This is a genomic window from Trinickia mobilis, from assembly GCF_017315705.1.
Classification (GTDB): domain Bacteria; phylum Pseudomonadota; class Gammaproteobacteria; order Burkholderiales; family Burkholderiaceae; genus Trinickia_A; species Trinickia_A mobilis.
Window position 1 is genome coordinate 1 of the sequence record NZ_JAFLRF010000045.1, and the last position, 41094, is coordinate 41094.

Below are 41094 nucleotides of genomic sequence, written 5' to 3' on the forward strand. Positions count from 1 at the left end.
AGCCGTCGCCGTCGCGCTGGACGCGGCGGTTGCCGCCTCGGCCGCCGATGCGGCCGTCGCGGCAGCGGCCGTGCCCGACGCCGGGGCTGCCGCTGCAGCGCCCTCGCCGTAGTTCGGCAGCGACTGTTCGTAATTCGGCAGCGCCGCATTCGGGTTGCCGTCGGAAATCAGATACTGGCGACGCTGCAGGTACGCGTTGCGAATGAACGAATATTTGTCGAGCGCGGCGCCGCTCAGCACGTCACCGGCTGTGAGCAGGTTCGCGCGCGTGTTGACGAGGTTCACGCCAAACAGCGCCCAACTCACCGACGACGGTTCCACGTAAGTGAGCGGGTTGCCATAGTAGTCCGCAACCAGCCCGACCGCGTCGCGCGCGGTGCTCGGCCCGAGCAGCGGCAGCACCAGGTACGGCCCGGTCGGCACGCCGTAGTGCCCGAGCGTGATGCCGAAGTCCGCCGTGTGCTTCGGCAGCTTCGCGATCGTCGCGACGTCGAACAGGCCGCCCACGCCGAACACCGTGTTGATCGTGACGCGCATGATGTCGCTGACGCCATCCGCGATCTTCAACTGCAGCAGATTGTTCGCCGCGATATAAACGTCGCCGATATTCGAGAAGAAGTTCGTGACGCCCGTGCGCACCGGTTGCGGCACGGCCCACTGGTAGCCCTGCGCGACGGGCTTCAGCGCGTATTTGTCGAGGGTGTCGTTGAACTTGAACACGCTACGGTTGAAGCCCTCGAGCGGATCACCCTTCGTCGGCGTCTGCACGGTCGCGCAGCCGGCCAGGGCCGCCACTGCGAACGTCAGCGCCGCATTTCTGACGCATGTGGGTTGCATTTCTTGGTCTCCTGAATTGGCTCGCTTAGCCCCCGGCGCCCGATGCCGGGGCCGGGGCCGGTGCCGACGACGCCTTCGAGGCACCCGAATCCGCTGCCTTGCTATACAAAAACTGTCCGATGAGGTTTTCGAGCACGATCGCCGACTGCGTCATCGCAATCGTGTCGCCGGCCTTCAGCATTTCGGTATCGCCGCCCGCATCGAGGCCGATGTACTGCTCGCCGAGCAGGCCCGCTGTGAGGATCTTCGCCGAGGAGTCCTTCGGGAATTCGTATTGCTTGTCGAGGTCGATCGTGACGAGCGCCTGATAGGTGTTCGTATCGAAGCCGATCGAAGCGACCCGGCCGACCACCACGCCCGCGCTCTTCACCGGCGCGCGCACCTTGAGGGCGCCGATGTTGTCGAACTTGAGCTTGACCGGATAGGTGGCCTGGAACGACAGCGAGCTCATGTTGCCGGCCTTCAGCGCGAGAAACAGCAGCGCGATAAAACCCAGTACCACGAACAAGCCGACCCAGAAGTCGAGAACATTCTTTTTCATCGTCATCCCAATAGAAACCATGGCGGCGGTATCAAGCAGGCGCGGCGCTCATTCACGCCGCTCGTCCGAGCTTGAGCGCCGGCTTAGCTGAACATCAGCGCCGTCAGCAGGAAATCGAGACCGAGCACGGCCAGCGACGCGTAGACAACTGTCTTGGTCGTCGCGCGCGAAACGCCTTCCGGCGTCGGCTTGGCTTCGTAGCCCTGGAAGAGCGCGACGAACGTCACCGCGAAACCAAACACGAGACTCTTGATGACGCCGTTGCCGACGTCGCGCCATACGTCGACCCCGCCCTGCATCTGCGACCAGAACGAGCCGGCATCGACGCCGATCATGATCACGCCGACCACATAGCCGCCGAAGATGCCGACCGCGCTGAAGATCGCGGCGAGGATCGGCATCGAGATGATGCCCGCCCACATGCGCGGCGCGATGACAGTCTTGAGCGGATCGACGGCCATCATTTCGAGCGCCGTCAACTGCTCGCCCGCCTTCATCAGGCCGATTTCGGCGGTCAGCGACGTGCCCGCGCGGCCTGCGAACAGAAGCGCCGTGACGACCGGCCCGAGCTCGCGCACGAGCGACAGCGCGACCAAAAGGCCCAGCGCCTGCTCCGACCCGTAGCGGTTCAGCGTGTAGTAGCCCTGCAGGCCGAGCACGAAGCCGACGAACAGGCCCGAGACCGCGATGATCACGAGCGAATAGTTACCGACGAAGTGGATCTGCTTTGTGACAAGACGCGGCCGGCGCAGGAGCGGGAAGAATTCGAGCACGACGCGCACGAACATGCGCGCCGCGTAGCCGGCCTGCTCCAGGCCGCCGATCACCGAGCGTCCGATTGCGCTGATCATGCGTGCCCTCCGCCGACGCCGAAATCCGCCGCCAGCGACGTTTGAGTGGGGTAGTGGAACTTGAACGGGCCGTCGGGGGCGGCGTCGATGAACTGGCGCACCGTCGGGTCGGCCGATTCGCGCAGTTGCGCCGGCGTGCCTTCCGCGAGCACGGCGCCGTTCGCGACGAAGTAGACGTAATCGGCGATCGCGAACGATTCCGGCACGTCGTGCGTGACGAGGATCGAGGTCGCGCCGAGCGCCTGGTTCAGGGTGCGGATCAGGTTCGCAGTGATGCCGAGCGAGATCGGATCGAGGCCGGCGAACGGCTCGTCGTACATCATGAGATCGGGATCGAGCGCGATCGCGCGGGCGAGCGCGACGCGCCGCGCCATGCCGCCCGAGATCTCGGACGGCGCGAGGTCGCGCGCCCCGCGCAGGCCCACGGCGTTGAGCTTCATCAACACCAGGTCGCGGATCAGTTCTTCGGGAAGATCGGTATGTTCGCGCAGCGCGAAAGCGACGTTCTCGAACACCGACATATCGGTGAAAAGCGCGCCGAACTGGAACAGCATGCCCATCTTGCGGCGCAGCGCGTAGAGGCCCTCGCGCGTCTGCTTGCCGATGCTCTGGCCCTGGAACAGCACCTCGCCGCGGCGCGCACGCACGAGGCCGCCAATCAAGCGCAACACCGTGGTTTTGCCGCAGCCTGAGCCGCCCATGACCGTCACCACCTGCCCGCGCGCGAAGCGCATGTTCAGGTTCGACAGGACGAGCCGGCCGTCGTTGTAGCCGAAGTCGACGTTGCGAAGCTCGAGTAGGGTCTCGGAAGAAGAAGGCACGTAGCTGACAATCCTTTTACGCGGAAGGCGAATTATAGGGCCTTCGTGCGAATGTTGCCGCCACGCGCCCCTACCTTTTAGCTGCAATCATGACAATCGATTATTACGCGAATGTTTGCTGCAGCGCAACGACGGCCGCGGCCGGGTCGGCGGCCTCGGTCACGGCGCGCACGACCGCCGCGCTGCCGACGCCCGTCGCGAGCACGTCGGCCAGCACGGCGCCGTCGATGCCGCCGATCGCGACGAGCGGCACCACGCCGTCAAAGAGGCGCACGTAGCGCGCGAGCCGGGCCAGGCCCTGCGGGGCGGTCGGCATCACTTTCGTGGTGGTCGGGAAAACGGCGCCGAGCGCGATGTAGCTCGGCTCGAAATGAAGCGCCGTCAGCATCTCGTAGTAGCCGTGCGTCGACAGGCCGAGGCGCAGGCCGGCCGCTGCGATCGCATGGAGATCGGCCGTATGGACGTCCTCCTGGCCGAGGTGCACGCCGTAAGCGCCCGCCGCAACCGCTTCGCGCCAGTGGTCGTTGATGAAAACCTGGGCGTCATGTTTGCGGCCCGCCGCGACGCTACGCGCGATTTCGGCGGCGAGGACTTCAGGCTCCGCGCGCTTCAAGCGTAGTTGGGTGGTCCTCACGCCCATATCCAGCACGCGTTCGACCCAATCGGCGCTCGGCAGCACCGGATAGAGGCCGAGCCGGTCGGGGCAGCGCGCGAACGCCGGCGACGGCGCAGCCGGCAAATCGGCCACGCGCGGAAAGCGCGCCAGATCGACCGGCCAGGCATCTTCGGCGCGCGTCTCGTCGCCGTCGCGCCAAGCGAGCGCCAGCACGAGCGCGTCGTGCGGATCGAAGCCGCAGTCGAGGAAGCTCGCGAGCGCGGCGAGCCAGTCCTCGGCGAGCGGGCCTGTGCTGTTCAGCGCGTAACGGGCCTCGCCGAGGCGCAGCGCCACATCGCCCGAGACCGCCTCGATCACGCCTGCGCCCTGGGCAAGCCAAGCGGCGCTGCTGCCGGCATGGCCAGGCGCGCCGGACTTCTCTTCGGTGAAGACAATCAGATCGCCCGCGCGCGGTTCGTCCGGAGCAATCAGGCAGATGCGCCATTGCGCGCTCGCGGCCGGCCAGTCGCCGAGCCGCGCGCGGATGCGCTCGGCCGCTTCGCTCAACGCGTCGGCGGGCGGCCAGAAGCGTTCACGGCCGGCAAACGACAGGGTCTTCATGCCGCCCTCCCGCCGGGCCGCCCCGAGGGAGGCGGCGCCCCCTCGGGGGGCAGCGAACGAAGGTGAGCTCGGGGGTCGTTCATGTCGTCCCCCGCGTGATGCCAGAACGGCATGCCGACCACCGGCGTGCTCGCCTCTGCGCTGTCGCGCTCGGCCATCGGGCCGGCCAGGTAAGCGCTGCGCCCCGCCTCGACCGCTTGCGCGAACGCGCGCGCCATCGCCGGCGGATGCGTCGCCTGCGACACCGCCGTGTTCAGCAACACGCCATCGAAGCCCCACTCCATCACCTGGCACGCATGCGACGGCACGCCGAGTCCGGCGTCGACGATCAGCGGCACGTCCGGCAGACGCTCGCGCAGCACACGCAGCCCATACGGATTGACGACGCCCTTGCCGGTGCCGATCGGCGCGCCCCACGGCATCAGCGCCTCGCAGCCCGCGTCGAGCAGACGCCGGCCGATCACGAGATCCTCCGTGCAGTACGGCAGCACCTTGAAGCCGTACTTGACGAGCGTCGCCGCCGCTTCGACCAGGCCGATCGGATCGGGCTGCAGCGTGTAGTCGTCGCCGATCAGCTCGAGCTTGATCCAGTCGGTTTCGAAGACTTCGCGCGCCATCTGCGCGGTCGTCACCGCTTCGGCGACGCTCTGGCAGCCGGCCGTGTTCGGCAAGAGCGGCACGCCATGGCGCTTGAGCAGATCGAAGAAGCCGGCTTCGGCGGTGTCGGCGTTCATCTGCCGGCGCAGCGCGACCGTGACCATGCCGGGCTTCGCGGCCGCGATCGAATCGGACAGCGACTGCAGGGACGGATAGCGCGACGTGCCGAGCAGCACGCGGCTCGCGAAGGTTTCACCGTACAGCGTCAGCGAATCGGCGGCGAGGTTGGATGTCATCGGAGAATCCTTGGCTCAGGCGGCGGGCCGCGATCGATCCAAACGTCGATCCGGCAGCCGCGCGAACAAAACAGACGGCAAATAAAGGTGAATGCGGGCCAGCCGGGTCAGCCGCCGGCGACCGGCTGGACGACGTCGAGCTTGTCGCCCGCCTGCAACGCGCGCGCCGCATGCTGCGCGCGCGCGATGAAATCGCCGTTCACCGCGACCGCGAACGGCGGCCGCGCGCCGAACGCAGCGAGCGCGTCGGCGATGCTCGCGCCTTCCGGCAGCGACAGCAGCTTTTGATTGATGTGGATATCCATGGCTTTGTGAATCTAAGTCGGGTTCAGGCTTCGGCGCGCGGCATTGCGCGCTCGCTTTCGTTCGATCCCCCAAGAGGACTTGCTTCGCAGCGCAGATGCAGCATCGGCGCCCAGCGCTCGGTGCCGCGCCATTCGGCGAAGGCGTCGGCATCGGCGATGCGTCCCTCGATCAGCGCGCTCGCGAGGCGGGCAGCGCAGGCGCTGACTTCGGGCACGATCATGTAGCCGTGCCGGTAGAGCCCGTTCACCGACAGCATCGTCGCGCCATCCCAGGTGATCGCCGGACGATGGTCCGGCAGCGTCGGGCGGCACTGCGAATTCAATTCGAGGATGCGCGCCTCCCCAAAGGCAGGATGCACCGAAAACGCCGCGCTCAGCAGTTCGAGCGCAGAGCGCACGCTGACCGGAGACATGTCCTCGCCTTCGATCTCCGTCGCGCCAATCACGTAGATATCGTTCTGCTTCGGCGCGATGTAGAGCGGATAGCGCGGATGCAGCAGCCGCACCGGCCTTGTCAAGCCGATGCCGGGCGCGTGGATGCGCGCCACTTCGCCGCGGATGCCGCGCAATGCGGGCAACACCGGCTTCGCGCCGAGCCCGCGGCAATCGATCGTGATGTGCGCGTCCGGCAGCGCGCGGTCATCGACACTCGTATTCCACTGCGCCGCCACGCCGCGCTCGGCGAGCCCGGCCGCGAGCGCGGCAAGCACTTGGCGATTGTCGAGCTGCCCTTCGCGCGGCAACAGCAAGCCTTGGTGAAACCGGCCGCCGAGCGCCGGTTCGGCCTTGTCGACTTGCGCGCCGGAGAGCGTCACGAACCCGCCGTCGAACAGCGACGCCGGCGCGTTCGCGCGCACGCGCCGCTCGAACAGCGACGCTTCGGCGCGATCGGCGTGATGCCAGACGACGAGCGTGCCGTTGCGCTGGAAGTAAACGGGCTCAGGCAGTTCGGCGAGGAGCTTGGGCCACGCATCGAGCGATTCGGCGCCAAGCTCGGTGATCAGCGACTCGGCGCTCGCCGCTTCGGCGAGCGGCGCGAGCATCGCCGCAGCGACCCAGGCAGCCGCGCCCGAACCTGTCGCATCGCCTCGCTCGTACAGCGCCACGCTGTACCCGGCGCCTGCGAGCCGCCAGGCCAGCAAGCGGCCGCACAGCCCGCCGCCTAGCACGGCGAAATCCGGCCGGCCAGGTTGACGCCAAGCGGCTGACGAAGAAACAACTGAAGAATGAGCGTTCATCGGATCGATCCTTTCTGTACGGCAAAGCGCACGTACCCAAGGACGAAACCGGCGGGTAAGGCCGGCCGGACGTAAGGCGCCCAAATGGTGGACGCAGCCCGGCGGGAATCGAAATCCAATGGAAGCCAAGTTGACTTCCGGAAACTTCCCGCGCCGGTATTACCCGGATCGGGTGCAAAGGGTCTCTCTCAGCCTCACCGCGGTACTGCCGTCCCGCCCGCATGCGAAGCACCCCTGTTTCGTCGTCGGCCATTAGACCATAAAAGCCGAAACGGCCGCAAACCGGAATGTCCCGTACCCTGCTCAGGTCACCAAATCGAGATAATGGGCCCCGATTTCTTGTGCTTTCCCAGCGGCCAGGCACACGCCTGCGCGTTAAGGCACGATCGTTTTTAAGACAGGGGCGAGTGTCTGGCACAATGCCGTGAGCACAGGCGCGCGCTGGGTGCCGGCACGTTCAGCCTTGCGTTCGTTTACCCCAGTCGGAATCGCTTGCCAGGACCGTTAAGACTCTTTTAAGAGGCTCACGTAAGAATCGGACGTTTCGCGCTGCCCCCGCGCTGCGCGCGTCGCAATCGCCGTGAGCCGGCACATCATCGGGAAGTTCATGAACCCAACCCTTTCCAAGTCCTCGCCAAGCGGCGTGCCGCGAGATTCGAACCGGATTTCCGCGTGGAGCCTCACCAAGCCCTATTGGGTGTCCGAAGAATGGAAGATCGCGTGGGGGCTGCTCGCAGCGATCATCGTGATGAATCTGGCGGTCGTGTGGATCAACGTCAAGATCAACAAGTGGAACGCGGATTTCTACAACGCGCTGCAATCGAAGGACGTCCAGCATTTCCCGCACCTGTTGATGGTCTTCACGGTGCTCGCATTCGCCTTCATCATCCTCGCCGTGTACGGCCGCTACCTCCGGCAGATGCTCGGCTTTCGCTGGAGGCAGTGGCTCACGAAGAAGTATCTGAACGAATGGCTCGGCCAGAGCACGTTCTACCGGATCGAGCGCGACCGCCTCGCCGACAACCCCGACCAGCGGATCACCGAAGACCTCAACTCGTTCGCGACGACGACGCTCGCGCTCTCGCTCGATTTGCTGTCGACGGTCGTCACGCTCGTGTCGTTCGTGACGATCCTGTGGTCGCTCGCGGGTGCGTTGTCGCTGACGCTCGGCGGCATGCCGCTCATGATTCCCGGCTACATGGTGTGGGCGGCGGCGCTCTACGCATTGGGCGGGTCGTTCGTGATCCAGAAGTTCGGCCATCCGCTCGTCTCGATCAACTACCAGCAACAGCGCGTCGAAGCGGATTTCCGATTCGGCCTGATCCGTGTGCGCGAGAACGCCGAGCAAATCGCGTTCTACAACGGCATGGAGACCGAGGGCACCAACGCGAAGAACACCTTCGAGCGGATTCGCCAGAACTTCTGGCTGATCATGAAGTACACGAAGCGGCTCACCTTCGTGCTCAGCTTCTACGGGCAGATCGCCATCATCTTCCCGTTGATCGTCGCGGCGCCCCGCTACTTCGCGGGCGCGTTCACGTTCGGCGTGCTGATGCAGATCGCGTCCGCGTTCGGCACCGTCAGCGATTCGTTCTCGTGGTTCATCAACAGTTACGCGACCTTGGTCGACTGGCGCGCCACCGTCAACCGGTTGCGCGAATTCAAGCGCGTGATGGGCGCGACGCACCTGAAGGAATCAGTGCTGCCCGCGACCGAGCACGGCGGCATCAACCTGCACTACGTCGATTCGAACACGCTCACCACCGAGGGCCTGAAGCTCGCGCTGCCCAACGGCACCGAGCTTACGACGATCGGCAATGTCGCGATCAAGCCGGGCTCGCGCTGGCTCGTGCGCGGACCGTCGGGCGCGGGCAAGAGCACGCTGATGCGCGCGCTCGCGGGCCTGTGGCCGTTCGGCGACGGCGCGATCGACGCGCCCGTCGCCGCGCGCATGATGTTCATCCCGCAGCAGAGCTATCTGCCGATCGGTACTTTAAAAGCAGCGCTCGCCTATCCGTCTGCCGCGGATATCTTCACCGATGAAGAATGCCGCGAAGCGCTGCGCGTCTGCCGGCTCGACGATTATGTCGACCGCCTCGCCGAGTCTGCGCACTGGGCGCGCGTGCTGTCGCCCGGCGAGCAGCAGCGTCTCGCGGGCGCCCGCGCGCTGCTGCACAAGCCCGACTACCTGTTCCTCGACGAAGCGACGAGCGCGCTCGACGCCGATAACGAAGCGCGTCTCTATCACCTCTTCAACGAGCGGCTGCCGAAGGCGGCAATCGTGAGCATCGCGCATCGCGAGTCGCTCGCGGCATTCCATGACGAGACGCTCGAGGTCGAGCGTTCCGGCGAACGCGCAGTCGCATGAACGCGCCCGGAGGGCCTGCCCGCGCCGTAGAATACCCGCCAAACCAGGGCGGGTCTCCTTGACCTGCTGCAAGAGCTTTGCATGGGACAGGAGACCTACCCGATGCGTTCCATCCAATGGTTCGCCGAACTATCGACGCGCGAGCGCCGCACGCTCTACGCCGGGTTCGGCGGTTATGCGGTCGATGCTTTCGACTTCATGATCTACTCGTTCCTGATCCCGACGCTGATCGCGACCTGGGGCATGACGAAAAGCGAAGCGGGGATGATCGCGACCAGCTCGCTGATCTCATCGGCGGCGGGCGGGTGGCTCGCCGGCATCCTCGCCGATCGCTATGGCCGGGTGCGCGTGCTGCAATGGACGATCGCCACCTTCGCCCTCTTCACCTGCCTGTCCGGCTTCACGCACTCGTTCTGGCAGCTGCTCACGACGCGCACGCTGCAGGGCATCGGCTTCGGCGGCGAATGGTCGGTCGTCACGATCATGATGGCGGAGACGATCCGCTCGCCCGAGCATCGCGCGAAGGCGGTCGGCACGGTGCAAAGCAGCTGGTCGTTCGGCTGGGGCGCCGCGGCCATCCTCTATTGGGCCTTCTTCGCGCTCCTGCCCGAGCAATACGCGTGGCGCGCGTGCTTCTGGATCGGCATCGTCCCGGCGCTGTGGATTCTCTATATCCGCCGCAACGTGAGCGATCCCGACATCTTTCTGGCGACGCGCCGCGCGCGCGACGCCGGCCTCGATACGTCCCACTTCCTGCAGATCTTCACGGGGCCGCACCTGAAGGCGACGCTGCTCGGCAGCGTGCTGTGCACGGGCATGCTCGGCGGCTACTACGCGATCACCACGTGGCTGCCTACCTATCTGAAAACCGTGCGCCATCTGTCGGTCTTCAATACGAGCGGCTATTTGGTCGTGCTGATCATCGGCTCGTTCTGCGGCTACATCGTCGGCGCAATCCTCTCGGACAAGATCGGCCGGCGCGCGTCGTTCATGCTGTTCGCGCTCGGCTCGTTCGTGCTCGGCATGACCTACACGATGCTGCCGATCACCGACAGCGCGATGCTGCTGCTCGGCTTCCCGCTCGGCATCGTCGTGCAGGGTATCTTCGCGGGCGTCGGCGCGTATCTGTCCGAGCTGTATCCGAACGCGATCCGCGGCTCGGGACAGGGCTTCTGCTACAACCTCGGGCGCGGGCTGGGCTCGTTCTTCCCGATTCTGGTCGGCGTGCTTTCGCAATCGACGACGCTCGTCAAAGCGATCGGACTTGTCGCCGGCAGCGGCTATCTGCTCGTGATCCTTGCCGCGCTCGCGCTGCCGGAGACGCGCGGCAAGTCGCTGGCGGCGCCCGCTCCGGCGCAGTAAAGCAAAGCGTCACACCCCAGCTTCACCACGTATTTCGACCATGCATACGATTGTCCTCGGCGGCGGCGTGATCGGCGTCGCCACCGCGTTTTATCTCCGCGAACGAGGCTGCGACGTCACCGTCATCGAACGCGAGCCGGACGTCGCGCTAGCCACCAGCTTCGGCAACGCAGGCGTGATCGCGCCCGGCTACGTGACGCCGTGGGCCGCGCCCGGCATGCCGGCGAAGATCCTCAAGTACCTGTTCAAGCCCGCGTCGCCGCTGATCTTCCGGCCGGCCCTCGACGCCGCGCAGTGGCGCTGGATCGCTCGCTGGCTGCGCGAATGCGACCTCGCGCGGTTTCGCGTGAACAAGGAGCGGATGCAGCGCGTGGCGTACTACAGCCGCGCGTGCCTGCACGAGTCTCGCGGTCGGCATGTGTTCGACTACCGCAGGAGCCAGGGCTATCTGCAGCTTTTTCGCAGCGAATTCGACGTCGAGCTTGCACAGCCCGCGCTCGCCGTGCTTCGCGACGCGGGCATCGCGCATCGCGAAGTGACCGGCGCCGAATGCGCGCAGATCGAGCCGGGCCTGCGCTGGGCGCGGCAAGCGCCATACGCAGGGCTTTATCTCCCCGACGATGAAGCCGGCGATTGCGCAACCTTCACGCGCGAGTTGCGCGCCGTCTGCGAGGCGAACGGCGTGCAGTTTCGCTTTGACACGCGCGCGATCTCGCTCGACGTGCAAGGCGGCAAGCTGCGCGGCGTGCGCATTGAAGGCGTACACGGCAATCAGCAGACACTGACCGCCGCTGCGGTCGTGACCGCGCTCGGCGTCGATAGCGTCGATCTGCTTGCGCCGCTTGGCGTGAAGGTGCCGCTCTATCCGGTGAAGGGCTATTCGGCGACGCTTCCCGTCGTCGACGACGAAAAAGCGCCACGCGCCGCGCTGATGGACGAATCGCTGAAGACGGCGATCACGCGGTTCGGCCCGAACCTGCGGATCGCCGGCACCGCGGAACTCGGGGACCGTCGCGCGACGCTGCGCAAACAGGCGCTGGAAACGCTCATGAAAGTGCTCGACGACTGGTTCCCGCACGCGGCCAAGCCGTCGGCCGCGCAATTCTGGGTCGGCCGCCGGCCGATGACGCCCGACGGCGCGCCGCTCGTCGGGCCGTGCGGCATCGACGGGTTGTGGCTGAACCTCGGGCACGGCTCGACGGGTTGGGCGATGTCGATGGGGTCGGGGAAGGTGGTTGCGGATCTCGTCACGGGCGCAAAGCCGGAGATCGATCTCGATGGGCTGACGATGGCGCGATATCGCGCGTAGCGGCGTGCGGGCGGGGTCAGCCCTCCTCGTCCTCCGGCAGCGCCGCCGACGCCAGCTCGCTATAGCGTGCGCCGTGCCGCGCAAGCGTGCTCGAGTAGAGCGCAAGCGTGTCGAAACGGATCGTCAGCCCGGCGACGGGCACCGGCAATTCGCAAAGCGCCGACGCGTCGCGCGGAAACCGGGCGAGCGTGATGTGCGGCCGGAACGCGCGATCGTCCATTGGCAGATCCAGCTCCTCGAGAAGCGCCCTCAGGCGGGCAGCGAGCGCAAACAACTTGTCGGATTTCGCGAGCACCGCCACGGTCAGGCGCGGATGCGCCGGCCCCGGCCAATGCTCGATGCGCTCCGTGCGAAATACCGGCAGCGCCTCGGCAACCGACGGCAGCGCATACCCAAGCAGCCCGCCCTTGCAGGCGGAAATCGTGCCGAGAAACGCAACCGTCAGATGCAGCTGATCGACGGGCACCCGCCGTGCGACGGGCGGCGAAGGGAGCGCCGAGAGCATCTCGCGCGTTCCCGTATCGGGTGCGAGTGCGATGAAGCAGCGTTGCCATTCGTCGTCCACAAACGCCTCCGTTCGTCCATTGGCCGAGCACCGCTATCGCGACCTGTCTATCTCGTTCGACTCCTTTACTTTACTGCGCCGGCGCACCGGATGCAGTCAGATGTAGCGAGGCCGGGTCGCCCTCGCGGGCGCCCGGCCTTCGGTACTGCCTTATCGTCTCCACCCAGCCCTGCAAACTGACCTGGCGGGCGTTCTCCGGATCGCTTCAGCGCGGCAAATCCGAATGCCCCATCAGGAACGCATCGACCGAGCGAGCGCATTGGCGGCCTTCACGAATCGCCCAGACGACGAGCGATTGACCGCGGCGCATATCGCCCGCCGTAAACACGCCTTCGACCGACGTGCAATACGCCTTGTCGCCTTCGGTCGACGCGCGCACGTTGCCGCGCGGATCCTTGTCGACGCCGAACGCTTCGAGCACCGGCGAGCACGGCTGCGTGAAGCCCATCGCGAGCAGCACGAGATCGGCCTTCATCTCGAACTCGGAGCCCGGCACTTCCTGCATCTTGCCGTCCTTCCATTCGAGGCGCGCCGCGATCAGCTTCTCGACCTTGCCGTTCTTGCCTTCGAAGCGCTTGGTCGCCACCGACCAATCGCGCTCGCAGCCTTCCTCATGCGACGACGACGTGCGCAGCTTGACCGGCCAGTACGGCCACACGAGCGGCTTGTTCTCTTCTTCGGGCGGCTGCGGCAGCAGCTCGAACTGCGTGACGCTCTTCGCGCCGTGGCGGTTCGACGTGCCGACGCAGTCCGAACCCGTATCGCCACCACCGATCACGACGACGTGCTTGCCCTTCGCGAGCAGCGGGTCGGGAACCTTGTCGCCGGCGTTGACCTTGTTCTGCTGCGGCAGGATTTCCATCGCGTAGTGGATGCCCGCCAGCTCGCGGCCCGGTACCGGCAGATCGCGCGGCGTTTCCGAACCGCCCGCGATCACGACGGCGTCGAACTGTTCCTTCAGCTCAGCGGGCGTGATGGTTTCCTTCGCGGTGTTGCCGATGTGCGCCGGAAGCGGATCTTTACCGATGAAAACGCTCGCGCGGAACGTCACGCCTTCGGCTTCCATCTGGCGCATGCGGCGGTCGATCAGCCACTTTTCGAGCTTGAAATCGGGGATGCCGTAGCGCAGGAGTCCGCCGATCCGGTCGTTCTTCTCGAACACGGTCACCTCGTGCCCGGCGCGCGCAAGCTGCTGCGCAACCGCGAGCCCCGCCGGGCCCGAGCCGACCACGGCCACCTTCTTGCCCGTCTTGTGCTTCGGCGGCTGCGGGGCGACCCAGCCTTCGGCCCAGGCTTTATCTATGATCGCGTGTTCGATCGACTTGATGCCGACCGGGTCCGCGTTGATGCCGAGCGTGCACGCCGCTTCGCACGGCGCCGGGCAAATGCGGCCCGTGAACTCGGGGAAGTTGTTGGTCGAGTGCAGGACTTCGATCGCGTGCTTCCAATCTTGATGGAACACCAGGTCGTTGAAGTCCGGGATGATGTTGTTCACCGGGCAGCCGTTGTTGCAAAACGGAATGCCGCAGTCCATGCAACGCGCGCCTTGGATCTTCGCTTCGTCGTCGGTCAGCGCCGCGACGAATTCCTTGTAGTGCTTCACTCGCGTGAGCGGTGCTTCGTACGCCTCGTGGCGGCGTTCGTACTCGAGAAAACCGGTTGCCTTGCCCATGGGGTTCTCTTCTAAATCTCTGTATCGGTGAGGAGATCGGCGCCCGCCGCACTTTGGCGGCGGGTGCGTTTCGCTAATCGCTGGCGATGTGTCGTCAGTCTCGGGTGTCGTCCGTTGCGAATCAGGCGGCCATGGCTTCCTTGCCTGCCTTCTTCGCACCGAGCTCGCCGAGCGCGCGCTTGTATTCGGTCGGGAAGACCTTCACGAACTGACGGCGCGCCGCATCCCAGTTCTCGAGCAGCGCCTTCGCACGCGCCGAGCCGGTGAACTGGAAGTGACGTTCGACGAGCCCCTTGAGCAGCGCCTCATCGGTCTGGCCGGCGTGCCACAGCGCGCGATCGACGGTGCGTTCCTGCTCGACCTGCTGCAGGACCGGATCGAGCGCGACCATCGACTTGTTGCACTTGCCGGCGAACGTGCCCTCCGGGTCGTACACGTAGGCGGCGCCGCCCGACATCCCGGCCGCGAAATTGCGGCCCGTCTCGCCGAGCACGACGACCGTGCCGCCCGTCATGTATTCGCAGCCGTGGTCGCCCGTGCCTTCAACCACCGCGGTCGCGCCGGAGTTGCGCACACAGAAGCGCTCGCCCGCGACGCCCCGCAGGAACGCCTCGCCCTCGATCGCGCCGTACATCACCGTGTTGCCGCAGATGATGTTTTCTTCCGACTTGCCGCGGAAATCGTTGGTCGGACGGATGATGATGCGGCCGCCCGAGAGGCCCTTGCCGACGTAGTCGTTGCCGTCGCCGACGAGGTCGAGCGTGACGCCCTTCGCGAGGAACGCGCCAAAGCTCTGGCCCGCGGTGCCCTTCAGCTGGATATGGATCGCGTCGTCGGGCAGACCATCGTGGCCGTACTTCTTCGCGATCATGCCGGACAGCATCGCGCCGACCGTACGGTTCACGTTGCGCACCGGCTGGATGAACGACACGTGCTCGCCCTTCTCGATCGCGGCCTTCGCCTTCTCGATCAGCGTATGGTCGAGCGCACGCGCGAGGCCGTGGTCCTGCTCCTCGACGTGCTTGCGCGCGACGTCTTCCGGGACCTGCGGCAGATAGAAGACGCGCGAGAAATCCAGCCCCTTCGCCTTCCAGTGCTCGATGCCCTTCTTCGTGTCGAGCAGGTCCGCGCGGCCGATCAGGTCGTCGAACTTGCGGATGCCGAGCTGCGCCATGATTTCGCGCACTTCCTCGGCGACGAAGAAGAAGAAGTTGACGACGTGCTCGGGCTGGCCCTGGAACTTCGCGCGCAGCACCGGATCCTGCGTCGCGACGCCGACCGGACATGTATTCAGGTGGCACTTGCGCATCATGATGCAGCCTTCGACGACGAGCGGTGCCGTCGCGAAGCCGAACTCGTCGGCGCCGAGCAGCGCGCCGATCACGACGTCGCGGCCGGTCTTCATCTGGCCGTCGGCCTGCACGCGGATGCGCCCGCGCAGGCGGTTCAGCACCAGCGTCTGCTGCGTTTCGGCGAGACCCAGCTCCCACGGTGTGCCCGCATGCTTGATCGACGACAGCGGCGATGCGCCGGTGCCGCCGTCATGGCCGGCGATCACGACGTGATCGGCCTTCGCCTTCGCGACGCCCGCTGCCACCGTGCCGACGCCCACTTCCGACACGAGCTTCACCGAAATGCTCGACGACGCATTCACGTTCTTCAGATCGTGAATCAGCTGCGCGAGGTCTTCGATCGAATAGATGTCGTGGTGCGGCGGCGGCGAGATGAGGCCGACGCCCGGCACCGAGTAACGCAGCTTGCCGATGTACTCGGACACCTTGTGCCCCGGCAACTGACCGCCCTCGCCCGGCTTCGCGCCTTGCGCCATCTTGATCTGGATCTGATCGGCCGACGCGAGGTATTCCGCCGTCACGCCGAAGCGGCCCGACGCGACCTGCTTGATCTTCGAGCGCAGCGAATCGCCGTCTTTCAACGGGATGTCGCGCACAACCTCGGAACCGATCACCGAAGCGAGCGTGTCGCCGTTCTTGATCGGAATGCCGCGCAGCTCGTTGCGATAGCGGTTCTCGTCCTCGCCGCCTTCGCCCGTGTTCGACTTGCCGCCGATGCGGTTCATCGCGATCGCGAGCGTGGCGTGCGCCTCGGTCGAGATCGAGCCGAGCGACATCGCGCCCGTCGCGAAGCGCTTGACGATGTCCTTCGCGGGCTCGACTTCGTCGAGCGGAATCGCCTTGGCCGGCGTGACCTTGAACTCGAACAGGCCGCGGAACGTCATGTGGCGGCGGGTCTGGTCGTTGATGAGGTGCGCGTATTCCTTGTACGTCTGATAGGAGTTGCTGCGCGCCGAGTGCTGGAGCTTCGCGATCGCGTCGGGCGTCCACATGTGGTCTTCGCCGCGCACGCGGTAGGCGTACTCGCCGCCCGCGTCGAGCATCGTCGAGAGGACCGGGTCCTCGCCGAACGCTTCGCGATGCAGGCGAATCGCTTCCTCGGCCACTTCGAAGAGGCCGATCCCGCCGACCTTCGACGCCGTGCCCCTAAAATACTTCTCGACCAGATCGCTCGCGAGACCGACCGCTTCGAAAATCTGTGCGCCGGTATAGGACATGTAGGTCGAGATGCCCATCTTCGACATGACCTTGTGCAAGCCCTTGCCGATCGCCTTCGTGAAGTTGTAGACGGCCTTTTCCGCCGACAGGTCGCCCTTCATCCCCTGTGCGAGCTGCGCAAGCGTTTCCATCGCGAGGTACGGGTGGACGGCTTCCGCGCCATAGCCCGCGAGCAGCGCGAAGTGGTGCGTTTCGCGCGCCGAGCCCGTCTCGACGACGAGGCCCGTGCTCGTGCGCAGGCCCTGGCTCACGAGATGCGTGTGAATCGCGGCGGTGGCGAGCAGCGCCGGAATCGCGACGTTGTCGCGATCGGTGCGGCGGTCGGACACGATCAGCATGTTGTAGCCGGACTTCACCGCGTCGACGGCTTCCGCGCACAGCGACGCCAGGCGCGCTTCGATGCCTTCCTTGCCCCAGGCCACCGGATAGCAGATGTTCAGCTCATACGAGCTGAACTTGCCGCCCGTATACTGATCGATCGCGCGGATCTTCGCGATGTCCTTGAAGTCGAGCACCGGCTGCGACACTTCGAGACGCATCGGCGGGTTGATGTTGTTGGTGTCGAGCAGGTTCGGCTTCGGGCCGACGAACGACACGAGCGACATCACGAGGTTTTCGCGGATCGGGTCGATCGGCGGGTTCGTGACCTGCGCGAACAGTTGCTTGAAGTAGTGATAGAGCGTCTTGTTCTTGTTCGACATGACGGCCAACGGCGAGTCGTTGCCCATCGAGCCGACGGCCTCCTCGCCCTGCTGCGCCATCGGCGCCATCAAGAACTTGAGGTCCTCCTGCGTATAGCCGAACGCCTGCTGGCGATCGAGCAGCGCAGCGGCTTCGCGGCGCTCCGTCGCGACGTCTTCGGCCTTCGGCTCGATCTCGTCGAGCTTGATGCGCACGGCGTCGATCCAGCTCTTGTAAGGCTTCGCGTTCGCGAGGTTGTCCTTCAGTTCCTTGTCGTCGATGATCCGGCCATGCTCCATGTCGATCAGGAACATCTTGCCCGGCTGCAGGCGCCACTTCTTGACGATCTTCGATTCGGGAATCTGCAGCACGCCGGCTTCCGACGCCATGATCACGAGGTCGTCGTCGGTGATGAGGTAGCGCGCCGGACGCAGGCCGTTGCGGTCGAGGGTCGCGCCGATCTGGCGGCCGTCGGTGAACGCGATCGCGGCGGGGCCGTCCCAGGGCTCCATCATCGCGGCGTGGTATTCGTAGAACGCGCGGCGGTTGTCGTCCATCAGCGTGTGCTGTTCCCACGCTTCGGGAATCATCATCATCATCGCGTGGACGAGCGGATAGCCCGCCATCACCAGCAGCTCGAGACAGTTGTCGAACGACGCAGTATCGGATTGGCCCGGGTAGATCAGCGGCCAGAGCTTCGGCAGGTCGTCGCCGAGCACGTGCGAGGCGATCGCGCCGGTGCGCGCGTTCAGCCAGTTCACGTTGCCCTTCACGGTGTTGATCTCGCCGTTGTGCGCGATCATCCGGTACGGGTGCGCGAGTTCCCAGGCCGGGAACGTGTTCGTCGAGAAGCGCTGGTGCACGAGCGCCAGCGCCGAGACGACGCGCTCGTCCTGCAAGTCGCGGTAGTACACGCCGACCTGGCCCGCGAGCAATAGACCTTTGTAGACCACCGTGCGCGCCGACATCGACGGCACGAAGTATTCCTTGCCGTGCTTGAGCTTGAGCGCCTGGATGCGGTGGCTCGCAGTCTTACGGATCACGTACAGCTTCCGCTCGAGCGCGTCCGTGACCATGATGTCCTTGCCGCGGCCGATGAAGATCTGGCGGATCAGCGGCTCGGTCGCCTTCACGGCCGGCGAGATCGGCATCGCATGATCGACCGGCACGTCGCGCCAGCCCAGCACGACCTGGCCTTCGGCCTTCACCGTGCGCTCGAGCTCCTGCTCGCACGCGAGGCGCGACGCGTGCTCCTTCGGCAGGAAGATCATGCCGACGCCGTATTCGCCCGCGGGCGGCAGCGTCACGCCCTGACGCGCCATTTCCTCGCGATAGAAGCCGTCCGGGATCTGAATCAGGATGCCCGCGCCGTCGCCCATCAGCGGATCGGCGCCGACGGCGCCCCGGTGGTCGAGGTTCTCGAGAATCTTCAGGCCTTGCTGAATGATGTCGTGGCTTTTCTTGCCCTTGATGTGGGCGACGAAGCCGACGCCGCAGGCGTCGTGCTCGTTTTGCGGGTCATACAGACCTTGCGCGGCGGGGACCGAGTGCATCGGTTGCAGGGGGTCGTTCATGGGGACACCGTGTGAGAAGGGCCTTAAGCGGCCGTTAAACCATTTGTTGTTCCGCCATTCGCTGTGCCGGTGTGCAGCCGCGGGGGGCGATCGGGCTTCCTGCGTTGTGCGCCTGGGAACCGCCGGAATTCGGAATATACGCGACGAATCAAAGGAATAGCAAATAAATCGTTATGATCAGACACCAATTATCGAACTGGTGCATTGCCATCCCGTTTTATTGGGGTTGCATCGAAAATGGGCAAAAAGAAACGGCATCCGCAGATACCGTTTCTTTTTGCCGAGCTTTCTGCCGCCCTCGGACCGTTGTCGCAGACGTCCCGTTCATTGCGTATGCGGCGTCTCGCGAACCTTTCTCGGCCGGCCGCGCGGCAACGGCGAGACGCGCCGGTTCGCGGCACGCGCCGCCCATTCCCGATACGAGTCGCCGCCGAGCACCCAGCCCTTCAACGTCGCCTGCTGCAACTGGCTGGCTTCGCGCTCGTCGAGCGGTTGCTCGCAGAGTTCCTTGTACGCGCGCTGCCGCTCGAACGGCGTGTTGCCGAGCGACCAATACAACGGGTGGTCGGTGACGAGGCTGTCGATCGTGAGCCCGATGTGATGCCGGTAGCTCGACCAGCGATAGTCCTCGGCCAGCGTGGCGAGTTGCGCGCGCACCGGACACATTTCGACGACACGGCTCGCAAGCAGGAAGTACCGTTCGCCTTCGATGACGGTCGCGCGGTAGCGCCCTTCCCAAAGCGTGCCGCGCCGCGCATAACGCCGGTTGAAGTGCGCGACGTAGCGGCGGCCGACTGCCTGCATCGCTTTTGGCAAGCTTGCCTCGTCACTCGGCGTGACGAGCAATTGCACCGCGCCAGGCATCAGCACATAGGCATGAATGGCCAAGCGATGATCGCGCGACGCTGCTTTCAGGCAATCGATAAATAGCTCGTAGTCCTGGTCGTCGACAAATGCGGGCTGCTGATCGAGTCCGCGCAGGATCACATGCTGTGGCTGTTCAGGAACGTAGAGACGTGCGAGGCGTGCCATGCTGGATTCCGTTTAGTCGCGTTGGTAGTTACCCGAAGGTCCGAAGCGCCGCACCAACGTTCGCTTTAAGCGCGGCGCGGCTTAGCCCGAAGCGGCGCCGCGCTTAGGGAGAATGCTCTAGCGGGCGCATATGGTCTGATTCAAACCTTCTCTTCATAATAAGCGGGCCTTTAATGGAGGAGCACACATGAAATTAAAACAGGCCATCACGGGGGCGGCGGCGCTCGCCTGTGTGACGGCGGCACATGCACAAACGGCCGGGACCTTTTACTTAACGACAGGGTGGTTCCATCTAGCACCTCAAAGCAGCAGCGACCCGCTGGAAATACTTAGCACTGGCGGCACACCCGTCAATCAATCTGTGGCAGGCACCAGCGCCAGCGCCGACAGCTCCGACACACTGGGCACAAGCATCGGCTACTTCATTACCGACCATATCGCGACCGAATTCGAGTTCGGCATTCCGGCGAAATTCGATCTGCAAGGTTCCGGTACGCTCGCGCCGTACGGCACCCTCGGCACAGTCCGCCAATGGAGCCCGGCGCTGTTGTTCAAGTGGAACTTCCTGAGCCCGCAATCGAAGTTTCGTCCGTATGCCGGCCTCGGCGTGACCCGGGTATGGTTCTCCGATGCAACCATCACCAACGGCACGTTCCAAGCCAACGTCCTGCATGGTCCGACCAGCGTTTCCACGGATCGTTCCTGGGCGCCCGTGTTTAATCTAGGCTTCAACTACAGCTTTACCGATCACTGGTTCGCGGGAGTCTCGATCTCGTACATCCCGTTGAGCGTGAAGGCAAACTTCACGACGCAAGCGCAAACGCCAGTCGGCACTTTGACTGTGAATTCGCAAGCGAAGATCCGCCTGAACCCGATCGTCACCTACGCAAAGATCGGCTATCGCTTCTAAGCGTAGCGGAAATTTTAGGCCTGCATTCGAGACGTCGCACGACATCGTGCGGCGTTTTTTTACGTGCGCGGCTCATCTCGACAGGTTGTAAATTCGACTGCACACCGGCAGACATGATGAAGTTTCTACCCTCGGCCGATCGGCAAACGCCTTGAGCGCTTGCCCCTGTGGGGATGGCATCGAAGTTGCTGAAATGTGGTAATGCCGCGGAAGCAGCGGGCTTTTGGCATTTCATGTCCATTACCGACGGAGCAATCAGCATGACAGCATTGCCGAATACGAAAGACGCCATCGGAGATTCCTGGAGCAGCACCAAGCGCCACGCGCGCCGCATCGCGCGGCATGGCCGGCACGCGGCCGAAGACATCGGCGGAGAAATGCGCGACTTGCTTGCCGAACTCGAGCAAGCGCTCACCGACGGCACGCATGCCGATGCCGCCGTGCTCCGTGCGCAATTGAAGCAGCGCCTCGACGCCGCGCGCGCCCGTCTAGACGGCGCACAGCAAGGCATGCGCGAACGCGCGACCGAAGTGTTCGCCGACGCCGACGACTATGTGCGGGAAAACCCCTGGCAAGCGATCGCGATTGTCGGCGGCGTGGCGCTCATCGCCGGGGCGCTGCTTGCGCGGGGGCGGTAGATGTCCGGCGCGGCGTGTCCTGTGCCTGTGTGCGTCGAGGGGCACGCTTAACGCGTGCGCCGGAATCTTTCTTCGTTGCTTATTGTCGCGTCACGCTGCCGCGTCACGCGTGATCGAAGAAGTCCGCGCCGATGAGATCGATGCGGTCGGTGCAGATCGAGTCCACGCCCCAATCGCCGAGCAGCCGCGCGCGCTCCGGATCATTCACCGTGTAAGCAAGGATAAACAGACCGGACGCTTTGATCTGCGCGACGAGCCGCCCGTTTAGTTCGCGGTGATTTGCGTGCAGCGATACACACTCGAGCGCGTCCGTCTGCGCACGCCAATGCGCGGGCACGGCATCGAACAGCAGGCCGCGCGGCAGTTCAGGTGCAGCGTCGCGGGCAGCAGCCAACGCGCCGTAGGAGAACGACGACAAGAGCGGCGGCATTGCCGATGCCGACCACAGCCGCGCGGCCTCCTCGGCGACCAGCCGTCCCGTTTGAACATCGCGCAGCGCGCACGGCTTGATTTCGACATTCGCCGCGAGACCGAGCGCCGCGCAACGCGCGGCGACTTGCTCGAGCGTCGGCATCCGTTCGCCGGCGAAGCGCGCGTCGCGCCAACTGCCCGCATCGAGCGCCGCGATCTCGTCATAACGCAGTTTCGCTGCCGCACCGCGCCCGTTCGACGTGCGGTTCACCGTGTCGTCGTGCAGCAGGAACACGACGTTGTCGGCCGAAAGCTTCGCGTCGAACTCGATCATCTTCAATCCGAGGCGCGCGCCGGTATCGATCGCGGCAAGCGTGTTCTCAGGCGCGAGCGTGCCGCCGCCGCGATGCGCGACCACGCGCGGATAAGACCAGTTGCGGGTTGTCATCGTCGACTGTTCCGTGGCTGTCACTATGGCTTTAAAACGCGCGCCGCCCCGTAGCGGGATCGAAGAAATGAAGGTGCTGCACCGGCAACGCAGCAGGCAGCGTGTCGCCGCGTGCCGGCCGCTCCGCATGCGGAAGGCGCACTGCCACATCATGCGCGCCCCAGCGTCCGTGTGCGAGATTGTCGGCGCCGAGCAGCTCGCAAGATTCGACGGCGAGCGGCGCGTGCGATGCCGCGGACTGCGGCGTCATGTGCTCGGGGCGGATGCCGAGAATCCAGTCGCGTGCGGTCGCGATTGCGCGGCCGATGCCGGGCGCGCCCGCAACCGGCAGCGCCGGACCGCCGCCCGCGACTTCGAACGTCGCGCCGTCGACAGCAAGACGGCCGTTGAGCAAGTTCATTGCCGGCGAGCCGATAAAGCTTGCGACAAACACGGTCGCCGGGCGCTCGTAGATCTCGGTCGGCGCGCCGATCTGCTCCGCGTGCCCGCGATTCATCACGATCACGCGCTGCGCGAGCGTCATCGCTTCGATCTGATCGTGCGTGACGTAGAGGCTCGTCGTGCCAAGACGCGCATGCAGCCGCTGTATTTCGAGCCGCATTTGCACGCGCAGTTTCGCGTCCAGATTCGAGAGCGGCTCGTCGAACAGGAACACCGACGGCTCGCGCACGATCGCGCGCCCCATCGCGACGCGCTGACGCTGGCCGCCCGACAACTCGCGCGGCTTGCGCTCGAGCAGCGCTTCCAGTTCGAGAATCTTGGCGGCCGCGGCGACGCGCGACTCGATCGTGCCGCGCGCGATGCCGCGAATCTTCAGACCATACGCCATGTTCTCCTTGACGCTCATGTGCGGATAGAGCGCGTAGTTCTGGAACACCATGGCGATGTCGCGATCCTTCGGCTCGAGCGTATTGACGACGCGCGCGCCGATCGCGATCTCGCCATCGGACACGCTTTCGAGCCCCGCGACCATGCGCAGCAACGTCGACTTGCCGCAGCCCGACGGGCCGACCAGCACGACGAACTCGCCGTCCTCGATCTCGACGTCGATCCCGTGCAGCACGAACTGCTTGCCGTCGTAGGTCTTTCGCACGCTCTTCAAAGTCAAGGCTGTCATGCTTCGTTTGTCTCCGTACGATTCAAGATGCCTCCCGTCCCCCGCCCCGTAGGAAGTCCCCTTGGGGGATTGGGGGATTGGGGGATTGGGGGATTGGGGGATTGGGGGATTGGGGGATTGGGGGATTGGGGGATTGGGGGAGGGGGCAGCGAAGGACAGTGTGCGTGGGGGGTCGTTCATGAATCACTTTTCCGCGTCGACGAGCCCGCGCACGAACCAGCGCTGCATCGCGATCACGACGACGAGCGGCGGCAGCATCGCGAGCAAGGTCGCGGCCATCACGAGATGCCATTCGGTCGCGGTGTCGCCGCTGGCGATCATCGACTTGATGCCGACCACGGCTGTCGTGAGCGACTGCTCGTTCGTGATCAGGATCGGCCACAGGTACTGATTCCACCCGTAGATGAAGGTGATGACGAAGAGTGCCGCGATGTTCGTCTTCGACAGTGGCAGCACCACGTCCCAGAAGAAACGCAAGGGCCCTGCGCCATCGATGCGCGCCGCGTCCATCAATTCGTCGGGCAGCGTCATGAAGAACTGGCGAAACAGGAACGTGGCCGTTGCCGACGCGATCAGCGGCAGCGTCAGGCCCGCGTAGCTGTTGGTCAGATGCATCGACGACACGACTTGCACCGTCGGGAAAATGCGCACTTCGACGGGCAGCATCAGCGTGACGAAGATCAGCCAGAACGCCGTGTTGCGCAGCGGAAAGCGGAAGAACACGATCGCGTAAGCCGAGATGATCGACACGGCGATCTTGCCGATCGAAATCGCGAGCGCCATCACGAGGCTGTTCAGCAGCATCCGCCCGAACGGGCTCGCCGCGCTGCCGCTGCCATGCGTCCAGACGCTCGCGATGTTCTCGAACAGGTGCGTGCTCGGCACGAGCGACAGCGGCACGGTAAAGACCTCCTGCGCGCTCATCGTCGCCGCGCAAAACGCGACGTAGACCGGAAACACGATCAGCGCGACGCCCGCGATCAGCACCGCGTGACAAAAGAGATCGAAGCCTTTGCGATTTTCGATCATGCGTATTGCACCTTGCGTTCGATGAAGCGGAACTGCACGACCGTCAGCGCGACGACGATCAGCATCAGCACGACCGACTGCGCGCCGGAACTGCCGATGTCGAGCCCCTGGAAGCCTTCGGTGAAGATCTTGTAGATGAGCGTCTTCGTGTCTTGGGCGGGACCGCCGCCGGTGGCCGCGTCGATGACCGGGAACGTATCGAAGAATGCGTAGACGAGGTTGACGACGAGCAGGAAGAAGCTGGTCGGCGACAGAAGCGGCAGCGCGATGCCGAAAAAACGGCGCACGGGGCCGGCGCCGTCGATCGCCGCCGCCTCGATGAGCGAGCGCGGAATCGCCTGCAGGCCCGCGTAGAAAAAGAGAAAGTTGTAGCTGACCTGCTTCCAGACCGACGCCAGCACGACGAGGAACATCGCCTGTCCGCCGTTCAAAGCATGATTCCAGACGATGCCCGCCTTCGCGAGCGCGAACGTCACAAGACCGATGCTCGGATTGAAGAGGAACGTCCACAGCACGGCCGCGATCGCGGGCGCCACCGCGTACGGCCAGATCAAGAGCGTGCGGTAGGCGTTCGAGCCGCGCGTCACGCGGTCCGCGCAGGCCGCGAGCAGCAGCGAGACGACCAGACCGCAAACCGTTACGAGCGTGCTGAACACGAGCGTCGTCTTGAACGACGCGAGATACAACGGGTCCGCAAACAAGCGTTCGAAGTTCGCGAAACCGACGAATTCGCTCGAGGTGCCGAACGCGTCCTGCATCTGCGTCGATTGCCAAAGCGCGACGCCGGCAGGCCAGAGAAAGAAGAGCGCGGTAATCGCGAGCTGCGGCGCGATCAGCAAATAAGGCAGCACGCTCGTGCCGAAGCGGGAACGTTGGTGCATAGGCGGCCGGTCAGTAAGGTGGCGTCGCGAAGCGCGGCGGCGTGCCTGCGTGCGCACGGCGCGCCGCCCTGGCGAGGAAAGGCTGTTGCCGTCAAAACTACCGGGCCATCGCATGCGGAGCCAGCCGAACGTGCGGCGGCATACCGCCGCGACGGCCCGGGATGACGGTCAACTCCCCGATTGCTCGAAGCGCCGCAGCAGCTCGTCGCCACGCGAGGCCGCCGAATCGAGCGCCTCTTTCGGCGTCTTCTTCTGCGCCCAGACCTGCTCGAGCTCCTCGTCGACGATCGTGCGGATCTGCGGCATGTTGCCAAGGCGCAGCCCCTTCGTGTACGGCAGCGGCGGCTTGTTGAGCATCTGCTTGATCGCGGTATCGGCGCCCGGGTTCTTGTCGTAGAAGCCTTGCTGGCGCGTCAGGTCGTAGGCCGCCGTCGTGACCGGCAGATAACCCGTGTCCTGATGCCACTTCGCAGCGACGCTCGCCGACGACAAATACGCAAGGAACTTCGCGACGCCCTTGTAGACGTTTGGATCCTTGCCCGCGAGCACCCACAGGCTCGCGCCGCCGATGATCGCGTTCTGGGGCGCACCCTTCACGCTCGGGTCGTACGGCATCATCCCGGTGCCGATGTCGAACTTCGCGTACTTGCGGATCGTCGCGAGCGACCCGGACGAGTTCATCGCGATCCCGCAATCGCCGCTATAGAACTTCGACACTGCCTCGTCCTTGCGGCCGGCGTAAGCGAACGTGCCCGCCTTCGCCATGTTCTGCAGGAACTGGATGTGGGCGATCTGCAGCGGCTTGTTGAATTCGAGCACCGCGTTCGTGCCGTCGAAGCCGTTGTTCTCGCTCGCGTAGGGCGCGCCCTGCCACGCGCTGTACTCTTCGAGCTGGATCCAGCCTTGCCAGCCGGTCGTGAAGCCGCACGACATGCCGGCGGCCTTGAGCTTCACCGCGTCGGCGGCGACTTCATCCCACGTTTTGGGCGGCTGATTCGGGTCGAGGCCGGCCTTCTTGAACGCGTCCTTGTTGTAGTAGAGGACCGGCGTCGAACTGTTGAACGGCATCGACACGAGCTGGCCCGTCTTCGCGTCGCTGTAGTAGCTCGCGACGGCCGGCACGAAGGCCTTTTGATCAAGCGGCACGCCCGCCTGCCTGAACACCTCCGACACCGGCAGCACAGCCTTTTTCGCCTGCATCATCGTCGCCGTGCCGACTTCGTAGACCTGCAGGATCGCCGGCGCGTTGCCGCTGCGGTAGGCGGCGATGCCGGCCGCGAGCGTCTGGTCATAGGTGCCCTTGAAGACCGGGACGATCTTGTAGTCGCTCTGCGACGCGTTGAACTGGGCGGCGATGTCGTTCACGCGCTCGCCGAGTGCAGCCTCCATCGCGTGCCAGAACTGGATTTCCGTAGCCGCGAACACGGCATGGCTCGCACCGGCGAACAGCGCGCCCCCGAGGGCCAATGAACGGAACAGCGTCTTGTAACCCATCGACTTCTTCTCCTTTTGATTGACGCGAATGGCCCGCGGCTAACGCACGGCGGCTCAAGCGTGCCGGGCGTCCGAGGTCTCCTGCGGGAGGCTACGGATGAAAACGTTTCGAAAACGTTTCCGCGCAGTCTAATTGTCGTCTATGACAAAAAGTCGTTGATATTCTTTCAGCGCGTAACGATCGGTCATGCCGGCGATGTAATGCGCGATGAGGCGCGGCTGCTGGGTCTCGTCGGCAGCCGCGTAGGCGGGGGGCAGGAGGCGCGGATCTTCGGTGAATGCGTCGAAAAGGCCGGTGACCACGCGCCGCGCCTTGTTCGCCATCCGCATCACCCGATAGTGGCGGTACAGGTTCTTGAACAAAAAGCGCTTGAGCGCCGCGGCCTGCGCCGCGACCGCCTCGCTGTGCGCGACGAGCGGCGGGGCGGCGCGCACGGCGTCGAGCGATTCTGGCGCGTGCGCGACGAGGTTGCGCGTCGTCGCGTCGATCAGGTCGACGATCAGCGTGTTGATGATCCGCCGCACGGTCTCATGTATCACCCGACGCCCTTCGAGATCGGGATACGCGCGCTTCGCGGCTTCATAGTGCATCTGCCACAGCTCGACCTGCGCCAGTTGCTCGATCGTCAGGAGCCCGGAACGCAGGCCGTCGTCGACGTCATGATTGTTGTACGCGATTTCGTCGGCGACGTTCGCGATCTGCGCTTCCAGCGACGGCTGCTGGCCGTTCAGGAACCGTTCGCCGAGTGCGCCGAGCTTGCGTGCGTTCTCGCGCGAGCAATGTTTCAGGATGCCTTCGCGCGTCTCGAAGCAAAGATTCAGGCCGTTGAACGCGCCGTAGTGCTCCTCGAGCTCGTCGACGACCGCGAGGCTTTGCAGATTGTGTTCGAAACCGCCGTGCTCGCGCATGCACTCGTTGAGTGCATCCTGGCCGGCGTGCCCGAAGGGCGTATGGCCGAGGTCGTGGGCGAGCGAAATCGCTTCGACCAGATCCTCGTTGAGCCGCAGATTGCGCGCGATCGAGCGCGCGATCTGCGCGACTTCGAGGCTGTGCGTGAGCCGTGTGCGAAAGAGGTCGCCTTCGTGATTGACGAAGACCTGCGTCTTGTATTCGAGGCGCCGGAAGGCGGTGGAATGGACGATGCGATCGCGGTCGCGCTGAAATTCCGTGCGCGCTTCGGGAGGCGGCTCGGCATAGCGACGGCCGCGCGATTGCAACGAATGCGCCGCATAGGGTGCGAGGTGAGCTTCGAGGGAGGCTACGGTGGGGGCAACGAAAACGGCCGCGCGTTGGCCTGCATTGCGCTCGCCGGATACGGACGACGTAGCGCTCGGCCGGGTGGCCGCCACTTCGTTCGATGCCTCCTGCGACTCTTTCAGCGTTGCGCTGCGCTTCTCACTCACCGGTGACTCCCCCTCCGAATCATGGATCGCGCGTCGCGGCCGACGTGGCCCAGCCCGATATGGGCCAGCGCGGCGTCAGAGACTTGCCGCGAGCGTCTCGTGGACGACGTCCTCGGGCGCGGTCGCCATCAGTGTCTCGCCGAAACGCTTCAGCAGAATGAATTTGATCGACCCTCCCTCGGCTTTCTTGTCGACCTTCATCAGCTCCATATAGCGCGCTTCACCGAGCGCCGGCGCGCGCGTGGGCAGGTGCGCCGCGGCGATCACGGTGACGAGCCGCTTGCGCGCCGCGTCGTCGAGATGGCCCAGGCGCACCGACAGATCCGCGGCCATCGCCATCCCGCACCCGACGGCTTCGCCGTGCAGCCATTCGCCGTAGCCAAGGCCGGCTTCGATTGCGTGGCCGAACGTGTGGCCGAAGTTGAGGATCGCGCGCAGCCCGCCCTCGCGTTCGTCGGCCGCGACGACCGACGCCTTGATCTCGCACGAACGCTTGACCGCCTGCGCGAGCGCGTCCGGCTCGCAGCGATTCAGCGCGTCGACGTTGGCTTCGATCCAGTCGAAGAACCCGGCGTCCGCAATCGCGCCAGTCTTGATGACCTCGGCAACGCCCGCCGCCAGTTCGCGCGCCGGCAGCGTGCGAAGCGCGCCGATGTCCGCGATGACGGCCTGCGGCTGATAGAACGCGCCGATCATGTTCTTGCCGAGCGGATGGTTGATACCTGTCTTGCCGCCCACCGACGAATCCACCTGCGACAAGAGCGTAGTCGGCACCTGGATGAACGGAACGCCGCGCATGTAGCAGGCGGCAGCAAAGCCGGTCATGTCGCCGATCACGCCGCCGCCGAGCGCGATCAGCGTGGTCTTGCGGTCCGCATGCTCCGTGAGCAGCGCGTCGAAGATGAGGTTCAGCGTTTCCCAGTTTTTATAGGCTTCGCCGTCGGGCAGCACGACCGTCGACACTTTCTTGTTGAGCGGCGCGAGCGCTTGACGCACGGCATCGCCGTAGAGCGGATCGACCGTGGTGTTGGTCACGATCATCACCGACGAGCCGGCGATGTGCGGCGCGAAAAGTTCGGTCTTGCCGATGAGCTCCGTGCCGATATGAATGGGATAGGCGCGTTCGCCCAAGTCGACGTTGACGGTAATCATGTATGTGCCTGTCGGGTGATGCCGGCCATCTCGAGCTGCATGAGCACCATGTTGACGAGCCCGTTCACTGACGGACGTCCCGTTTCCACGATGAAGTGCGCGCATTCGCGGTACAGCGGGTCGCGCACGCTATAGAGCGCTTCGAGCTTGGCTTTCGGGTCTTCGGTCTGCAGGAGCGGCCGGTTCTTGTCTTTGCGGGTGCGCAGCCAAAGGTCGTGCGGATTCGCGCGCAAATAGACGACGAGGCCGCGCGTGTGCAGGAATTCGCGGTTTTCCGGACGCAGGATTGCGCCGCCGCCAGTGGCAAGCACGATGCCCTCGCGCGCGGTCAGGGCGGAAATGACCGCCGCCTCGCGGTCGCGAAAGCCGGCTTCGCCCTCGTGCTCGAAGATGATTGGGATGCGCGCGCCGGTGCGTGCCTCGATTTCGTGGTCCGAATCGAAGAACGGCCGATCCAGACGGCGCGCGACCGCACGGCCCACGGTGGTCTTGCCTGCCCCCATGAGCCCTACGAAAAATACATTGGCGTGTGCATCCCGCGCTTGCAACGGTTTCCTCTGACTTGATCTGCTGTGGTTCGTGGCGCAGCTTACTGGCAAAGCGCCCGCCTTGTCGAGCACGGGGCCAGAACAGCGGCCCGCGCACACCAGGCTCGTTCACTGCGTTTCGACGACGTGCGGCGTGATAAAAACGACCAACTCATTGCGTCGTTCGCTCCGCGCGCGATGTCGAAAAAGCGCGCCCAAAAGAGGTATTTTGCCCAAGAGCGGCACCCGCGTCACATCATCCCGGTCATTGCTTTCATAAATCCCGCCGATAGAGACCGTGCCGCCGTCCTCCACCTCGACACGCGTCTGCACATGCTTCGTGTTGATCGCGGGCCCATTGGCCGTCTGTTCGCCGACGCTGTCTTTCGCAACGTCGAGGTCTAGAATCACGCGGCCAGCCGGCGTAATTTGCGGCTCGACCTCGAGTTTCAGGCTGGCGCGGCGAAACTGGACGCCGGACACGCCGTTGCCCACCTTCGCCTGATACGGCACCTCGGTGCCCTGTTCGACGATCGCCTTCATCCGGTCCGCCGTAACGACGCGCGGGCTCGACACGATCTCCCCGCGTCCCTCCGCTTCCAGTGCACTCAATTCGACGTTCAAAAACCGGGTGGCGCGCGCGGCGAACAGTGTGAAGCCGGCCGTCGCGGCGTCGAAACCCGATATCGGCCTCGCCGACAGGTCATAGATCGAGCCCTCCCTGCCGCCGGAGAGGCCCGTCGACGTCCCGCCATCCTGCGTCGCGCGCAGCGACAGGCGCGCGCCGAGATCGCGCGAAAAGCCGTGTTCGCCCTCGACGATCCGCGCTTCGATCAGCACTTGACGCGTCGGCTTGTCGATCGCGGCGAGCAGCTCGGCAATTTGCGCGAGCCGCACATCGAGGTCGGTCACGAACATGAGGTTCGTGCGCGGGTCCGCCATGGCCGCGCCGCGCTTGGACAGCACGCGCTGGCCGCCCGGCGCGCTCAACAGGCGCACGACATCCTCCGCACGCGCGTAGTGCAACTCGAAAGTGCGGCTTGCCAGCGGCTCCAGCTCTGCTGCGCGAGCGTGCGCTTCGAAGCGCAGCCGCTCGCGGGCCGCCAGATCGGCTAGCGGCGCGACCCAGATCACGTTGCCGCGCCGCTCCATCGCGAGGCCGTTGACGTCGAGCAGCGTGTCGAACGCGGTGCGCCACGGTACCTGGTGCAAGCGCAGCGACACGAAGCCGCGCACGCGCTCGCTCGCGACGATATTCAAGTTCGTGAAGCGCGCGAACGCGTCGAGCACCGCCCCCAGTTCGGCGTTTTGGAAATTTAGCGTGATGGGCTTGTTATCGCCGGATTCGATATCGCTCGGATTGGCCGCGCCGCCGCTCATGCGTTGTGGAGGCGTGAGCGGCACCGGCGGGCCTTCGAGCGGGGCGGCCGCGGCGTCGGTGGCGCGTTCCGCTGGGGCGTCGACAGGCGCCTTCGTCGTCGACGCAGCGGCGTCCCCGCTCCCTACATCGTCGTCCAGCGGCGCAAAGCTGCGCGGCTGAGTCGCTTCGCTTTGCAACGGACTGGGAATTTCCGCTCCGCCGTTCTTGAACAACGGCAACACCCTGTGCCGCCCGACTGAATCGTCGAGCGGCATCTGCGCGGGCAACGGCGGCAACGGCGGCACCGACGCGCGCGCTGCCGCCGCCACGAAGCACACGATGACGAACACCCATCGACTTCCGTATCGGACGATCACCGCGTCCCCTCCGCCAGCGTCAGCAACCGCACGCCTGCACCGCTCGACAACGTGACGCCTCGATCGTCGATGCGCGTGACTTTCTCCAGCCCGATCGACTGCCCTGTTTCGAGCGCCGTCGTACCGTCTGCCGCAGCCAGCAACGCGAGTCCGCGCGTGCCTTCGCGAAACAAACCCACGAGGTGCAGCGTCGATCCTGCGTCGGAGTGCGCCGCCGGCGCCGCCGCAAACGGGTCGGAAAACCTCACTTCATCGTCGTCCGGGTCCGGATCGGCGGCGACAGATGGCGCGAGCGACGAAGGCAGCGCGTCGAAGAATGCCAACGTTATGCCGATCGAAAGATCGTCGGCATCGCGCTTCACATGCAGATCCGCCGGAACGACAAGCACCGGCAGGCTCGGCAATCCGTGCAGGAAATCGAGCAACCCGGCGAAATTCGCGCGCGCGACGGCGTGCGCCGGACGCACCGCCTCGATCCCTTCCCCATGAGGCTTGGCTGGCTCAAGCTTGCGCAGCGTCAAGCCGCTTTGGGCGGCTAGCGTCGAGACGGCGTGCCAATTGCCGATGGACGAGCCGGCTCGATCGTCCGTTGAAGTCATTGCATGGGCCATCTCCGAACGCAGAGCAGAAAGCTTCGCGATGGCCGCGCGTGCTTCGGCTAGCCGATGCTCCACGTCAGCCAGCGCCGCCTGGCCGGCACTCGTGCGGCTTAGATCCGCTGCATCCCACGCATACATGCCGATACCGAAGACCGCAGCGGCGACCACCGTGCCTACCGCTGAACGCCGAGCGCCGCTCCACGCCTCCAGCGGCATGCGCAGGCCCGAGAGCCAGTCTGCAAGACTGCCGAACCGCGCGCCGCCCTGCGGCCGCGGCATCCGATCCGCAGTCGTGCTCATCGCGCACCCCGCTGGTTGTCCACGCGACGCCTTGTGTCCTCGACGAGCTTTGCTTGCGCACCGTCCCAACGCAGATGCGCGGCAAATTCGATCGTGCTGCTGATACCAAGCTCGTCGTCGCCCGAAGATGCGGCGATGTGCCGCAGATCGGCGACGTCCACCGCCTGAACACCCCTCACGCCGTTCAAGCGCGCAAGCCACGCAGATGAAGCGGCGGCGTCCTTTGCGCTCGCGATAAGCGTCACCTCACGATCCGTTTGCTTCAACTCGCGCAGAACAATGCCCGAGTAGGCTTCCCTGCTCAGCGCATCGAAGAGGTCGAGCAATCGCGCTCTCGGCGCCGCCAACTTTTGCGCCAATGCCGCGCGCTTATGCTGATCCGCGCGCAGGCCTTCGAGGCGACGGTATTCGGCAAGCGGTACGCCGAGGCTGGCCAGCGTCGTTTCGAGCGCCTCGCGCTTTGCGTCCAGACGGGCGTGCTCCAACGCTTCCCAGCCGGCCCACGCCATCACCGCCGCGCACCCGGTCAGCGCCGCCACGAGGCACTCGACCAGAAAGCGCCGCCGCGCCCGACGCGCATCGCGCTGCCGATACGGCAACAAATTGAAGCCGCCCATACGTACGGAACGCCTGTGCGTAGGCTGCCCCGATCGGCGCAATTTCCAAAAGGACAGCGCCGTCATTCGAAAACCCCGCGCAACGCCAATCCAAACGCAACCGCAAACGACGACGCATGACGCAGCTCGGCCGAAACCCGGCTCGAACCGTCACAAAACGAGCCGCACTCGAACGGCAGCACGCTGCAGCCAAGCAGGTCGCCGACGTCGGCAATCGCAAGCCCCGCGCTGCCGAGCAAATCGAGTTCGCCCCCGATCAACGCGCAGCCGAGCGCGCCGCCATCGGCCAATTCGCGCAAGGCGTCTGCCAAGTCCGCGTGCTCCGGAGCGGGATAGCGGATGTGCGCTTCCGCCACGCCGTTCGCCATCCGCCACCCGTAGACTCCGTCGCCGCCGACCCACAGCGCGGCGTAACGTTCGCGCGGATTCAACTCCAATTCGGCGGCGTGCCGCAACGCGCGAAGCGCGGCGGGCGGCTCGCCGTCCAGCGCGATCAATTCGATGCCGGCGGCCGCGGCCGCTTCGACACGCGCTTCGAGATGCTGCCGCGGCGTGGCCGCGATCGTCACAGAGGGCGCGTTGCCGCTGGCTTCACGGGGCGCGTCGTCGATAAACCAATCGACCGCCAACGCATGCCGCTCGATACCGGCGACACGCTCGGCCTCGGCCATCACAGCAGGCTCGATGCCGGACAGCACTTGCAGGGGCGTGGCCCGCGGCGTACGCGGCGTCAGCCGCGACAGCGCGACGGACGCCACCACGGTCGCCGACCCCGGCACGGCCATCGCGCAGGTCAGCTTGCGGGTCGCGCACGTATCCGGAAGCTGCGCGAAAGCCTCGTTGAGGGCCGACGCCACCGCTGCCCGATCGACGATTTGCGCGCCCGCCATCGCGCCGCCCGCAAGCGGCGCCACGGCAAGGCACTCGACGCTCACCGGCCCCGCCCCTCGCCCGCGCTGGCTCAATACCGCAAGCCGCACTTCCCGCGGACCTAGGTCGATGCCCGCCGCGAAGCGGCGCTTGGTGGGCAGCAGCGTGTTTCTGATCGGCATGGCTCCTCCTTGCAGCGTGCGCGCCGAACCATTCGGGCGCGCGTTCGTACGTGCTATTCGCCTGACGAATTCTGCAAAGTCTGGGGCGCTCGGGGCACTCGGCCGAATGGCTAACGCGGCATCGCGCGCGCTCCGAAGCCCCGCCGAGGCGCTACATTGGTATTCAGCGGTTCGAGCGGCGGAAAGTAAGCGATTCGAAAGCGAACAGGCCCGGCCAGCTATAATCGCAAGTCTGCTTTTTGGTGTCTGTATGCAATCCTCGCCTCCTTCGTCTCCGCCAGCCATCCCGGAGAAGCGCAAACAACCGCTGTGGCTCAAGCTGCTGCTCGGGTTTGCCGGTCTCGTCGCCGCGTTCGCCGTGTGCGTGGGGCTCGTGCTCGGCTATGCGCTGGTGGTCGTGCGTCCGAACCTGCCGTCGCTCGACGCGCTCACCGACTATCGCCCGAAAGTGCCGCTGCGCGTCTATACGGCGGACCACGTGCTGATCGGCGAGTTCGGCGAAGAACGCCGCGATGTCGTGCACATTCAGGACGTGCCCGATTACCTGAAGAAAGCGATCCTCGCGATCGAGGACGCGCGCTTTTACGACCACGGCGGCGTCGATTTGACCGGCATCGCGCGCGCCGGCTTTGTCGCGCTGACGAACGGCCATGCGACGCAGGGCGCGAGCACGATCACGATGCAGGTCGCGCGCAACTTTTTCCTGTCGAGCGAGAAGACCTACACGCGCAAGATCTACGAGATGCTGCTCGCCTACAAGATCGAGTCGAAGCTGACCAAGGGTCAGATTCTCGAGGTGTACATGAATCAGATCTACCTCGGCCAGCGCGCCTACGGCTTCGCGAGCGCGGCGCGCGTCTATTTCGGCAAGGATCTGAAGGACATCACGCTCGCCGAGGCGGCGATGCTCGCAGGCTTGCCCAAGGCGCCCTCCGCCTACAACCCGGTCGTCAATCCAAACCGCGCGAAGGTGCGGCAGCAGTACATCTTGCAACGGATGCGCGAGCTGCACTTCATCACCGAAGCACAGTACGACGACGCAGTGAAGCAGCCGCTCGTCGTCAAGGGCTTGGGCAGGGAATTCAGCGTGCACGCCGAGTACGTCGCCGAAATGGTGCGCCAGATGATGTACGCCCAATACCGCGAAGAGGCGTACACGCGCGGCCTGAACGTCGTCACGACGATCGATTCGGCGGATCAGGACGTCGCGTACCGCGCGATCCGCCGCGGCCTGATGGACTATGAGCGGCGTCACGGCTACCGCGGCCCGGAAGCCTTCATCGACTTGCCCGCGGACGCGAGCGAGCGCGAGCAGACCATCGACGACGCACTCGCCGAGCATCCGGACAACGGTGAAATCATTGCGGCAGTCGTGACGTCGGCCAACCCGAAAGAGGTGCAGGCGGCCTTCATCGACGGCAACGTGGCGACGATCATCGGCGACGGCCTGCGCTTCGTCGCCGTCGCGCTCGGTCCGCGCGCCCAGCCGAGCCAGCGCATTCGGCCCGGCGCGATCGTGCGCCTCATCAAAAACAGCGATGGCAGTTGGGCGATCACGCAGTTGCCGCAAGTCGAAGGCGCGTTCGTTTCGGTTGTGCCGCAGGACGGCGCGATCCAGGCGCTCGTCGGCGGCTTCGACTTCAACAAGAACAAGTTCAACCACGTGACGCAGGCGTGGCGCCAGCCGGGCTCGAGCTTCAAGCCGTTTATCTATTCCGCGTCGCTCGACAAGGGCCTCGCCCCCTCCACAATCATCAACGACGCACCGCTCTTTTTCAGCGCGGCCGAAACAGGCGGGCTGCCGTGGGAGCCGAAGAATTACGGCGGCGGCTTCGAAGGTCCGATGACGATGCGTACGGCGTTGCAAAAGTCGCGCAACCTGGTGTCGATCCGCATCCTCTCGCAAATCGGCACGAAGTACGCGCAGCAATACATCACGCGCTTCGGCTTCGACGCGGACCGTCACCCCGCGTATTTGCCGATGGCGCTCGGCGCGGGCCTCGTCACGCCGCTGCAGATGGCCGGCGCGTATTCGGTGTTCGCGAACGGCGGATACCGGATCAACCCCTATCTGATCGCCGAAGTCACCGATCAGTCCGGAAACGTCCTCGCGCACGCGCATCCGATCATCGCCGGACAAAACGCCCCGCGCGCGATCGACGCGCGCAACGCCTACGTCATGAACAGCCTGCTGCAAAGCGTCGCGCAGCGCGGCACCGGCGCCAAGACGAACGCGCTCAAGCGCACCGATCTCGCGGGCAAGACCGGCACGACCAACGATTCGCGCGACGCCTGGTTCGCCGGCTATCAGCGCACGCTGACGGCCATCGCGTGGATCGGCTACGACAATCCGCGCAGTCTCGGCGACCGCGAAACCGGCGGCGGCCTGGCGCTACCGGTATGGATCGACTACATGGGACAGACGCTCAAGGGCGTGCCCGAGTACAAGATGCCGATGCCGGAGGACGTCGTGTCGGTCGACGGCGAGTTGTATTTCGACGAATTCACTCCGGGCCATGGCTTTGTCGCGCGCGTCGGCGTCAACCAGGGTCCGGCCGACGGCGAGGCCGTCGAATCAGGTTCGCAAGCGATGCCGGAACAAGTGGGCGATCAGGAAAAGCAGGACATCATGAACCTGTTCCGCGGCCGCTGAAGCGCGCGGCGATGCGCGGCTCGCTGAGAAACCAGCAAGCCGCGCGCTCTTACGCCTGGAACTCGACAGGCTCGCCCGCCTGCTGTGACGCATATTGCGAAAGCGCGGCAAAAAATTCCTGACCGCTGCGCGTATCGCGCCATTCGCCGTCGACGAACTTGAAATGAAAACCGCCGGCCTTCGCCGCGATCCAGATTTCGTGCATGGGCGGCTGCAGGTTCACGATGATCTTCGTTTTATTCTCGAATTCGAGCGTCAGAACATTGCCGCTGCGGTCGAATTCGATGTCGGCATCGATATCGTCGAATGCGCGCTCAATCGCGGCCAGTACGGCTTCTGCGCGGGTCAGGTATTCACTGTCGGTCATGCTAAACTCCACCGATTAATCATTCAGGGACAGTCATGCGGGTCGTTTTCAGGATGAGCGCGATTGTAGCGGCTTCGGCTCTCACCGCCGCTGCGCTTGGCGGCTGCGGACAGCGCGGGCCGCTCTATATGCCGAACGTCCCGCCGCTGCCGAAAAAGCCCTCGGACCAAATGGAACCGCTCCCGTCCGACGTGAAGCCGGACGCAGAAACCGGCGCGGCTCCGGCGCCCGGTGCGATTGGGGCCGCTGCCGATATGTCGTCCACTCCGCTCTCGCTTTCTCCGGACAGCCAACTCGGCACGACGCCGGGCACCGCCAAGCCGGCGTCCAGTCCGGCATCGGGCTCGTCCCAAGATTAAATATGAAACAGCCCCCGCGCTCACTGCTTGCTTTGCATGGGACCGGAGTAAGCGCTACAGCGCTAACTCCGGATCGACACGCTGCCCCCCGAGGAGGTGTCAGTACGCTTGGGGCGGCCCGGCGCTTACTGACATGAATCAAACCACATTCGCCTTTGTCGACGGCGTGCTGCACGCCGAAGGTGTGTCGACCGTCTCGCTTGCCCGCCAATTCGGGACCCCGCTTTACGTCTACTCGCGCGCAGCGCTGACACAGGCCTACGAGGCCTATGCGAATGCGTGCGCGGGCCGGCGCGCATCGGTCCACGTCGCCGTGAAGGCGAACAGCAACCTCGCAGTGCTGAACGTCTTCGCCCGCTTGGGCGCAGGCTTCGATATCGTTTCGAGCGGCGAGCTCGCGCGCGTGCTCACGGCCGGGGGCAAGGCGGAGAACGTGGTGTTCTCGGGCGTCGGCAAAAGCGCCGAGGAAATGCGCGAGGCGCTTGCGGCCGGCGTGAAGTGCTTCAACGTCGAGTCGATTCCGGAACTCGACCGGCTCAACGCGGTAGCGGCGTCGATGGGCAAGACGGCGCCGGTCTCGCTGCGCGTGAATCCCGACGTCGATCCGAAAACGCACCCCTACATTTCGACAGGACTCAAGGCGAATAAATTCGGAGTCGCGTTCGACGACGCGCGTGCAACCTACCGCGCCGCCGCCGCGATGCCGAACCTGCACGTGGTCGGCATCGACTGCCATATCGGCTCGCAGATCACCGAGATCGCCCCGTACCTCGACGCCGTCGACAGGCTGCTCGAACTCGTCGAACAGATCGAAGCAGACGGCACGAAGATTCATCATGTCGACGTCGGCGGCGGACTCGGCATCCAATACGACACGGAAACGCCGCCCGACATCGGCGAATTCGTGAAGACGCTGCTCGACCACATCGACGCGCGCGGACACGGCCATCGCGCGGTGTTCTTCGAGCCAGGCCGCTCGGTCACGGGCAATGCCGGCATCCTGCTGACGCGTGTCGAATTCCTGAAGCCGGGCGAAGAAAAGAACTTTGCGATCGTCGATGCAGCAATGAACGACCTCGCACGTCCGGCGATGTATCAGGCGTTTCACGCGATCGAACCCGCCGTGAAGCGCGATGTGTCGGCGCATGTGTATGACGTGGTCGGTCCCGTTTGCGAAAGCGGCGATTGGCTCGGCCGCGACCGGCAACTGGCGATCGAAGCCGGCGACCTGCTCGCCATCCGCTCGGCCGGCGCCTACGGTTTCGTCATGAGCTCGAACTACAACACGCGTCCGCGGGCGGCCGAGGTGATGGTCGACGGCAGTCACGCGCAAATTGTGCGCGAGCGAGAGAACGTGAAGGAATTGTTCGCCGGCGAAACGGTGTTGCCGAAGTAAAACGCAACAACGCGCGTCAATAGCAAAAAGGCGAGGCTCAATGGTGAGCCTCGCCTTTTTTATCGCGGCGTCGAGCCACTGAACGGCTTTCGATTCAAAGCCGCTGTCGCTCGAAAAACCGCCCACGCACCCACACGAGCAAGCGCCAGCCGAGCAGCGCGATTACGATCGCACCGTAAATCTTCGGCAGGATCAGGTCGTGCTTGCCCGCCTTCATCCACCAGAAATGCAGGATCGCGAGCCCGGCGATCGCGTAGATCGCGCGGTGCAGCGTCTGCCAGTGGCGGCCGAGCTTGCGCGCCATCGCGCGCGGCGACGTCACGGCGAGCGGAATCAACAGCACGAACGCGGCAAACCCGACCATGATGAACGGACGCTTGCCGACGTCCTTCAGCATCGCGGCGACATCGAACCACTTGTCGAACCAGATGTAGGTCGTGAAGTGCAGCGTCGCGTAGAAGAACGCGTAGAGCCCGAGCATGCGCCGAAAACGCAGCAGCGCGTTCACGCCGGTGAGCCGGCGCAGCGGCGTGACGGCCAATGTGATGCAGAGGAAGACGAGCGTCCAGAGGCCCGTCGAGCGCGTAATGAATTCGATCGGATTCGCGCCCAGCCGGTCCGTCAGGCCGAACAGCACGATGCGCGCGAGCGGGTACCACGCAGCGATGAAAACCGCGACCTTCGCAGGCGCGATCCAGCGTTCGCCCTTGCGGGCCGGCCGTGCGGCAGGCGCTGCCTTCGCCTGGCGCGCGTTCCCGCTGCTTTGGCTCGTGAGGGTGGTTTGCATGTCGGTCATGATCGGCGCCGCTTAGCTCAGAAGTTTTTCCGCAGATCCATGCCCTGGTACATCGACGCGACGAGATCACCGTAGCCGTTGAACATCAGCGTCTTACGCTTCGGTGTGAAGAATCCGTCCTCGCCGATGCGCCGTTCGGTCGCCTGACTCCAGCGCGGGTGATCGACGTTCGGGTTCACGTTCGAATAAAAACCGTACTCGTTCGTCGCTTCCTTGTTCCAGCTCGTCGGCGGCTGCTGCTCGACGAAGCGGATCTTCACGAGCGACTTCGCGCTCTTGAAACCGTACTTCCACGGCACGACGACGCGGATCGGCGCGCCGTTCTGATTCGGCAGCACTTGCCCGTAGACGCCGACCGTCAAGAGCGTCAAAGGATTCATCGCCTCGTCCATCCGCAGGCCTTCGGAATACGGCCAGTCGAGAATGGGCTGGGAGACCCCGGGCATCTGCGACGGGTCTGCGAGCGTGATGAATTGCACGTACTTGGCGTTGCCGGTCGGCTGCGCCTGCTTGATCAGCTCGGCAAGCGGGAAGCCGACCCACGGAATCACCATCGACCACCCCTCGACGCAGCGGTGCCGGTACACGCGCTCCTCGAGCGGCGCGAGCTTCAGCAGCGCGTCGATATCGTAAACCTTCGCGTTCTTGACCTCGCCCTCGACGCTCACGCGCCACGGACGCGGCCGCAGCGTATGTGCGTTTTCCGCCGGATCGCTCTTGTCGGTGCCGAATTCGTAGTAATTGTTGTAGGTCGTGATGTCCTTGTACGACGTGACCTTGTCCACGACGACGAACTTCGGATTGGTTTTCGCCGCGAGCTTCTGTGCGTTGGCATCGGGCGACTCGTAGGTGGCGAACGCCGGATCGCTGATGCCGAACAGACCGCCCGCCGCAGCCACACCCGCCATGCCCGCCAGTTGCAGCACGCGCCGCCGGTTCTCCCATACGGCGCGCGGCGTAATCTCGCTTGCCGCAATGTCGTCGCCCCGCAATTGAATTCGTTGTCCTCGCTTGGTCCACATGGTGAAAGCTCCTGATAGGCGGTTCGGGCCGACCGTGCATGTTCATTCGACCCATCGGCCATATATACCGTTCGGGTAGCGTACTGGATGCAAAATAAAACGCTCTCCCGAGACAAAAAACCGCCGGTGCGAAGCATTCGGCGGTTTTTTGTCGTAGCAGGACGGCGAATATTACAGCTTGCCGTAACTATGCAAGCCGGACAGGAACATGTTGACGCCGAGGAATGCGAACGTCGTGACGAGGAGGCCCGTCAGCGCCCACCACGCAGCGGCTGCGCCGCGCAGCCCCTTCATCAGGCGCATGTGCAGCCACGCCGCGTAGTTCAGCCAGACGATCAGCGCCCAGGTCT

Annotated in this window: 35 protein-coding genes, 1 pseudogene and 1 riboswitch; of the genes and pseudogenes, 8 read left to right on the forward strand and 28 right to left on the reverse strand. The window is 65.0% G+C overall.

Annotated features, from left to right (window positions below; genetic code table 11):
- The 8 genes from J3489_RS32025 to J3489_RS32060 all read right to left on the reverse strand — a co-directional run.
- The coding region (locus tag J3489_RS32025; RefSeq protein WP_207004840.1) for an MlaA family lipoprotein at window positions 1–837 on the reverse strand (837 nt) is incomplete at its 3' end.
- A gap of 25 nt (window positions 838–862) precedes the next feature.
- Window positions 863–1384: an outer membrane lipid asymmetry maintenance protein MlaD gene (gene mlaD, locus J3489_RS32030; protein WP_207004841.1), complete on the reverse strand. Its 522-nt coding sequence runs from the start codon at window positions 1382–1384 to the stop codon at window positions 863–865.
- 77 nt (window positions 1385–1461) lie between these two features.
- On the reverse strand, window positions 1462–2229 hold the full coding sequence (mlaE, locus tag J3489_RS32035) for a lipid asymmetry maintenance ABC transporter permease subunit MlaE (protein ID WP_207004842.1): 768 nt from the start codon (window positions 2227–2229) through the stop codon (window positions 1462–1464).
- Window positions 2226–3050, reverse strand: coding sequence for an ABC transporter ATP-binding protein (locus J3489_RS32040; RefSeq protein WP_207004843.1), 825 nt, complete (start codon window positions 3048–3050; stop codon window positions 2226–2228). The genes mlaE and J3489_RS32040 overlap by 4 nt, the downstream gene beginning before the upstream one ends.
- 103 nt (window positions 3051–3153) lie before the next feature.
- Window positions 3154–4266 carry a thiamine phosphate synthase gene (thiE, locus tag J3489_RS32045; protein ID WP_207004844.1) on the reverse strand — a complete coding sequence of 371 codons (1113 nt, stop codon included), beginning with the start codon at window positions 4264–4266 and terminating at the stop codon, window positions 3154–3156.
- Window positions 4263–5159: a thiazole synthase gene (locus tag J3489_RS32050; protein ID WP_242540475.1), complete on the reverse strand. Its 897-nt coding sequence runs from the start codon at window positions 5157–5159 to the stop codon at window positions 4263–4265. Before J3489_RS32050 ends, thiE begins: the two co-directional genes overlap by 4 nt.
- A 107-nt stretch (window positions 5160–5266) precedes the next feature.
- Window positions 5267–5464, reverse strand: coding sequence for a sulfur carrier protein ThiS (thiS, locus tag J3489_RS32055; protein ID WP_207004845.1), 198 nt, complete (start codon window positions 5462–5464; stop codon window positions 5267–5269).
- A gap of 23 nt (window positions 5465–5487) precedes the next feature.
- On the reverse strand, window positions 5488–6702 hold the full coding sequence (locus J3489_RS32060; protein WP_207004846.1) for an FAD-dependent oxidoreductase: 1215 nt from the start codon (window positions 6700–6702) through the stop codon (window positions 5488–5490).
- 128 nt (window positions 6703–6830) lie between these two features.
- Window positions 6831–6948, reverse strand: a riboswitch (TPP riboswitch).
- A gap of 361 nt (window positions 6949–7309) precedes the next feature.
- On the opposite strand from J3489_RS32060, the gene J3489_RS32065 reads away from it, so the two are divergent.
- From J3489_RS32065 to J3489_RS32075, 3 genes are all read left to right on the forward strand, one after another.
- Window positions 7310–9070 (forward strand): ABC transporter ATP-binding protein/permease, encoded by a 1761-nt coding sequence (locus J3489_RS32065; RefSeq protein WP_207004847.1) that lies wholly within the window; start codon window positions 7310–7312, stop codon window positions 9068–9070.
- Between the two features lie 102 nt (window positions 9071–9172).
- Window positions 9173–10432, forward strand: coding sequence for an MFS transporter (locus J3489_RS32070; protein ID WP_207004848.1), 1260 nt, complete (start codon window positions 9173–9175; stop codon window positions 10430–10432).
- Between the two features lie 40 nt (window positions 10433–10472).
- On the forward strand, window positions 10473–11741 hold the full coding sequence (locus J3489_RS32075; protein ID WP_207004849.1) for a D-amino acid dehydrogenase: 1269 nt from the start codon (window positions 10473–10475) through the stop codon (window positions 11739–11741).
- A gap of 16 nt (window positions 11742–11757) precedes the next feature.
- Here J3489_RS32075 and thpR read toward each other — a convergent pair whose 3' ends face one another.
- The 4 genes from thpR to J3489_RS32095 form a co-directional block, all read right to left on the reverse strand.
- On the reverse strand, window positions 11758–12306 hold the full coding sequence (thpR, locus tag J3489_RS32080) for an RNA 2',3'-cyclic phosphodiesterase (protein ID WP_309491453.1): 549 nt from the start codon (window positions 12304–12306) through the stop codon (window positions 11758–11760).
- Window positions 12307–12511: 205 nt separating this feature from the next.
- Window positions 12512–13978 carry a glutamate synthase subunit beta gene (locus J3489_RS32085; RefSeq protein WP_207004850.1) on the reverse strand — a complete coding sequence of 489 codons (1467 nt, stop codon included), beginning with the start codon at window positions 13976–13978 and terminating at the stop codon, window positions 12512–12514.
- A gap of 121 nt (window positions 13979–14099) precedes the next feature.
- Complete coding sequence (locus J3489_RS32090) at window positions 14100–18803, reverse strand: glutamate synthase-related protein (RefSeq protein WP_207004851.1); 4704 nt, start codon at window positions 18801–18803, stop codon at window positions 14100–14102.
- Window positions 18804–19127: 324 nt separating this feature from the next.
- Window positions 19128–19835 (reverse strand): transposase, encoded by a 708-nt coding sequence (locus J3489_RS32095; protein ID WP_207004852.1) that lies wholly within the window; start codon window positions 19833–19835, stop codon window positions 19128–19130.
- Window positions 19836–20022: 187 nt separating this feature from the next.
- Between J3489_RS32095 and J3489_RS32100 the strand changes: the two genes are divergently transcribed.
- Together J3489_RS32100 and J3489_RS32105 are read left to right on the forward strand one after the other, a co-directional pair.
- Entirely contained in the window at window positions 20023–20745 is a 723-nt protein-coding gene (locus tag J3489_RS32100; RefSeq protein ID WP_207004853.1) for an OmpW/AlkL family protein, read from the forward strand.
- Window positions 20746–21005: 260 nt separating this feature from the next.
- Complete coding sequence (locus tag J3489_RS32105; RefSeq protein WP_207004854.1) at window positions 21006–21383, forward strand: ElaB/YgaM/YqjD family protein; 378 nt, start codon at window positions 21006–21008, stop codon at window positions 21381–21383.
- 103 nt (window positions 21384–21486) lie between these two features.
- On the opposite strand, the gene ugpQ is transcribed toward J3489_RS32105, so the two are convergent.
- The 12 genes and pseudogenes from ugpQ to pilM all read right to left on the reverse strand — a co-directional run bounded on the left by ugpQ (window position 21487) and on the right by pilM (window position 34151).
- On the reverse strand, window positions 21487–22242 hold the full coding sequence (gene ugpQ / locus J3489_RS32110) for a glycerophosphodiester phosphodiesterase (protein ID WP_207004855.1): 756 nt from the start codon (window positions 22240–22242) through the stop codon (window positions 21487–21489).
- A gap of 31 nt (window positions 22243–22273) precedes the next feature.
- Window positions 22274–23359, reverse strand: coding sequence for a sn-glycerol-3-phosphate import ATP-binding protein UgpC (locus tag J3489_RS32115; RefSeq protein WP_207004856.1), 1086 nt, complete (start codon window positions 23357–23359; stop codon window positions 22274–22276).
- A gap of 183 nt (window positions 23360–23542) precedes the next feature.
- The gene (gene ugpE / locus J3489_RS32120) at window positions 23543–24388 is read right to left on the reverse strand and encodes a sn-glycerol-3-phosphate ABC transporter permease UgpE (protein WP_207004857.1); all 846 of its coding nucleotides are present in this window, start codon (window positions 24386–24388) and stop codon (window positions 23543–23545) included.
- A complete protein-coding gene (gene ugpA, locus J3489_RS32125; RefSeq protein WP_207004858.1) occupies window positions 24385–25269 on the reverse strand; it encodes a sn-glycerol-3-phosphate ABC transporter permease UgpA in 885 nt (294 codons plus the stop codon). Before ugpA ends, ugpE begins: the two co-directional genes overlap by 4 nt.
- A 168-nt stretch (window positions 25270–25437) precedes the next feature.
- On the reverse strand, window positions 25438–26763 hold the full coding sequence (gene ugpB, locus J3489_RS32130; protein WP_207004859.1) for a sn-glycerol-3-phosphate ABC transporter substrate-binding protein UgpB: 1326 nt from the start codon (window positions 26761–26763) through the stop codon (window positions 25438–25440).
- Window positions 26764–26892: 129 nt separating this feature from the next.
- A pseudogene (locus J3489_RS32135) lies at window positions 26893–28041 on the reverse strand (deoxyguanosinetriphosphate triphosphohydrolase); the annotation flags it as partial.
- A 201-nt stretch (window positions 28042–28242) separates the two neighbouring features.
- The gene (aroB, locus tag J3489_RS32140) at window positions 28243–29319 is read right to left on the reverse strand and encodes a 3-dehydroquinate synthase (RefSeq protein ID WP_207004860.1); all 1077 of its coding nucleotides are present in this window, start codon (window positions 29317–29319) and stop codon (window positions 28243–28245) included.
- Window positions 29316–29867: a shikimate kinase gene (locus tag J3489_RS32145; protein WP_207004861.1), complete on the reverse strand. Its 552-nt coding sequence runs from the start codon at window positions 29865–29867 to the stop codon at window positions 29316–29318. Before J3489_RS32145 ends, aroB begins: the two co-directional genes overlap by 4 nt.
- Window positions 29868–29975: 108 nt before the next feature.
- Window positions 29976–31583, reverse strand: coding sequence for a type IV pilus secretin PilQ (locus tag J3489_RS32150; RefSeq protein ID WP_309491454.1), 1608 nt, complete (start codon window positions 31581–31583; stop codon window positions 29976–29978).
- Window positions 31580–32482: a hypothetical protein gene (locus J3489_RS32155; protein WP_207004862.1), complete on the reverse strand. Its 903-nt coding sequence runs from the start codon at window positions 32480–32482 to the stop codon at window positions 31580–31582. The genes J3489_RS32150 and J3489_RS32155 overlap by 4 nt, the downstream gene beginning before the upstream one ends.
- Window positions 32479–33099: a PilN family protein gene (locus J3489_RS32160; RefSeq protein WP_207004863.1), complete on the reverse strand. Its 621-nt coding sequence runs from the start codon at window positions 33097–33099 to the stop codon at window positions 32479–32481. Before J3489_RS32160 ends, J3489_RS32155 begins: the two co-directional genes overlap by 4 nt.
- A gap of 62 nt (window positions 33100–33161) precedes the next feature.
- A complete protein-coding gene (gene pilM, locus J3489_RS32165; RefSeq protein WP_207004864.1) occupies window positions 33162–34151 on the reverse strand; it encodes a pilus assembly protein PilM in 990 nt (329 codons plus the stop codon).
- Between the two features lie 250 nt (window positions 34152–34401).
- Here pilM and J3489_RS32170 point away from each other — a divergent pair, with 250 nt between their 5' ends.
- The gene (locus J3489_RS32170) at window positions 34402–36804 is read left to right on the forward strand and encodes a penicillin-binding protein 1A (protein WP_207004865.1); all 2403 of its coding nucleotides are present in this window, start codon (window positions 34402–34404) and stop codon (window positions 36802–36804) included.
- A gap of 49 nt (window positions 36805–36853) precedes the next feature.
- On the opposite strand, the gene cyaY is transcribed toward J3489_RS32170, so the two are convergent.
- Window positions 36854–37171, reverse strand: a complete 318-nt coding sequence (gene cyaY / locus J3489_RS32175; protein WP_207004866.1) for an iron donor protein CyaY — start codon at window positions 37169–37171, stop codon at window positions 36854–36856.
- A gap of 35 nt (window positions 37172–37206) precedes the next feature.
- On the opposite strand from cyaY, the gene lptM reads away from it, so the two are divergent.
- Both lptM and lysA read left to right on the forward strand, forming a co-directional pair.
- Window positions 37207–37530, forward strand: coding sequence for an LPS translocon maturation chaperone LptM (gene lptM / locus J3489_RS32180; protein WP_207004867.1), 324 nt, complete (start codon window positions 37207–37209; stop codon window positions 37528–37530).
- Between the two features lie 133 nt (window positions 37531–37663).
- A complete protein-coding gene (gene lysA / locus J3489_RS32185; RefSeq protein ID WP_207004868.1) occupies window positions 37664–38926 on the forward strand; it encodes a diaminopimelate decarboxylase in 1263 nt (420 codons plus the stop codon).
- A gap of 94 nt (window positions 38927–39020) precedes the next feature.
- On the opposite strand, the gene msrQ is transcribed toward lysA, so the two are convergent.
- The 3 genes from msrQ to ccsA all read right to left on the reverse strand — a co-directional run.
- Window positions 39021–39722 (reverse strand): protein-methionine-sulfoxide reductase heme-binding subunit MsrQ, encoded by a 702-nt coding sequence (msrQ, locus tag J3489_RS32190; protein WP_207004869.1) that lies wholly within the window; start codon window positions 39720–39722, stop codon window positions 39021–39023.
- Between the two features lie 17 nt (window positions 39723–39739).
- Window positions 39740–40744: a protein-methionine-sulfoxide reductase catalytic subunit MsrP gene (gene msrP, locus J3489_RS32195; RefSeq protein WP_207004870.1), complete on the reverse strand. Its 1005-nt coding sequence runs from the start codon at window positions 40742–40744 to the stop codon at window positions 39740–39742.
- A gap of 171 nt (window positions 40745–40915) precedes the next feature.
- On the reverse strand, window positions 40916–41094 hold a 179-nt coding region (ccsA, locus tag J3489_RS32200; protein ID WP_207004874.1), incomplete at its 5' end, for a cytochrome c biogenesis protein CcsA.

What these genes read in the sequence shown, in the direction of transcription:
- mlaD (WP_207004841.1), bottom strand. Translation starts at nt 1,384, where the DNA reads ATGACGATGAAAAAGAATGTTCTCGACTTCTGGGTCGGCTTGTTCGTG.
- mlaE (WP_207004842.1), bottom strand. Translation starts at nt 2,229, where the DNA reads ATGATCAGCGCAATCGGACGCTCGGTGATCGGCGGCCTGGAGCAGGCC.
- thiE (WP_207004844.1), bottom strand. Translation starts at nt 4,266, where the DNA reads ATGAAGACCCTGTCGTTTGCCGGCCGTGAACGCTTCTGGCCGCCCGCC.
- J3489_RS32050 (WP_242540475.1), bottom strand. Translation starts at nt 5,159, where the DNA reads ATGACATCCAACCTCGCCGCCGATTCGCTGACGCTGTACGGTGAAACC.
- thiS (WP_207004845.1), bottom strand. Translation starts at nt 5,464, where the DNA reads ATGGATATCCACATCAATCAAAAGCTGCTGTCGCTGCCGGAAGGCGCG.
- J3489_RS32060 (WP_207004846.1), bottom strand. Translation starts at nt 6,702, where the DNA reads ATGAACGCTCATTCTTCAGTTGTTTCTTCGTCAGCCGCTTGGCGTCAA.
- J3489_RS32065 (WP_207004847.1), top strand. Translation starts at nt 7,310, where the DNA reads ATGAACCCAACCCTTTCCAAGTCCTCGCCAAGCGGCGTGCCGCGAGAT.
- J3489_RS32070 (WP_207004848.1), top strand. Translation starts at nt 9,173, where the DNA reads ATGCGTTCCATCCAATGGTTCGCCGAACTATCGACGCGCGAGCGCCGC.
- J3489_RS32075 (WP_207004849.1), top strand. Translation starts at nt 10,473, where the DNA reads ATGCATACGATTGTCCTCGGCGGCGGCGTGATCGGCGTCGCCACCGCG.
- J3489_RS32085 (WP_207004850.1), bottom strand. Translation starts at nt 13,978, where the DNA reads ATGGGCAAGGCAACCGGTTTTCTCGAGTACGAACGCCGCCACGAGGCG.
- J3489_RS32090 (WP_207004851.1), bottom strand. Translation starts at nt 18,803, where the DNA reads ATGAACGACCCCCTGCAACCGATGCACTCGGTCCCCGCCGCGCAAGGT.
- J3489_RS32095 (WP_207004852.1), bottom strand. Translation starts at nt 19,835, where the DNA reads ATGGCACGCCTCGCACGTCTCTACGTTCCTGAACAGCCACAGCATGTG.
- J3489_RS32100 (WP_207004853.1), top strand. Translation starts at nt 20,023, where the DNA reads ATGAAATTAAAACAGGCCATCACGGGGGCGGCGGCGCTCGCCTGTGTG.
- J3489_RS32105 (WP_207004854.1), top strand. Translation starts at nt 21,006, where the DNA reads ATGACAGCATTGCCGAATACGAAAGACGCCATCGGAGATTCCTGGAGC.
- ugpQ (WP_207004855.1), bottom strand. Translation starts at nt 22,242, where the DNA reads ATGACAACCCGCAACTGGTCTTATCCGCGCGTGGTCGCGCATCGCGGC.
- J3489_RS32115 (WP_207004856.1), bottom strand. Translation starts at nt 23,359, where the DNA reads ATGACAGCCTTGACTTTGAAGAGCGTGCGAAAGACCTACGACGGCAAG.
- ugpE (WP_207004857.1), bottom strand. Translation starts at nt 24,388, where the DNA reads ATGATCGAAAATCGCAAAGGCTTCGATCTCTTTTGTCACGCGGTGCTG.
- ugpA (WP_207004858.1), bottom strand. Translation starts at nt 25,269, where the DNA reads ATGCACCAACGTTCCCGCTTCGGCACGAGCGTGCTGCCTTATTTGCTG.
- ugpB (WP_207004859.1), bottom strand. Translation starts at nt 26,763, where the DNA reads ATGGGTTACAAGACGCTGTTCCGTTCATTGGCCCTCGGGGGCGCGCTG.
- aroB (WP_207004860.1), bottom strand. Translation starts at nt 29,319, where the DNA reads ATGATTACCGTCAACGTCGACTTGGGCGAACGCGCCTATCCCATTCAT.
- J3489_RS32155 (WP_207004862.1), bottom strand. Translation starts at nt 32,482, where the DNA reads ATGAGCACGACTGCGGATCGGATGCCGCGGCCGCAGGGCGGCGCGCGG.
- J3489_RS32160 (WP_207004863.1), bottom strand. Translation starts at nt 33,099, where the DNA reads ATGGGCGGCTTCAATTTGTTGCCGTATCGGCAGCGCGATGCGCGTCGG.
- pilM (WP_207004864.1), bottom strand. Translation starts at nt 34,151, where the DNA reads ATGCCGATCAGAAACACGCTGCTGCCCACCAAGCGCCGCTTCGCGGCG.
- J3489_RS32170 (WP_207004865.1), top strand. Translation starts at nt 34,402, where the DNA reads ATGCAATCCTCGCCTCCTTCGTCTCCGCCAGCCATCCCGGAGAAGCGC.
- cyaY (WP_207004866.1), bottom strand. Translation starts at nt 37,171, where the DNA reads ATGACCGACAGTGAATACCTGACCCGCGCAGAAGCCGTACTGGCCGCG.
- lptM (WP_207004867.1), top strand. Translation starts at nt 37,207, where the DNA reads ATGCGGGTCGTTTTCAGGATGAGCGCGATTGTAGCGGCTTCGGCTCTC.
- lysA (WP_207004868.1), top strand. Translation starts at nt 37,664, where the DNA reads ATGAATCAAACCACATTCGCCTTTGTCGACGGCGTGCTGCACGCCGAA.
- msrQ (WP_207004869.1), bottom strand. Translation starts at nt 39,722, where the DNA reads ATGACCGACATGCAAACCACCCTCACGAGCCAAAGCAGCGGGAACGCG.
- msrP (WP_207004870.1), bottom strand. Translation starts at nt 40,744, where the DNA reads ATGTGGACCAAGCGAGGACAACGAATTCAATTGCGGGGCGACGACATT.